This is a genomic window from Streptomyces sp. MJM8645 (assembly GCF_001625365.1).
Classification (GTDB): domain Bacteria; phylum Actinomycetota; class Actinomycetes; order Streptomycetales; family Streptomycetaceae; genus Kitasatospora.
This window is the reverse complement of the sequence record NZ_LJJF01000002.1, coordinates 972,501-1,022,500: the sequence shown is the minus strand read 5'-3', so window position 1 is coordinate 1,022,500 and position 50,000 is coordinate 972,501. Positions and strand designations below refer to the sequence as shown.

Here is a 50,000-nt window from a genome sequence, read left to right as displayed (position 1 = left end):
ATGCCGAGCCGATTGTGGTGAAGTGGATGATCCTATGCTGTCGAGAAAAGCCTCTAGCGAGTTTCATGGCGGCCCGTACCCCAAACCGACTCAGGTGGTCAGGTAGAGAATACCGAGGCGTTCGGGTGAACTATGGTTAAGGAACTCGGCAAAATGCCCCCGTAACTTCGGGAGAAGGGGGGCCATTCCTGGTGACGGCACTTGCTGTCAGAGCTGGGGGTGGCCGCAGAGACCAGCGAGAAGCGACTGTTTACTAAAAACACAGGTCCGTGCGAAGCCGTAAGGCGATGTATACGGACTGACGCCTGCCCGGTGCTGGAACGTTAAGGGGACCGGTTAGCTCCATTTCGGTGGGGCGAAGCTGAGAACTTAAGCGCCAGTAAACGGCGGTGGTAACTATAACCATCCTAAGGTAGCGAAATTCCTTGTCGGGTAAGTTCCGACCTGCACGAATGGCGTAACGACTTCTCGACTGTCTCAACCATAGGCCCGGTGAAATTGCATTACGAGTAAAGATGCTCGTTTCGCGCAGCAGGACGGAAAGACCCCGGGACCTTTACTATAGCTTGATATTGGTGTTCGGTTCGGCTTGTGTAGGATAGGTGGGAGACTTTGAAGCAGCAACGCCAGTTGTTGTGGAGTCGTCGTTGAAATACCACTCTGGTCGTGCTGGATGTCTAACCTGGGTCCGTGATCCGGATCAGGGACAGTGTCTGGTGGGTAGTTTAACTGGGGCGGTTGCCTCCTAAAGAGTAACGGAGGCGCCCAAAGGTTCCCTCAGCCTGGTTGGCAATCAGGTGTTGAGTGTAAGTGCACAAGGGAGCTTGACTGTGAGACTGACGGGTCGAGCAGGTACGAAAGTAGGGACTAGTGATCCGGCGGTGGCTTGTGGAAGCGCCGTCGCTCAACGGATAAAAGGTACCCCGGGGATAACAGGCTGATCTTCCCCAAGAGTCCATATCGACGGGATGGTTTGGCACCTCGATGTCGGCTCGTCGCATCCTGGGGCTGGAGTAGGTCCCAAGGGTTGGGCTGTTCGCCCATTAAAGCGGTACGCGAGCTGGGTTTAGAACGTCGTGAGACAGTTCGGTCCCTATCCGCTGTGCGCGTAGGAGTGTTGAGAAGGGCTGTCCCTAGTACGAGAGGACCGGGACGGACGAACCTCTGGTGTGCCAGTTGTCCTGCCAAGGGCATGGCTGGTTGGCTACGTTCGGGAGGGATAACCGCTGAAAGCATCTAAGCGGGAAGCCTGCTTCGAGATGAGCACTCCCACCTCCTTGAGAGGGTAAGGCTCCCAGTAGACGACTGGGTTGATAGGCCGGATATGGAAGCCCTGTGAGGGGTGGAGTTGACCGGTACTAATAGGCCGAGGGCTTGTCCTCAGTTGCTCGCGTCCACTGTGTTGTTCTGAAACAACGACCCCAACCCGTTTGGCTACGGGGTTGGTGCGGTTGACAGTTTCATAGTGTTTCGGTGGTCATAGCGTGAGGGAAACGCCCGGTTACATTCCGAACCCGGAAGCTAAGCCTTACAGCGCCGATGGTACTGCAGGGGGGACCCTGTGGGAGAGTAGGACGCCGCCGAACAATCATTCACAGAGAACCCCCATCCGGGAAACCGGATGGGGGTTCTCTGCATTTCCGGGGCCGTGGCCTGGTGGCCGGCTCTTTTCCGATGGGCAGCGCACGGCGGCGGGGCGCAGGACGGACAGGCCCCGGGGTGTCGCATGCGTGTTCGTGGGGGGCGCGTCGGCGCGGGTGGATGCGGGAAGAACAGGGGGAGAGGTCGCCTCTCGGATGCCCTGGAGGACCGATGCGCCGGAACGGACGGGTGGCGGATGCCCTGCTCGCGTTGCTGAGCCGGGACTGGCTGGGAGTGCCGGTCGCGGTGCTGGTGGTGGGCGTGGGGGCCGGGCTGGTCGGGGGCGGTGCGGGCTGGCTGGTGGCGCTCGGGTGCTTAGTGGTGGCTGTGGGTGTGGTGCTGGCGGTCGGCGCGGTGCGGCACCTGGTGCTGGTGGGCCGGGGAGTGGGGGCGGGCGGGGAGCCGGGGCGGCTGGTCGGGGTGGGCGGGTGCCGGATGCACGTCCTCGCGGAGGGGGTTGCCGGGGACGGGCCGACGGTGGTCTGGATGCCGGGCGGGCACGCGCCGGGCGAGGAGTTCGGGCAGTTGCACACGATGATGGCGGCCCGGACCCGCTCGGTGCTGGTCGACCGGTTCGGCTCGGGCTGGAGTGACGTCGGGCCCTTCCCGAGGACGACGGCGGCCGAGGCGGAGGAGCTGGTGGCCGCGCTGGAGGCGGCGGGGGAGCGGGCCCCGTACGTGTTCGTCGGCCATTCCTTCGGCGGGCTGCTGGTCGCGAATGCCGCCAGGCGGCGGCCGGATCTGGTGGCCGGACTCGTGTTGCTGGATCCGACGCCCCTGGAGGTGATCGCCTTCGCGCCGCCCAACCGGTTGGTCGCGGGCATGCGCCGGGAGTTCCTGCTGACGGCGGTGCGGCACTTGTTCGGTGCTCACCGGGGCCGTGGCCGTGGCGGCCGGACCGGCCAGTACTGCGCCGCCGCGTCGATCTTCGCGGAGCTCTCGCCCGTCGGCCTGGCGGAGGTGGGCTGGGAGACCGTGGTCTACGACGGGGACCTCGGCGACCTGCCGCTGGTGCTGGTCATACCTCGCGACCTCACGGGCGGGGAGACGGTGCTGGCGGCCGCCGGGGACGCCGCCGAGGCCGAGCGGATCGGCCGGTTCTACCTCGGGGCCCGGACCCGTTACCTGGCGGCGTCGACCGCGTCCCGGGTGGTGCACACGCCGGCGGGAACCGGCCATGACTTCCCGACCGAGGAGCCCGGGTTCGTGGTCGGGGTGGTCGCGGATCTGGTGAGCGAACTGCGCACCCTCAGCCCATGACCGTGCGGGCGGAGCCGGTCCGGACCGGGCGGCGGCGGGAGAACGCGCCCAGGTCGACGACGTTGCCGGTGTGCTCGCAGCGGTAGCGGACCGGGTCGCCGTCGTGGTCGTGGCCGGCTTCGACCAGGTTGATCAGGGTCGCGAGGTAGCGGCCCACCAGTGGCGCGTTCTTGAACTGGTTGCCGCTCGTGCCCATGGCGACGTAGTAGCCGTCGAGGGCGGTGCGGTCGTAGATCGGGGTCCAGTCGTCGGCGACGTCGTACACGCCCGCGACGCCGACGGGCCGGCTGGGGACGGTGATCCCGGGGAAGCGGCGGGCCGCGCGGGTCACCTGGGTGCGGAAGCGGTGGGCGGTGGGGCGCGGGTCGGCCTCGTCCGGGTCGTCGATCCACTCCGGCGGGTCGCAGGCCGGCTGGGTGCCGCCGATGAGCAGGCGGCCCCCGGCGGCCGGGCGCAGGTAGGTGCCGAGGTCGACGTCGGCGACGACGGGAAGCGGCCCGGAGGTGGGGCCGGAGCCGGAGCCGATGGCAGGGCCGGCGGCGGGGTCGGTAGCGGGGTCGGTGGCGGAGCTGTCGGGCGCGGCGATCTGGTGGACCTCCTCGCGCAGGGGACGTACCCCGATGGTGAAGTCGCTGCCGACACCCGCCAGCCGGTTGAGGCCCCCCGACCACGGGCCGGCGGCGTTGACCACGACCGGCGCGGCGATCCGGGCCCCGTCGGCCAGGCGGAGGCCCGCCACGCGGTCCGAGCGCCGGTCGACGGCCACCACGGTGCGGTGGAACAGGAAGCGCGCACCCAGCTCGCCCGCCGCATCGGCGAGGTTCTGGGCCGCGAGCTGCGGGTCGTCGACGAACCCGGCGTCCGGGGTGAACAGGGCACCGAGCTCGCCGGCCGGGCCGTCGAAGAAGGCGTCGTCGTCCACGGGCTTCGGCGGCCAGTACCGTCCGGCGTCGATCCCGGGCAGGCGCTCGCGCAGGGCGGCGGTGTCCCACCGTTCGTACGGGACGCCGGCCAGGTCGAACAGGGCCGTGGTGTCGGCGGGTTCGGGGAAGGGCGGGTCGAGCAGCACGGCGCCGGTGCGGCGGAAGGCCGCGAGCGGGCGGCGGTCGGTGGTGAGCCCGAGGTGCTCGGGCCAGGACGCCCACAGGTGGAGGGACTCCCAGGCCGTGGCGACGCCGTCGAAGGTGGAGTAGTTGAACCGGACGATCGCGCTGGACGCGCCGGTCGATCCGTGGCCGGGCGCGCCGGCCTTGTCCACCACGACCACCTGCCGTCCGGTGCGGGCGAGTTCGAGGGCGACGGCGGTGCCGATCACCCCGGCCCCGACCACCACCGCGTCGGGTCGGTCGACGGTCATCGGGACCTCCGGGAGGGCGGTGGGCCGGACAGGCGGGGGACGGCGGCGAGGAGCTCCCGCGTGTAGGGGTGCTGTGGGTCGCGCAGGAGGGCGTCGGTGGGGCCCGTTTCGACGATCCGACCGAGCCGCATCACCGCCACCGTATCGGAGACGTAGCAGACCGCGGGCAGGTTGTGGCCGATGAACAGCATGGACAGGCCGAGCCGTCGCTGGAGTTCGCGGATCGTGTTGAGGACGGACGCCTGCACCGAGACGTCGAGGGCCGAGGTGATCTCGTCGGCGATCAGGAGGCCGGGTCCGACGGCCAGGGCGCGGGCGACGGCGACCCGTTGGCGCTGGCCGCCGGACAGCTGTCGGGGCAGGCGGCCGGCGAGCCGGGGATCCAGTCCGACGAGGTCGAGCAGCTCGGCGACGCGCTCGGTACGGGCGTGCCGGTCGAGCCGGTGGAAGACGGTGGCGGCCTCGACGAGGCTCTGGCGGACGGTCATCCGGGGGTCGAGCGCGGTGTCCGGGTCCTGGAGGACGATCTGGACCAGGCGGCCGAGCCGGCGCCGGGCGCGGACGGTACGGACCCGGACGTCCTGGCCGTCGACGAGGACCCGGCCGCCGTGCACGGGGGCGAGCCCGACGATCGCGCGGGCCAGGGTCGACTTTCCCGAGCCGGACTCGCCGACGAGCCCGAGCGTGGTGCCGGCCGGGACCTCCAGTGAGACGCGGTCCACGGCGGTGACCGGGCCGCGCGGGCCGTGGTGGCGGACGGTGAGGTCGCAGAGCCGCAGGCTGGTCATGACGGGTCCGCCTCCACCTGATGTTCCGTCGCCTGTTCTGAAGCCTGCTCTGACGTCGCCTGGACCGTTTCTGCCTCCACCGGCTGGGGGTTCCAGCAGGCGACCTGCTGGAGCGCGTCGACGTCGTCCAGTTGCGGAGCCTCCAGGGTGCAGCGGTCCAGCCGGTACGGGCAGCGGGGCTCGAACGGGCAGCCCGGGGTGGGGGCGATCGGGTCGGGCGGCGCGCCCGCCACGGTGGGCAGCGGCCGGTCGCGGTTCGCGGTGAGGTCCGGCACCGAGGCGACCAGGGCCCGGGTGTAGGGGTGCCGGGCGGCGGTGGCGAGCCGGTCGGCGGGGAGGGCCTCGACGATGGAGCCCGCGTACATCACCAGGACGCGTTCGCAGAATCCGCTCACGAGCGCGATGTCGTGGCTGATGAACAGGACGGCGGCGGAGGTGTCCCGCCGCAGGTCGGAGAGCAGGTCGGTGATCTGCCGCTGCACGGTGGTGTCGAGGGCGGTCGTCGGTTCGTCGGCGATGATCAGGCCGGGCCGCATCATCAGGCCGGCGGCGATCATGACGCGCTGGCGCTGGCCGCCGGAGAGCTGGTGGGGGCGGGCCCGCAGCAGGGTGGGGGGCAGGGCCACCCGGTGCAGGGCGTCCTCGGCGTCCCGCAGGGCCTGGGTGCGGCTCGTGCCGAGGTGGGTGCGGGGCGCCTCGGTGAGCTGGGTGGCGATCCGGAGTGACGGGTTGAGTGCCGTGGCCGGGTTCTGGAAGACCATGGCCAGGCCGGTCGCGAGGTGCCGGTCGCGCTGCTTCGGCGTCATGGCGTCCAGGTCGGCGCCGAGCAGCCGGAGGGTGCGGTGGGAGACCCGGGCGCGCTCGGGGAGCAGGTCGGCGATCGCGAGCGCGGTGAGCGACTTGCCGGAGCCGGACTCGCCGACGAGTCCGACGATCTCGCCCGGCCGCAGGGAGAGGCTCACGCCGCGGACGGGCCGGATCACGCCGTCGGGGGTGGGGAGTTCGACGCTCAGGTCCTCGACCTGGAGGACGAGGCCGTCCTCGGCGGGCCCGCTCGGAGCAATCGGCCCACCCGGCGCACTCGGTCGCGGGGGCGTACGGCCCGCCGGGTTGCGCCGGGCGGCGCCTCCTGCCAGGACCTCGCCTAGCAGTTGGAACGTCACCGCCGCGTAGAGGATGGCCAGGCCGGGGGCGAGGGCGGGCAGCGGCTGGGCGTAGATCCGGTCGAGCCCCTGGTTGAGCAGTTGCCCCCAGTCGTAGCCGGGCGGTTGGACGCCCAGGCCGAGGAAGCTCAGCCCGGAGAGCGCGACCAGGGAGGTGCCCGCCGCCGTGGTCGCGCTCAGCAGCAGCGGTTCGGCGATGTTGGGCAGGACGTGCCGCCACAGCAGCCGGTGCCGGCGCAGGCCGAGGACCCGGGCCGAGGCCAGGTGGTCGGTGCCCGCGACGGTGGCGGCGAGGGTCTGGGCGAGCCGGGCGAAGCCGGGTACACCGGCGACGGCGAGGGCGAGCATCGCCCCGGCCGCGCCCGCGCCGAACACGACCGCGAGGAAGAGCGCGACCAGGAGTGCGGGGAAGGCGAGCAGGAGGTTGATCACTGCCGCGAGCAGGCGGCGGGCGCGGGGGCCGACGACGGCGGTGGACGCGCCGAGGAGGATGCCGGTGCTCGCGCCGATCGCGGTCGCGGCCAGCGCGAGCAGCAGGGAGGGCCGGGTGGCGGTGAGGACTCGGGCGAGGAGGTCCCGTCCGAGGTTGTCGGTGCCGAAGGGGTGGGCGGTGGAGGGGCCTTGCAGTACCGCCGAGGGGTCGGGGAGGTCTGCCGCCGCGCCCCAGAGGAGCGGGCCGGCCAGCGCGAGCACGATCAGAGAGGCCAGCATGGCGGTGGTGGCCCAGGCCATGGGCGAGCGGAGGTACCTGGTGGGAAGGGGCATCGGCACCTCAGCTCTCCCGGATCGTCGAGCGCGGGTCGAGCAGCGCCAGCAGCACGTCGACCAGGAGCGCGGCGAGCAGGACGGTCGTGCCCAGGATCAGCACCATCGCCTGGATCACCGGGTAGTCCTGCGAGCTCACGGACTGCGCCAGGGCCGAACCGATGCCGGGCCAGGCGAAGACCTTCTCCACCAGCACGGTGCCGGCGATCAGGGCGGGCAGCAGGCCTCCGGCGACGGTGAGTGCGGCGGTGGCCATGTTCGGCGCCGCGTGCCGCAGGTAGCGGCGTAGCGGTGACAGCCGTTTTCCACGGGCGGTGCGCAGGTAGTCCTCGGACAGCACTTTCAGCGCCTCCACCCGGACGATGCGCACCAGGACGGCGGTGGGCGCGACGGAGAGCGCGAGGACCGGCAGGACGAAGGATCCGGCGCCCGCCGTGCCGGCCACCGGCAGCAGTTGGAGGCCGACGGCCAGCAGCGCGGTGAGCCCGGCGGCCAGGACGAAGTCGGGGATCCCGGCCAGGCCGGCGGTGAGCGTCGTGAACGCCAGCTCGCTGCGCGGGTGCCGGCCGTCCCGGGTGCGGACGGCGGCGAGCAGGCCGCAGGGCAGGGCGACGGCGAGGGTGACGAGGAAGGCCAGGCCGGCGATTTCGAGGGTGGCCGGCAGCCGGGTGCGGACGAGCTCCGCGACCGGTGTCGAGGTGACCAGCGAGGTGCCGAGGTCGCCGTGCACGAGGCCGTCGACATAGTGCCGGTACTGGGACAGGAAGGGTTCGTCGAGCCCGAGTTGGTGCCGGCGTGCGGCCACCAGGGCGGGGGAGGCGTCGACGCCGAGCGCCGCGCGGACCGGGTCTCCGGGCACCAGGCGGATCATCGCGAACGAGGCGGTGAGCACGACCCCGAGGGAGAGGAGCAGCCGGGCGGTGCGCCGGCAGAGGAACACCGTCCACGGGTGCCGCAGGAGGTGGGGCATGAGGTGCCGCGGCAGACGCGGCAGAGGCGGCGAACGACGGGGTGTGGTCACGCGGGATCCCCCGGTCATCGGTGCAGGCGGATGCTGGTGGGGATGACCTGGCCGCCGAAGGTCGTGGCGAAGGTGGTGCTGCGCCCGTACACGGTGCTGCGGCCGTCGGCGATCGGCAGGGCGTCGGCGGAGCGGAAGAGCGCGGCGGCGGCCCGGTTCCAGGTGGCGCAGCCCGCGGTGTCCGGCTCCCGAAGGGCCTGGGCGACCAGGGCGTCGTATGCGGGATTGGCCACGCCCGCGAAGTTGAGGCCCTGGGCGGGGATTGGGCCGGAGAAGAACGGGATGAAGCCGACGGGCAGGGCGAAGCCGGGGGAGGTGCCGACGACGACGTCGAAGTCGCCGGTCTGGTACATGGCGTTGACGAGGGCGGGCAGGCTCTCGGTGACCAGCTTGACGTCCGCGCCCAGGGCCGTCCAGGAGCGGGCCATCAGCTCGGCGACGGGTGCCAGCGTCGGGCCGAGGTCGGGGCTGGTGATCAGGCGCAGCCGGAGCGGTCGGCCGTTCTTCGTCAGTCGGGCGTTGGCGGCGCGGGTCCAGCCGGCGGCGCGCAGCGCCTCGGTGGCGTCCTGTGCGGGCAGGTTGGCGGCGGCGAGGTCGGCGTGGCAGACGGCGCCTTGCGCGCCGAAGTCGGTGGCGGGGGTGCCGGTGCCGCCGACGGCGACGTTGGCGAGCCCCTGGCGGTCGAGTGCGGACACCAGGGCCCGGCGCAGGGCCGGGTCGGCGAGGGGGCGGCCGGGGCGCTGGTTGAAGAAGGTCAGCCCGATGACGGTCGCCACATCGGCGGTGGCCAGGCCGTGGTCGGCGAGCCGGGCGCGGTCGGGTCCGTTGACGCTCGCGATGTCGATGCCGCCGGTGAGCAGCAGGTTGGCGGCGGTGGAGGCCTGGGGCAGCACGGAGATGACGATGCGGGCGGGGAGGCCGGGTTCCGCCGTGGTCGCCCCGGCGGGCCCCCAGGTGTAGTCGTCGCGCACGGTGAACTCGTACGGGCCGCCCGGGGTGTAGTGGGTCAGCACGTACGGTCCGGTGCCCCGGGTGGAGCGGTCCAGCGACTGGGGCCGGTCGAGGCCGGCGGGGCAGACGATCGGCAGCAGTCCGAGGGTGCGGGTGAGGAAGGGGAAGGGGGCGGTGGTGGTCGCCGTCACGGTGCCGGTCGAGTCGTCGGCGCTCGCGGTGTACGGGACGGTGGGCAGGACGGTCTGGGCGCCGGCGAGCTGGTGGGCCGGGTCGCCGGCGTAGGTGAGTGCGCGGGCGACGGCCGTGGCGGTGAGGGGGGTGCCGTCGGAGCAGGTGATTCCCGGGCGGAGGGTGAAGGTGGCCGTGGTGGTGGTGGCCTCCCAGGAGGAGGCCAGGCCGGAGACCAGGGTGGCGTCGGCGGAGACGTTGACCAGCGAGTCGTAGGCGTAGCGGGCCGGAGCGGCGCCGAAGGCCGTGTACGGGTTGAAGCTGGGCGTCTCGCTGGCGGCCGCGATCCGTACGGTCCCGCGGTCCACGAGGGGACCGGTCGTGGAGGAGGGGGCGACGCTGCCGCAGCCGGTGAGTGTGCCGGCCGCGACGGCCGCGGTGGTCAGGGCAGCCGCCAGCGGGACCGGCAGGGGGCGACGGGGCATGGCGTCATGGTGCCACCGAGTGCTGACGATGGCGAGTCAACTCACCTGTACGGCAAGCCTGTTCGAAAGGTCTTGGCCGTGTGCCGCCTTGGCGGGCGGAAGGGGGCGCGGGTGGCGGGGGCCGATCCGGTTCACCCGTTAGGGGGATGCTGTGGCCGATTGTCCGCGGACCGGGGTGGCCGGGCGGCGCGTCCTCGACAGGATGGCCGGATGAGGACGAATGAACCGGGCCGGGAGATCGGTCGGCTGGCGGACCGCTACTGGGAGTTCCTGCTGGAGCGCGACCCGCTGCTGCGGGCCCGGCAGGGGCTCCCGGTCGAGTCGCTGCCGAGGGAGTCGCCGGCCGAGGCCGAGGAGCGGGCGCGGTTCGCCACGGGCGTCGTGGAGCGGGTCCGGGTGGTCGTGGAGGGGGTCCGGGCGCTCGACGGCGCGGGGCTCTGCGGCGCCGATGCCGATACGGCCGCCTTCCTCGTCGGGTCGGCCGAGCAGGAGCTGCGGGCCCACCGCTGCTACTGGCTGACGCCCGCCGTCACGCCGTACCGGCTGTTCCCGTTGTCGCAGTACGTCGATGCCGCCCTGCGGCCCCACCGCTTCGACCAACCATCCGACGCCGAAAGGTACTTGGTGCTCGTGCGTGAGCTGGCCCGGGTGGTCGGCTCGATCGGCGACAAGGCGGCGGGGCAGGCCGTGCGCGGCTTCCGGGTGCCCGCCCCGGCCCTGCCCGGGGTGCGCGCCACCCTCGCGGGCCTGCGGGCGTCGGTGGCGGAGCGCGTGGAGGTGGACGAGGGCCGGCTGGGCGGGCTGGGGCCGGCCGAGTGCGGACGGGTCCGAGACGGCGTGCGGCGGCTGGTGGAAGCCGAGTTGCTGCCGGCCTTCGACGGCCTGCTCGCCGCCGTCGACGGTCCGGACCAGCTGCGCGAGGCGCCGCAGGCCGTGGGCTGGGCGCGGTACGAAGGCGGTGAGGAGGCGTACCGGGAGTTCGTCCGGACGCACACGGGCGGTGGGACGCCGCCCGAGCGGCTGCACGAGCTCGGCCGCGAGCAGTGCCGCGAACTGGCCGAGCGGATGCGGGAGGTCCGTACCGCCCTCGGATTCCCGGGCCCCGAGGAGGAGTTCCACGAGCGGCTGCGGAGCGAGCCCCGGCTGTACGCCCGCACGCCGGAGGAGGTCGAGGCCCGCTACCGCCGGTACCTCGACCGGCTGGCGCCGCTGCTGCCGCGGTGGTTCGTTGCGCTGCCGGGCGCCCCGTACGGGCTGGCCCGGCTGGATCCGGCGCTGGAGGCGGGGCTGACGTTCGGGTACTACCAGCAGCCCACGGCGGCGGACCCGGTCGGGCGCTACCGCTACAACGGCGCGGGGCTGGAAGGGCGGTCGCTGCTGGGCGCGGCCTCGCTGATCTACCACGAGCTGGCTCCGGGCCACCACTTCCACCTGGCCCGCCAGGCGGAGAACCGGTCGCTGCCCCGGCTGCGCCGTGAAGTGGCCGGGTTCGGCGCGTTCAACGAGGGCTGGGCCGAGTACGCGGCCGGTCTGGGCTGGGAGATGGGCCTCTACGACGACCCGTGGGACGCGTACGGGCGCCTCGCGCAGGAGCGGTTCACCGCGCAGCGCCTGGTCGTCGACACCGGGCTCAACCTCGGCACCATGGGGCTGGAGCAGGCGCGGGACTTCATGCGCGCCAACTCCACCGAGGCGGACGCCCAGATCGCCTCGGACCTGCTGCGGTACTCGACGGACCTGCCCGGGCAGGCGCTGTCCTACCGTGCGGGGTATCTGGAGTTCGCCCGGCTGCGGGAGTGGGCCGAGGCCGGTCCCGGGGTCCGGGCCGAGGCCGGTCCGGGCGCCGGGTTCGAGGTGCGGGCCTTCCACGAGGCGGTCCTGGGCGGCGGCGGGCTGCCGTTTCCCGCCCTCCGGCGGCGGGTGGCACGTGAACTCGGCAGGCCCCAATGAGTAAAAAAGAATATAAGTGGATTGTCGGGTGGGTATTTGTTCGTTAATCCGAGCTACAAAAACGGGCCGAGAGCACTCGCACGAGTGAAACCGGATGGGAAGGTTTGGCTTCGACGGGCCCGGCTCGACTACGGTGAAGCGAGAGCGGGCGGTTGATCCATCGAGTGCGGAATTCATTCCGGCGGGAAATCCGGCGGGGAACGTCGAATTCCGCAGTCGGGTGCTTCCGTCCGCCTAGTCGTGCGGTGCTCCGGTGCGTCCGCAGTTGCCCGGGGTCCCTGTCATACGTCCGCGTAGAGAGGATGGAGCATCATGCCGCCCCTAGTACCGCCCTTCCTGGTCGGCCTCATCGTCGCGCCACTGGCCAAGCGTCTCCTCAAGCCGCTGGTGCGAGGCGTCGTCAAGACGTCCGTCGGCCTCGTCCTTGAGGTGAAGAAGGCGGCCCACGAGGCCGGAGAGAACATCCACGACCTCGCGGCCGAGGTGGCCGCCGAGGTGGTGGCGGCGCAGGTCTCCGCCGGCGACGGCGCAGCCCCCTCGGGTGACGGCCAGCGCGCCGCCGAGGGCGCCGCCCCGAGCAGCGGGAAGGACGAGGCCGCCGCCCGGGCCGAAGCCGAGGCGAGGAGCCCGAAGATCCGCGTGGGCGCCGGCGCCGGCAAGGTGCACTGACGGTCTGCCCGGCGACCCCGGCCGCCGCGTGAGCGCACATTCCGGTCGATTCGGAATGCGGCTCCCGCGCGGCGGCCGGCTGCGGGCCTTTCGGCAGCAGCAGTTTCCCCTCAAGAATTCCCACTTCGTCGCAGCGATCCCGTCGTGCCCGTGACGGTCTTCCTCGCGACCTCCGCAAACAGGTGATCGTACACATGCCCTCTCTGCTGGGTGCCGCAGCCGGATACCGCTCCGTGGACGTGGAAGCGGACGTGCGCCCGCGCTCGGTCATTCCGGGCCGGCAGCGCTGGGACGTCAAGCTGGTCGTCGGGCGGCCCCGGACGGCCGAAGTCCTCGCCGCGGCCCTGCGGCGCGTCCCCGGGATCAGCGAGGCGCAGGCCAGCCCGGTCACCGGTGGGGTCCTCGTCCGGCACGACGCGCGGGTGAGTGCCACGGACGTCGGCCGGATCGTCCGCAGAGCCGTCACCCTGGTCGCGCAGGGCCCGGCCGGCGCGGGACACCAGGCGCCCGACCGGCCCGGCGCCCAACCGGCTCCGCGGGTGGACCGCGGCGTCGTCGTGCGCCCCGTGCTCGCCGTCGGGGGCGGCGTGGCGGCCGCCGTCGCGCTGATCCGCGGGTCGGCGCTGAGCAGGCAGCTGGTCGCGCTGGGCGGCGTGGCGGCGGCGACCGCGGCCGTCGCCCGGAAGGCCTGGCGCCGGACGGTCGACACGACCCGGGAGCTGTCCGGGGCCGGAGCCGAACGCCACCCCCTGCTGGAGATCGTCGGACCGCACCGCCGACGGCTGCGCCGCGCCTGCGCGCTGTCGGTCGCCTGCCAGGTCTCGGAGATGGCGCTGGGCACCTTCCTCGGCTGGACGGGACTGGTGCTCATCAAGGGCGAGGCCGCGCCGCTGGTCAGCCTCGGCCTGGCCACCGCGTCCGCCCAACTCTGGGGTCTGGCCGGGCTGGTGGCGGCCGCCTGCGCCGCCGTGGCGGGCCTGTCGTACGCGTCGAACCTCCAGTGGCGCGCGCTCGGCCAGGACATCGAGCACGACTGGCGCAGCCGGACGTACGCCCACGTGCAGCACCTCGAACTGCGGCACCTGGAGGGCGAGCGGACCAGCCGGGTGGCCGGTGTGCTCACCGAGGACGTCGGTCAGCTGGGCGCGTTCTTCGCGACCTCGGCCAACGACGTGCTGCACCTGGGCACCAGTCTGGCCATCCTGGTGCCGGTGTTCCTGCTGATGGCGCCGCAGATCGCCTGGATCGCGTTCCTGCCCATCCCGGTCATCGCCTGGCTCTCCTTCCGCTACCAGGAGAAGGTCGCGGGCGACTACGCCGTCTCCGGTGAGCACCGGGCCCGGCTGCACAGCCAGCTGGTCAACACGCTGGAGGCCGGTGCCACCGTCAAGAGCTTCTGCACCGAGGACTACGAGGCCGAACGCATCGACGGGTTGAGCGCGGTCGCCCAGGACAGCCGGCACCAGACCGACCGGAGCACGATCCGCCACGCCGAGACCGTCCGGGCCTGCACGACCGCCTCGATGGCCGGCACCCTGCTGGTCGGCGGCCGCGCGGTGCTCAACGGCACGCTGCGCTTCGAGGTGTTCAGCCCGTTGATCGGGCTGCCCCAGATGGTGCTGTTCCGGATGAGCCGGCTCGGCGGCATCGTCGACCAGTACCAGCGCACCCTGGCCGCCTACGACCGGGTCCAGCGGCTGCGGGCCCTGCCCGTCGAGGCCGAAGGCACCGGCGGACCGCTCGACGTCGAGAAGGTCCAGGGCGAGATCGTCCTCGACGACGTGACCTTCGCCTACCCCGGCCGGCCGCCGGCGCTGGAGAACCTCTCGCTGACCATCCCCGCCGGGCAGGTCACCGCCCTCGTCGGCGCCACCGGCTCCGGCAAGACGACCGTCGCCAAGCTGCTGATGCGCTTCCAGGACGCTGAGTCCGGCGCCGTGTTGCTCGACGGGCGGGACGTGTCCGACGTGCCGCGCCGGGACCTGCGCGACGCGATCGGGTTCGTCGCCCAGGACCCGTTCCTCTTCGACGGCAGCATCGCCGACAACATCCGCTACGGCAGCTTCGCCGCCTCGGACGAGGCCGTCGTCGAAGCGGCCGCGACGGCCGAGGCGCACACCTTCATCGCGACGCTGCCGGACGGCTACGACACGGTGATCGGCGAACGCGGCGCCGCGCTCTCGGGCGGCCAGCGGCAGCGGATCGCCCTGGCCCGCGCGATCCTCAAGGACGCGCCGGTCGTCATCCTCGACGAGGCCACCTCCGCCGTGGACAACGAGACCGAGGCCGCCATCCAGCGCACGCTCCGCGGCTTCGCGGTCGACCGGACGATGGTCATCATCGCCCACCGGCTCTCCACCGTCCGCCACGCCGACCGGATCTACGTCATGGACAAGGGCGGCGTCGTGGCCGAACAGGGCACCCACGACGAACTCCTCGCCCGGCACGGACTCTACGCATCCCTCTGGCAGCTCCAGGCCGGCGAACTCGCCGCCTGACCGCAGCAGCCGCGCCACCCGCCACCCGCCCGCCGACCGCGTGACGCCACCGCGGTCGGCGCGCCCCGGCGCGTCCTCACGCCTGCCCACATTCCTGGAGGTACCCCCATGTCCCGTCGCGACGGCGACACCCTTCCCCTGACAGCGGCCCAGCGCGAGATCTGGCTGGCCGAACAACGGGCCCGCACGGCGATTCCGGCCTACCGCATCGGCGATTACCTGGAGATCCACGGCCCGGTCGACCCGGACCTGTTCGCGACCGCGCTGCGCCGCGTCGTCGACGAGGTCGACGCCCTGCACGTGGGTTTCGTCGACGGTGCCGAGGGCCCACACCAGGTCGTCCGCGCGCACACGCGGTGGGAGCCCGCGCAGGTCGACGTCAGCGGGGAGGCCGAGCCGCTCGCGGCGGCCCGGGAGTGGATGGACCGGGACCGGCTCCGGCCGCTGGACCTCGCCCGCGACCCGCTCTTCCGCTACGCGCTGATCACGCTGGCGCCGGACCGGTCCGTCTTCTACCAGAGCTACCACCACCTGGTGATGGACGGGTTCGGGTACTCCGTCGTGGGCCGGCGGGTGGCCCAGGCGTACACGGCGCTCGCCGAGGGGCGGCCGGTGCCGCCGTCCCCGTTCGGCTCGCTGGGCGACCTGGTCGCCAGCGACGAGGCCTACCGCGACTCGGAGCAGTACCTCGCCGACCGTGCCTACTGGACTGGACGGTTCGCCGACCGGCCGGCGCCGACCCGGCTGTCGGAGCGCCGGCCGGGCGGCCCCTCCGCGCGGTTGCGGCGCACCTCGCCGGCCGGACCGCTGCGCCCCGGGGCACTGCGCGATGCGGCCGAGCGCCTGGGGGTCCGCTGGTCCCGCGTCGTGCTGGCGGCGACGGCGCTGTACGCGCACCGGCTCACCGGGGCCCGGGACGTGCTGCTCGGCCTTCCCGTCACCGGCCGGGTGGGCGACCCGGTGCTGGCGGTGACGCCCGGCGCGGTGTCGAACCTCGTGCCGCTGCGCCTGTCGGTGCGGCCGGACCTGCCGTGGTCGGAACTGGTCGAGCAGGTGGACCGGGAAGTCGCCGCCGCGCTGGCGCACCAGCGGTACCGCAGCGAGGACCTGCTCCGGGACCTCGGGCAGGCCGGCACGATCGAGACGGCGTTCCCACTGGTCGTCAACATCATGTCCTTCGACTCCGAACCGAGCTTCGCCGGGCAGCCCGCCACGGTGTACGCGCCCCTGGGTACCTCCGCCGACGACTTGGCGGTCTGGGCCGTGGGCGGGCGCGACGAGTACGCCCCGAGGATCGAGCTCGGAGCCTGCGCGGAGGTGTGCACGGAGAGTGAACTCCTCGGCCACCAGCGGCGTTTGCTCGACCTGCTGGACACCCTCGCGGACTGCGACCCGCAGCAGCCGCTCGGCCGCATCGGCCTGATCGGGGCCGACGAGCAGCGCGAACTGCTGGCCCTCGGCACCGGGCCGACGGTCGAGCTCCCGGCCGAGACCCTGCCGGAGCTGTTCCGCAAGCATGTGCGGGCGACGCCGGACCTGGTGGCGCTGGTGTGCGGGGACGTTTCTCTGACCTATGCGGAGCTGGACGAGCGGGCGAACCGGCTGGCGAACGCCCTGGTCGCCCGGGGCGCGGGGCCGGAGCGGCTGGTGGCGGTCGCCCTGCCGAGGTCGGCCGAACTGGTCGTGGCGATCCTCGCGGTGCTCAAGACCGGGGCGGCCTACGTCCCGCTCGATCCCGAATACCCGGCCGCCCGGATCGCACTCCTGCTCGATGACGCGTGCCCGGCCCTGGTGGTGACCGACACCCTCAGCGAGGGCCGGCTGCCGGGGGAGGGTTCCGTCGACCGGCTGGTCGTCGACGACCCGGCGACGGCCGACCTGGTGAGTGGTCTGTCAGCGGCTGACCCGATGGCGGCCGTCGACCCGGGCCACCCGGCGTACGTCATCTTCACCTCCGGCTCCACCGGCCGGCCCAAGGGCGTGGTGCCGACCCACGGCGGCCTGCTCAACCTGCTCACCGACCTCCGGCAGGTCCACTTTCCGCCGGCGATGGGCGGACGGCAGCGGCTGCGGGTGGCCCTGACGACGTCGGTGTCGTTCGATGCCTCGTGGAACCAGCTGCTCGCCCTGTTCGCGGGCCACGAGCTGCACGTCCTGGACTACGAGACCTGGATCGACCCCGACGCCTTCGTCGGCTACGCGGCGCGCCGCGAGCTGGACTACATCGAAGCCACCCCTTCCTACCTGCACGTCCTGGTCGCCCACGGGCTCCTGGGCGACCAGAGGTGGCGTCCGGCGCTGGTCGCGGCCGGTGGCGAGGCCGTCCCGGAGCGGCTGTGGGAAGAACTACGGTCGGCGGACGGGGTCTCCTGCCTCAACCTCTACGGACCGTCCGAGTGCACTGTCAACCCGGTGATCGCCTCCGTGGGATCGAGTCCGCGCCCGGTCATCGGCCGGCCCGCCGGCAACGTCCGGTTGTACGTGCTCGATGGTGCCCTGCGGCCGCTGCCGGCCGGTACGCCGGGAGAGCTGTACGTCGCCGGGTCCTGCCTGGCGCGCGGCTACCTCAACCGGCCGGGCCTGACCGCCGGGCGGTTCGTGGCGGACCCGTTCGGTCCGATTGGCACGCGGATGTACCGCACCGGCGACCTGGTGCGGTGGGGCACGGACGGGAACCTGGAGTTCCTCGGGCGCACGGACGAGCAGGTCAAGATCCGGGGCTTCCGGGTGGAGCTCGGCGAAGTCGAGGCCGTCCTCGCCGAGCACCCGCAGGTCGCCCGGGCCGCCGCCGTGGTGCGCACCGAGGACGAGCCCCGACTGGTCGCCTACGTCGTCCCGACCGCCGGGGATCGGGTCGAGCCGGACGGGCTCCGCGCCCACCTGCGCGAACGGCTGCCGGAGCACCTGGTGCCCGGCGCGTTCGTCCTGCTGGACGGGCTCCCGCTGACGCCCACCGGAAAGCTCGACCGCCAGGCGCTCCCGGCCCCAGGCCCGGCGCCGGTCACCGCCGGACGGGCCCCGCGCAGCGCGGCCGAGCAGGTGCTCGCCGGCCTCTTCGCCGACGTCCTCGGCGTGTCCGGGGTCGGCGCGGACGACAGTTTCTTCGACCTCGGCGGGCACTCACTGCTGGCCACCCGGCTGATCGCCCGGGCCCGCTCGGTGCTCGGCGTGGAGCTGGCCCTGGCCGACCTGTTCGACGCGCCGACCGTCGCGGGCCTGGCGGCGACCGTGGACCGGGCAGGCCGGGCGCGGCCCGCGCTGTCGCGACGCGAGCGGCCCGACACGGTGCCGCTGTCCTTCGCGCAGCGCCGGCTGTGGTTCCTGCACAGCATGGAGGGGCCCGGCGCCACCTACAACGTGCCGCTGGCCCTGCGCCTGTCCGGGGACCTCGACCGGCGGGCCCTGGAAGCCGCACTGGCCGACGTCGTCGAGCGGCACGAGAGCCTGCGCACCGTCTTCCCGGTGGTCGACGGCGAGCCGTGCCAGCGGGTGCTGGACCCCGACGCCGCCCGGCCCCGGCTGCGCGTCACCGCGGTCGCCGCGGGCGACCTGCCGCAGCGGCTGGCGGAGGCGGCCCGGCACGGCTTCGACTTGGCGGCCCAGCCCCCGCTGCGTACCGAGCTGTTCGAGCTGGGCGCGGACGAGCACGCCCTGCTGCTGGTGGTGCACCACATCGCGGGCGACGGCTGGTCGATGGGCCCGCTGGCGCGGGACCTGACCGCCGCGTACGCCGCACGGGCGGCGGGCGGGAAGCCCGAGTGGGCCCGACTGCCCGTCCAGTACGCCGACTACACCCTGTGGCAGCGGGAGCTGCTCGGCGCGGAGAGCGACCCGGACAGCCTCCAGAGCCGGCAGCTCGCCTCCTGGTCGCAGCGGCTCGCGCGGCTGCCGGAACAGACCGAGCTACCCTTCGACCGGCCCCGGCCGGCCGCGATGTCCTTCCGGGGAGCGCAACTGCCGGTCCGGCTCGACGCCGACCTGCACCAGGGCCTGCGCGAGCTCGCCCGGGGCGGCGGCGCCAGCCTGTTCATGGTGCTCCAGGCCGGGCTGGCCGCCCTGCTCGGCAAGCTCGGCGCCGGCACCGACGTACCGATCGGCACCCCGATCGCCGGGCGCACCGACGAGGCCGTGGACGAGCTGGTCGGCTTCTTCGTCAACACGCTGGTGCTGCGCACCGACCTGACCGGCGACCCGACCTTCGCCGAACTGCTGGGCCGGGTCCGGGCCGGTGCGCTGGCCGCGTACGCCCACCAGGACCTGCCGTTCGAGCAGCTGGTGGAGGCGGTGAACCCGACCAGGTCGCTCGCCCACCACCCGCTCTTCCAGACCATGCTCGCCCTGCAGAACGCGCCCACGGGCACCTTCGACCTGCCTGAGCTCCAGGTGACGAGCGAACTGGTCGCCACCGGTACCGCCAAGTGCGACCTGACCTTCATCCTGACCGAACGGCCCGGCGAGGACGGCCTGTCGGGCGTGCTGGAGTACAGCACCGACCTCTTCGACGAGGCCACCGCGGCCGACCTCGTCGAGCGCTGGCTGCGTCTGCTGCGGGCCGTGGCCGCCGACCCGGGCCGCCGGATCGGCCGGATCGACGTGCTGTCGCCGGAGGAGCTGCGCGAACTGCTGCCGTCCGCGGCGGGTGCCGAGGACGACACTCCGCAGAGCACCATCACCGCGCTCGTCGAGGAGCGGGTGCGGGCCGACCCGGCGGCGGTCGCGGTGGTGTGCGGCGAGTCCGCGCTGACGTACGGCGAGCTGAACGCCCGGGCGAACCGGCTGGCCCACGCGCTGATCGGCCGGGGTGTGGGGCCGGAGCAGCTCGTCGCCCTGGCGCTGCCGCGCTCGGCCGAGCTGGTGGTGGCCGTCCTGGCCGTCCTCAAGGCCGGCGCCGCGTACCTGCCGGTCGACCCGCAGTACCCGGCGGCCCGGATCTCCTACCTGCTCCAGGACGCCCGCCCCGCGCTGTTGCTGACGACTCGTCAGATCGGTGACCTGCCCGGCGCGGAGTCCGTGGACCGGCTCCTGCTGGACACCGCCGACCTGGACGGCCTGCCGGACACGGACCCCGCCGTCGCCGTCGATCCCGGTCACCCGGCGTACGTCATCTACACCTCGGGCTCCACCGGGAAGCCCAAGGGCGTGGTGGTCCCGCACCGCAACGTGGTGCGGCTGTTCGGCACCACGCGGGCGCTGTTCGACTTCTCCGCCGAGGACGTCTGGACGCTCTTCCACTCCTACGCCTTCGACTTCTCGGTCTGGGAACTGTGGGGCCCGTTGCTGTACGGCGGCCGGCTGGTGGTCGTGGACTACGAGACCAGCCGCTCGCCCGGCCGGTTCCTGGAGCTCCTCGCCCGCGAGCGGGTGACGGTGCTCAACCAGACGCCGTCCGCCTTCTACCAGCTGATGCAGGCCGACGCCGAGCACCCGTGCGAACTCGCCCTGCGGACCGTCGTGTTCGGCGGCGAGGCCCTGGAGCCCGCCCGCCTGGCGCCCTGGTACGAGCGGCACCCGGACGACGCGCCGCGGCTGGTCAACATGTACGGCATCACCGAGACCACCGTGCACGTCACTTACGCCGCGCTCGACCGCTCTGCCGCGACCGCGGGGGCGGCCAGCGTGGTCGGCGCCGCCATCCCCGACCTGCGCGCCTACGTGCTGGACCCCCACCTGCGGCCGGTGGCCCCGGGCGTGGCCGGCGAGCTGTACGTGGCCGGTGCCGGGCTGGCGCGCGGCTACCTGAACCGGCCGGGCCTGACCGCCGGGCGCTTCGTCGCCGACCCGTACGGGCCGGCGGGCAGCCGGATGTACCGCAGCGGCGACGTGGTGCGCCGGGCCGTGGACGGCAGCCTGAGCTTCGTCGGCCGGGCCGACCAGCAGGTGAAGGTCCGCGGCTTCCGGATCGAGCTCGGCGAGATCGAGGCGGCCCTGGCCGCGCACCCCGGCGTCGCCCAGGCCGCCGTCCTCGCCCGGCAGGACCGCGCCGACGACACCCGGCTGGTCGGGTACCTGGTGCCGGCCGCCGACGTGGCCCCGCGCTCGGCCGAGCTGCGCGCGTACCTGCGCGAGCGGCTGCCGGAGTACATGGTGCCCTCGGCGTTCGTCGAGCTGGACGCGCTGCCGCTGACCACCAACGGGAAACTGGACCGCCGGGCGCTGCCCGCACCGGAACTCGTCTCGGCGGGGGCGGGAGCCGGTCGCGCACCGCGCACCCCGCAGGAGCAGATCCTCTGCGAGCTGTTCGCCGAGGTCCTCGGGGTGGCCGAGGCCGGCGTCGAGGACAGCTTCTTCGACCTCGGCGGGCACTCCCTGCTCGCCACCCGGCTGGCCGCCCGGGTCCGCGCGACCCTCGGGGTCGAGCTGGAGCTGCGCACCCTGTTCGAATCCCCGACCCCGGCCGCGCTGGCCGCCGCCCTCGTCGGCGCCCGCCGCGCCCAGCTGGCCCTGGCGCCCTACCCGCGCCCGGAGCGGACCCCGCTGTCGTTCGCCCAGCGCCGGCTGTGGTTCCTGCACCAGCTGGAGGGCGCCAGCGCCAACTACAACGTCCCGCTGGCCTGGCGGCTGACCGGACCGCTCGACCGCGAGGCGCTCACAGCGGCGCTGGCGGACGTGGTGGCCCGGCACGAGAGCCTGCGCACGCTCTTCCCGGCCGTGGACGGCGTGCCGTACCAGCAGGTGCTGGACGTCGTGGCGGCCCGCCCCCGGCTGCACCTGCGCCGCACCACCGAAGCGGAGCTGGACGCCGTCCTGGCCACGGCGCTGGCCTGCCGGTTCGACCTGGGGACGGACCTGCCGCTGCACACCGAGCTGTTCGAACTGGCACCGGACGAGCACGTCCTGCTGCTGGTGGTCCACCACATCGCGGGCGACGGCTGGTCGCTCGGCCCGCTGGCGCAGAACCTGACCGCCGCCTACGCGGCGCGCCGCCGGGGCGAGGAGCCGTCCTGGGAGGCGCTGGCCGTCCAGTACGCCGACTACACGCTGTGGCAGCACGAGCTGCTGGGCGACGCCGCCGACCGGGGCAGCCTGTTCGCCCGGCAGGCGGACTACTGGACCGGGCAGCTCGCCGGCCTGCCGGAGCAGCTCCAGCTGCCCACCGACCGGCCCCGCCCCGCGATGGCCTCGCACCGGGGCGACTTCGTGCGCAGCGGACTGGACGCGCAGCTGCACCAGGGCCTGCGCGAGCTCGCCCGCGCGCACGGCACCAGCCTCTTCATGGTGCTCCAGGCGGGGCTTTCGGCCCTGCTCAGCAAGCTGGGTGCGGGTGAGGACATCCCGGTCGGCAGTCTGATCGCGGGCCGGACCGACCAGGCGTTGGACGAGCTGGTCGGGTTCTTCGTCAACACGCTGGTGCTGCGTACCGACACGAGCGGGGACCCGACCTTCGCCGAACTGCTCGGCCGCGTCCGGGACACCGCGCTGGCCGCGTACGCCCACCAGGAGCTGCCGTTCGAGTACCTGGTCGAGGCCCTCAACCCGGCCCGGTCGCTGTCCCACCACCCGCTGTTCCAGGTCATGCTGGTGCTCCAGAACGCCCCGAGGGCCGACTTCGCCCCGCCCGGGCTGGAGATCGGCGAGGTCAAACTGACCACGACCACCTCCAAGCTCGACCTGATCTTCTCGATGTCCGAGCGGCACTCCGAGGACGGCGCCCCCGAGGGGATCGACGGATTCGTCGAGTACGCCTGCGACCTGTACGACCGGGCGACCGTCGAGACGGTGATCGCGCGGTGGGTGCGCCTGCTCACGGCGGCGGTCGCCGACCCCCGGCGACGGCTCAGCCGGCTCGACCTGCTCTCCGCCGAGGAGCGGCACGCACTGCTGCCGGCGGGACCGGTCCCCGCGACGACGGCCGAGACCACCGGGCTGCCCGCGCTGTTCGAGGCCCAGGCGCGGGAGCGGCCGGACGCGGTCGCGGTGGTGTGCGGCGAGGCCGCGCTGACGTACGGCGAGCTGAACGCCCGGGCCAACCGGCTGGCCCACGCGCTCATCGGGCGCGGGGTGGGGCCGGAGCAACTGGTGGCACTGGCCCTGCCGCGCTCGGCCGAGCTGGTGGTGGCCGTCCTCGCCGTGCTCAAGACCGGCGCCGCGTACCTGCCGGTCGACCCGGACTACCCGGCAGCCCGGATCGCCCACCTGCTCGATGACGCCCGGCCCGCGCTGCTCCTGACGGACCGCCGCAGCGGCGACCTGCCGGGCGCGGACGGCGTCGACCGGCTCCTGCTGGACACCGCCGACCTGGCCGGGCTGCCGGACACGGATCCGGTGGTCACCGTCGCACCCGACAGTGCCGCCTACGTCATCTACACCTCCGGATCCACCGGGAAGCCCAAGGGCGTGGTGGTCCCGCACCGCAACGTGGTGCGGTTGTTCGACGCGACCCGGCACTGGTTCGACTTCTCCGCCGAGGACGTCTGGACCCTCTTCCACTCCTACGCCTTCGACTTCTCGGTCTGGGAGATCTGGGGGCCGCTGCTGCACGGCGGCCGACTGGTCGTGGTGCCGTTCGACGTCACCCGCGCACCGGAGCGGTTCCTGGAGCTCCTCGCCCGCGAGCGGGTGACGGTGCTCAACCAGACGCCGTCCGCGTTCTACCAGCTGATGCAGGCCGACGCCGAGCACCCGCGCGAACTCGCCCTGCGCACGGTGGTGTTCGGCGGCGAGGCCCTGGAACCCGCCCGCCTGGCGCCCTGGTTCGAGCGCCACCCGGCGGGTGCGCCGCGGCTGGTCAACATGTACGGCATCACCGAGACCACCGTGCACGTCACCTACGCGGAACTGGACGGCGCGCACACCGCCGGCCCGGCGAGCGTCATCGGCACCGCGATCCCCGACCTGCGCGCCCACGTGCTCGACGCGTACCTCCAGCCGGTGCCCCCCGGCGTCGTCGGCGAGCTGTACGTGGCCGGTGCCGGGCTGGCCCGCGGCTACCTGAACCGGTCCGGCCTGACCGCCGGGCGGTTCGTCGCCGACCCGTACGGGCCGGCGGGCAGCCGGATGTACCGCAGCGGGGACCTCGTGCGCCGACGCCCGGACAGCGCACTGGAGTACGCGGGCCGGGCGGACGACCAGGTGAAGGTGCGCGGCTTCCGGATCGAGCTCGGCGAGATCGAGGCGGCCCTGGCCCAGCACCCGCAGATCCGCCAGGTCGCGGTGACCGCCCGGCAGGACCGCGCCGACGACACCCGGCTGGTCGCCTACCTGGTGCCCGTGGCCGGGGCGGCCGTCGAGCCGGACGAGCTCCGCGCCCACCTGCGCGAGCGGCTGCCGGACCACATGGTGCCGGCCGCGTACGTCGCCCTCAACGCCCTGCCGCTGACCGGCAACGGCAAGCTCGACCGGCGCGCCCTGCCCGAGCCCGACACCACCGGCGCCCCGGCCGGCCGGGCTCCGTACACCCCGCAGGAACACGTCCTCGCCGGACTGTTCGCGGAGGTGCTGGGGGTGTCGCAGGTCGGCGCCGACGACGACTTCTTCGCCCTCGGCGGGCACTCCCTGCTAGCCACCCGGCTGGTGGCCCGCGTGCGCGCGACCCTGGGCGTGGAACTGGAGCTGCGCAGCCTGTTCGAGACCCCGACGGTGGCAGGCCTGGCCGCCGGCCTCGGCGGGGCCGACCGGGCACGGCTCGCCCTGGGCCGCGCGGAGCGGCCCGACCGCGTGCCGCTGTCGTACGCGCAGCGGCGGCTGTGGTTCGTCGACCAACTGGAGGGCGCCAGCGCGATGTACCACATCCCGCTGGCCTGGCGCCTGACCGGCGACCTGGACCAGGACGCGCTGAGGGCGGCGCTCGGGGACGTCGTCGCCCGCCACGAGAGCCTGCGCACGGCCTTCCCCCAGATCGACGGCGTGCCGTACCAGCAGGTCCTGGACGCCGAGACGGCCCGGCCGCACCTGTCCGTCACCCGGACCGACGAGGCGGGCCTGCCCCAGGCGCTGACCGAGGCCGTGGGCCGCGGATTCGACCTGGCGGCCGAGGCGCCCGTGCGCGCCGAGCTGTTCCGGCTGGCGGCGGACGCGTACGTGCTGCTGGTGGTGATCCACCACATCGCGGGCGACGCCTGGTCGCTGGGCCTGGTGTCCGCCGACCTGTCCACCGCGTACGCGGCGCGGCTGCGCGGCGAGGAACCGGCCTGGGCGGACCTGCCGGTGCAGTACGCCGACTACACCCTGTGGCACGACCGGCTGCTCGGGGACCGCACCGACCCGGAGAGCCTGTTCGCCCGCCAGGCGGACTACTGGACCGGGCAGCTGGCCGGCCTGCCGGAGCAGATCCGGCTGCCCGCCGACCGGCCCCGCCCCACGGCCGTCTCCAGCAGGGGCGGACACCTCGCCGTCGAGCTGGACGCCGAACTGCACGAGGCGCTGGTCCGCTTGGGCCGTGAGCGCGGCGCGAGCGTCTTCATGGTGCTCCAGGCGGGGTTCTCGGCCCTGCTCAGCAAGCTGGGTGCGGGTGAGGACATCCCGGTCGGGAGCCTGATCGCGGGCCGGACGGACCAGGCGCTGGACGAGCTGGTCGGGTTCTTCGTGAACACGCTGGTGCTGCGCACCGACACGAGCGGGGACCCGACCTTCGCCGAATTGCTCGGCCGCGTCCGGGACACCTCGCTGGCCGCCTACGCCCACCAGGAGCTGCCGTTCGACCACCTGGTCGAGGCCCTCAACCCGGTCCGGTCGTCGGCCCGTCAGCCGCTGTTCCAGGTGCTGCTCGCGCTGCAGAACGCGCCGCGCTCCGCCTTCGAGCTGCCCGGCCTGGCCACCGAGCTCGTGCTGTTGCAGTCGCCCACCGCGATGTTCGACCTCTCCTTCCACCTGCTGGAGCGCGGCGGCACCGGCGGGGCGCCGGAGGGCATCATCGGCCACGTCGAGTACGCCACCGACCTGTTCGACCGGGCCACGGTGGAGACCCTGCTCGCCCGCTGGCTGCGGCTGCTCGCGGCGGCGGCGGCCGAGCCGGACCGGCCGCTGAGCCGGATCGACGTCCTCACCGCCGAGGAACGGCACGAACTGCTGGACGCGCGCAACGACACCGGGTGCCCGTACCCCGGCACCGGCCCGGCCGCGCTGTTCGAGGCGCAGGCCCAGGCCACCCCGGCGGCCGAAGCGGTGGTGTTCGAGGACACCGTGCTCACCTACCGGGAGCTGAACGCCCGCGCCAACCGGCTGGCCCACGCGCTCATCGGGCGCGGGGTGGGGCCGGAACGGATCGTCGCCCTGTGCCTGCCGCGCTCGGTACAGCTGGTGGTGGCCGTCCTCGCGGTGCTCAAGACCGGCGCCGCGTACCTGCCGGTCGACCCGGACTACCCGGCCGCCCGGATCGCGTACATGCTGGAGGACGCCCGGCCGGTCGTGGTGCTCGATGACCTCGCGGCCGTCGACGCGCCCGGGACGTACCCGGACACCGACCCGCTGGTCGCACCGGACGCCCGGCACCCGGCGTACGTCATCTACACGTCCGGCTCGACCGGCCGGCCCAAGGGCGTGGTGATGCCCTCCGGCGCCCTGACGAACCTGCTGCACTGGCACCACCGCGCCGTCGGCGGCGGGACGGGCACGCGCACCGCGCAGTTCACCGCGCTCAGCTTCGACGTCTCGGTGCAGGAGATGCTCTCCGCGCTGCTGTTCGGCAAGACCCTGGTGGTGCCGACCGACGAGCAGCGCCGCAGTGCCGAACTCCTCGCCCGGTGGCTGGAGCACCACCGGGTGGCGGAGCTCTTCGCCCCCAACCTGGTGATCGAGGCACTGGCGGAGGCGGCCGAGGAACACGGGCGGGACCTGCCGGACCTGCGGCTGATCGCGCAGGCCGGCGAGGCGATGCGCCTCGGCGGCGGACTGCGGCGCCTCCAGGCCCGCGGGCCCGGCCGGGTGCTGCACAACCACTACGGCCCGGCCGAGACCCACGTGATCACCGCCTTCCCGCTGCCGGCCGACCCCGCCGACTGCCCGCTGCCGGTGCCGATCGGCCGCCCGATCGCCAACAGCCGGGCGTACGTGCTGGATGCGGCCCTGCGGCCGGTCGCCCCCGGCGTCACGGGCGAGCTGTACCTGGCCGGGGCCGGGCTGGCCCGCGGCTACCTGAACCGGCCGTCCCTGACGGCCGGGCGCTTCGTCGCCGACCCGTTCGGGCCGGCGGGCAGCCGGATGTACCGCACCGGGGACCTGGTGTGCTGGCGCGCCGACAGGGAGCTGGAGTTCGCCGGCCGGGCGGACCACCAGGTGAAGGTGCGCGGCTTCCGGGTCGAGCCCGGCGAGATCGAGGCGGAGCTCGCCGCCCACCCCGGCGTGGCCCAGGTCGCGGTGCTCGCCCGCGAGGACCGGCCGGGCGACACCAGGATCGTCGCCTACGTCGTACCCGCGGCCGAGAGCGGGACCACGGCGCCGGTGCTGGCGTCGTACCTGCGCGAGCGACTGCCGGACTACCTGGTGCCGTCGGTGTTCGTGGTGTTGGCGGCGCTGCCGTTGACCCCGAACGGGAAGTTGGACCGGGCGGCGCTGCCGGCGCCGGAGGCGGGGTCGGTCGGGTTCGGTCGGGCGGCGCGGACGCCGCAGGAGCAGATCCTGTGCGAGCTGTTCGCGGAGGTGCTGGGCCGGGGCCAGGTCGGTGTCGACGACGACTTCTTCGATCTCGGCGGGCACTCGCTGCTGGCCACCCGACTGGTCTCCCGGGTCCGGGCGACCCTCGGGGTCGAGCTGGAGCTGCGCCGCCTGTTCCGGACGCCGACACCGGCCGGGCTCGCGGCCGGGCTGCACGACGCCGCCACCGCGCGGCAGGCGCTGGTGCCCCGGCCGCGCCGGGAACCGCTGCCGCTGTCCTTCGCACAGCGCCGCCTGTGGTTCCTGCACCAGTTCGGGGCGCCCAGCGCGACCTACCACATGCCGCTGGCACTGCGGCTGACCGGCGACCTCGACCAGGAGGCGCTGGGAGCAGCGCTGACGGACGTGGTGGCGCGGCACGAGAGCCTGCGCACGGTGTTCCCGCACACCGAGGGCGTCCCGCGCCAGCGCGTGCTGAGCGCTGCGGAGGCCACCATCCGGATCCCGGTGCGCCGGGCCGGCGAGTCGGAGCTGCCGGGGCTGCTGAGCGAGGCGGCGGTGCGCGCCTTCGACCTGACGGCGGACCTGCCCGTCCGGGCGCAGCTGTTCACGCTCGCCCCCGACGAGCACGTCCTGCTCGTCGTCCTGCACCACATCGCCGGCGACGGCTGGTCGATGAGCCCGCTCTCCCGCGACCTCGCGACCGCGTACACCGCCCGCCGGCGCGGCGACGCCCCGGGCTGGGCGCCGCTGCCGGTGAGCTACGCGGACTACACCGTGTGGCAGCACGAGATCCTCGGCGAGGAGTCCGACGCGGACAGCGCGTTCGCCCGCCAGGTCGGCTACTGGAGCCAAGCGCTCGCCGGGCTTCCCGAGCAGCTCGCGCTGCCCGTCGACCGGCCCAGGCCGGCGGTCATGACCTACGGCGGCGACCTGCTGGACATCCGGCTGCCCGCCGAACTGCACGCGGGGCTGGCCGAGTTGGCCCGGCGGTCCGGGAGCAGTCTGTTCATGGTGCTCCAGGCGGGCCTGGCGGCGCTGTTCACCCGGCTGGGCGCGGGGACGGACATCCCGATCGGCAGCCCGATCGCGGGGCGCACCGACGAGGCACTGGACGACCTGGTCGGCTTCTTCGTCAACGCGCTGGTGCTGCGCACCGACACGAGCGGCGACCCGAGCTTCCTCGAACTGCTGGGCCGGGTACGGGAGACGACGCTGTCGGCCTTCGCGCACCAGGACGTGCCGTTCGAGCACCTGGTGGAGGCGCTGAACCCGGCGCGGTCGATGTCGCTCCACCCGCTCTTCCAGACCGTGCTGGCGCTGCAGAACGCGCCGATGGGCGACTTCGAGCTGCCCGGGCTGACGGTCTCCGGGGTGCCGGTGCCGACCGGGACCTCGCGGGTCGACCTGACCTTCGGCCTCGCGGAGAACCGCGGGCCCGACGGCACGCCGGCCGGGCTGATCGGTGCGGTCGAGTACAGCACCGACCTCTTCGACCGGGGGACGGTCGAGGCCCTGGTCGCCCGCTGGGCCCGGCTGCTGGCCGCGGTCGCCGCCGATCCGGACCGGCCGATCGGTGCGATCGACCTGCTGGACGAGCGGGAGCGCGGGGAACTCCTGCCCGCCGCCGAGCCCGGGGTGGCCGGCGTGAGCCTGCCGGAGGCGTTCGCGGCGCAGGTGGCGGCGACGCCGGATGCGCCCGCGCTGACCGACGGGACAGTAGAGCTGACGTATCGTCAACTTGATGTCTGGGCCGTCCGGTTCGCGCATGCGTTGATCGCCCGTGGGGTCGGGCCGGAGCAGGTCGTGGCGGTGGCGCTGCCGCGTTCGGTGGAGTCGGTGGTGGCCGTGCTGGGTGTCCTGAAGGCCGGTGCCGCGTATCTGCCGGTGGACCCGTCGTACCCGGCGGCGCGGATCGCGTACATGCTGGAGGACGCCCGCCCGGTACTGGTGGTCGACGATCCGGCGCTGGTCGCCGAGGCGTGCGCGGTGTGCGAGGCGTCCGCCTGGCCGGACACCGATCCTGAGGTCGCGCTCGACGTCCGGCACCCGGCCTACGTGATCTATACCTCGGGTTCGACCGGTCGCCCCAAGGGCGTGGTGGTGAGCCACGGCGGGGTGTCGGGTCTGGTGGCGGCGCAGGTCGAGCGGCTCGGCCTGGCGCCGGGCAGCCGCGTCCTCCAGTTCGCCTCGCCCAGCTTCGACGCGTCGTTCTGGGACCTGTGCAGTGCCCTGCTGACCGGTGCCGCCCTCGTGCTGGCCCCGTCCGGGGCCCCGCTGGAGGCCTTGACGGACCGCCGGCTCGACGTCACCCATGTGACCCTGCCGCCCTCGGCCCTGGCCGCGCTGGACAGCACCGATGTCGCGGCCGGCACCCTGGTGGTGGCGGGTGAGGCGTGCCCGCCGGAGCTGGTGGCGCGGTGGGCGCCGGGGCGTCGGATGGTCAACGCGTACGGCCCGACGGAGACGACGGTGTGCGCGACGATGAGCGCCCCGCTGGCGGCGGGCTCCGGCGTGCCGCCGATCGGCCGTGCGGTCGCGGGCTTCCGGGTGTACGTGCTGGACGAGCGGCTGCGCCTGGTGCCGCCGGGCGTCGCGGGGGAGTTGTACGTCGCGGGGCCGGGGCTGGCGCGCGGCTACCTGAACCGGCCGTCCCTGACGGCGGGTCGGTTCGTCGCCTGCCCGTTCGGCGCGGTCGGCGAGAGGATGTACCGCACCGGTGACGTGGTGCGGCGCCGGGCCGACGGCGAGTTGGAGTACGTCGGCCGGGCGGACCAGCAGGTGAAGGTGCGCGGCTTCCGGGTCGAGCCCGGCGAGATCGAGACGGCCCTGACCGCGCACCCCGCCGTCGCCCAGGCCGCCGTCCTCGCCGACGGCGATCGGCTCGTCGGCTACGTGGCCCCGCGCCCCGGCGCCGACGCTCGCCCGGCGGAACTGGCGTCGTACCTGCGGGAGCGGCTGCCGGACTACCTGGTGCCGTCGGTGTTCGTGGTGTTGGCGGCGCTGCCGTTGACGCCGAACGGGAAGTTGGACCGGGCGGCGCTGCCGGCGCCGGATGCGGGCGTCGTCGGGGTCGGTCGGGCGGCGCGGACGCCGCAGGAGCAGATCCTGTGCGAGCTGTTCGCCGAGGTGCTGGGCCGGGGCCAGGTCGGTGTCGACGACGACTTCTTCGACCTGGGCGGGCACTCGTTGCTGGCCACCCGACTGGTCTCCCGGATCCGTTCGGCCCTGGGGGCCGAGGTCGGCCTGCGCGCGCTCTTCGAGGCGCCGACGGTGGCCGGCCTGGCGGCACGGCTCACCGAGGCCGACCGGGCCCGGCCCGCACTGGCACCGTACGAGCGGCCGCAGACGGTACCGCTGTCGTTCGCGCAGCGCCGCCTGTGGTTCCTGCACCGGATGGACGGAGCCGCCGCGGCCTACCACATCCCGCTGGCGCTGCGGCTGACCGGAACGCTGGACCGCAAGGCGCTGGAGGACGCGCTGGCCGAGGTCGTCGCCCGGCACGAGAGCCTGCGGACGGTCTTCCCGGAGCTCGACGCCGTGCCGTGCCAGCGGGTCCTCGACCCCGGGGCGGCCCGGCCCCGGGTGCGGGTGGCCGAGGCCGTGGAGGACGAGCTGCCGCAACGGCTCGCCCACGCGGCACGGCTCCCGTTCGACCTCGCGGCGGAACCGCCGCTGCGCGCCGAGCTGTTCGCGCTCGCGCCGGACGAGCACGTGCTGCTGCTGGTCATGCACCACATCGCCGGTGACGGCTGGTCCACCGGCCCGCTCGCCCGCGACCTCGCCGAGGCCTACGCTGCCCGCTGCCAGGGCCGCGAGCCGGACCGGGACGCCCTGCCGGTGCAGTACGCCGACTACACGCTCTGGCAGCGCGAGCTGCTCGGCGACCCGGAGGACCCGGACAGCCGGTTCGCCGGACAACTCCGCTACTGGACCGAGCAGTTGGACCGCCTTCCGGAGCGGATCCCGCTGCCCGCCGACCGGCCCCGGCCGGCCGTCGCCGGCTACCGGGGCGCCGTCTTCGGCCTTGAGCTGACCCCCGAACTGCACGCGGGGCTGGCCGAGTTGGCCCGGCGGTCCGGGAGCAGTCTGTTCATGGTGCTCCAGGCGGGCCTGGCGGCGCTCTACACCCGGCTCGGCGCGGGGACGGACATCCCGATCGGCAGCCCGATCGCGGGCCGCACCGACGAGGCGCTGGACGACCTGGTCGGGTTCTTCGTCAACACGCTGGTGCTGCGCACCGACACGAGCGGCGACCCGACCTTCGGCGAACTGCTGGAGCGGGTGCGGGAGACCGCGCTCGCCGCCTACGCCCACCAGGACGTGCCGTTCGAGCACCTGGTGGAGGCGCTGAACCCGTCCCGCTCGCTCGCGCACCACCCGCTGTTCCAGACGATCCTCGCCGTGCAGAACGCGCCGATGGGCGAGTTCACGCTGCCCGGCCTCCAGGTGTCCGCCTTCGCCGTGCCGACCGGGACGGCCAAGTTCGACCTCGGCTTCAACCTGAGCGAGCGGTTCGGCCCCGACGGCAGCCCGGACGGGATCGTCGGCGTGGTCGAGTACGCCACCGACCTGTTCGACCGTTCGACGGTCGCCGCCCTCGTGCGGCGCTGGACGCTCCTGCTGGAGGCGGTCACCGCCGATCCGGACCTGGCGATCGGGGGGATCGACCTCCTCGACTCCGACGAGCGGATTCGGCTGCTGGAGCGGGGCAACGCGACTGACCGTGAGGTGGGCGCCGTGCCGGTGCCGCAGGCGTTCGCGGCGCAGGTGGCGGCGACGCCGGACGCGCTCGCCCTGGTGTCCGGTGGTGCCGAGCTGACGTACCGCGAGCTGAACTCCCGGGCGAACCGGTTCGCGCATGCGCTGATCGCCCGTGGGGTCGGGCCGGAGCAGGTCGTGGCGGTGGCGCTGCCGCGTTCGGTGGAGTCGGTGGTGGCGGTCCTGGGTGTCCTGAAGGCGGGTGCCGCATACCTGCCGGTGGATCCGGCGTACCCGGCGGCGCGGATCGCGTACATGCTGGAGGACGCCCGCCCGGCGCTGGTGGTCGATGATCCGGCGCTGGTGGCCAAGGCCTCCGAGGCCGCCGAGGCCTCCGAGTCGCCGGACACGGATCCCGTGGTCGCTCTCGACGTCCGGCATCCGGCCTACGTGATCTATACCTCGGGTTCGACCGGGCGCCCCAAGGGCGTCGTGGTCGCCCACGGCGGCGTGGCCAGTCTGGTCGCCGCCCAGATCGAGCGGTTCGCGATCGACTCCGACAGCCGGGTGCTGCAGTTCGCCTCGCCGAGCTTCGACGCCTCGGTGTCGGAGGTCTTCACCGCCCTGCTGTGCGGTGCGGCCCTGGTGCTGCCTCCGGCGGCGGAGCCGGTCGCCGCGCTGACGGACCCGGGGCTCGCGGTGACCCACGCGACCGTGCCCCCGTCCGTCCTGGCGGCCCTGCCGGAGGGCGCGGTGACGGTGTCGACCCTGGTGGTGGCGGGCGAGGCCTGCCCGCCGGAGCTGGTGGCGCGCTGGGCGCCCAGGCGGCGGATGGTCAACGCGTACGGCCCGACGGAGACGACGGTGTGCGCGACGATGAGCGACCCGCTGTCCCCGGGGGCGGGCGTGCCGCCGATCGGGCGGCCGATCGCCAACGCGCGGGTGTACGTGCTGGACGAGCGGCTGCGGCCGGTGCCGCCCGGCGTGCCCGGGGAGCTGTACGTCGCCGGCGTGGGGCTGGCGCGCGGCTACCTGAACCGGCCGTCCCTGACGGCGGGTCGCTTCGTCGCCTGCCCGTTCGAGGCGGGCGGGAGCCGCATGTACCGCACCGGGGACGTGGTGCGCTGGCTGGGCGACGGGCAGTTGGAGTACGTCGGCCGCGCCGACGAGCAGGTGAAGGTGCGCGGCTTCCGGGTCGAGCCCGGCGAGATCGAGACGGCCTTGGCCGAGCACCCTGCCGTCGCCCGGGCCGCGGTCCTCGCCCAGGACGACCGGCTCATCGGCTACGTCGTCCCGCGCCGGGACACCGGCCGCGACGACAGCCGCGAAGCCGACCACGTGGGCGAGTGGCGGGACATCTACGACGCCCTGCCCATCACCCCCGAGGAGACCGCCTTCGGCCAGAACTTCGTCGGCTGGAACAGCAGTTACGACGCGAGCCCGATCCCCGTCGAGCAGATGCGGGAATGGCGGGACGCCACCGTGGCCCGCATCCTGGCCCTGCGCCCCCGCCGGGTGCTGGAGGTCGGCGTCGGCACCGGACTGCTCCTCTCGCAGATCGCACCGCACTGCGAGACCTACTGGGCGACCGACTTCTCCGCCACCGCGATCGACGCGCTGGCCGCCCAGGTCGCCCGGCAGGAGCAGCTGGCCGACCGCGTCGTCCTGCACACCCGCCCGGCACACGACACCGACGGCCTCCCGGTCGGGCAGTTCGACACCATCGTCATCAACTCGGTGGTGCAGTACTTCCCCTCCGCCGACTACCTCGCCGACGTCATCGGGAAACTGATGCAACTGCTCACCCCCGGCGGCGCGCTCTTCGTCGGCGACGTCCGCAACCTGCGACTGCTGCGCCCGCTGGCCACCGCCGTCCAACTGCACCGGGCCGCCGACGGCGCCGACTTCACCGCGGTGCGCCGCGCGGTGGAGCAGTCCCTGCTGGTGGAGAAGGAGCTCCTGGTCGACCCGGACTTCTTCACCGTCCTGCGGGAGAACGGCGCGGACGCTGGCGCGGTGACGGTGGAGGTCAAGCGGGGCCGCCACCACAACGAGCTGACCCGCTACCGCTACGACGTCACCCTGCGCAAGCAGCCCGCCACCCCGGCGCAGGGCGACGAGCCGGTCGAACTCCGCTGGGGCCGGGACGTGACCGCTCTGCCGGAGCTGTGCGAGCTCCTCGGGCGGCACGACGGCCGGCCGGTCCGGATCACCGGGGCACCCAACCGCCGCGTGGTCCGCGAGGCGGCCCTGGCCCGGGCCGTGCAGGAGGAGGACCTCCCGCTCGGGCCGCTGCTGGAGCGGCTGCGCGCCCCGCAGGAGGACGCGGCGCCCGATCCTGAGGACTTCCACGCCCTCGGGGACGCGCTCGGCCGCCGGGTGTCCGTCACCTGGTCGGCCACCGGCCCGGACGCCCTGGACGTGCTCTTCGGCGGCGCACCAGGCGGCGCACCCGACGGCGCACCCGGCGACGCCCCGGCCGAGGCGTACCGGCCCACCCGGGGCACGGGCGCGGCGCTGTCCGCGCTCACCAACCGCCCGGCCGGAAAGCGCGGTGCCCCGGCCCTGGCCGCCGAACTCCGGAGCTGGCTGGGCGCCCGGCTGCCCGACTACCTGGTGCCGTCGGCGTTCGTCGTGCTGGACGCGCTGCCGCTGACCGCCAACGGCAAGCTCGACCGCCGCGCGCTGCCCGCCCCCGACCTCGGGGCGGCCGCCGGCGGCCGGGCACCGCGCACCCCGCAGGAGCAGCTCCTCGCCGAACTCTTCGCCGACGTGCTCGGCCTGCCCCACGTCGGCGTCGAGGACAGCTTCTTCGACCTCGGCGGCCACTCGCTGCTGGCGACCCGCCTGGCCTCCCGGGTCCGGGCCGTCCTCGGCGCCGAACTGGAGATCCGGACGCTGTTCGAGCACCCGACCGTGGCCGCCCTGGCGGGCCGCCTCGACGGGTCCGTCACCGAGCGGCCCGCGCTGACCGCCCGCCCGCGCCCCGAGCGGCTCCCGCTGTCCTTCGCCCAGCGCCGCCTGTGGTTCCTGCACCGCATGGACGGGCCGAGCGCCACCTACAACATGCCGCTCGCCCTGCGGCTGACCGGCGACCTCGACCGGGAGGCGCTGGCGGCAGCGCTGGCGGACGTGGTCGCCCGGCACGAGAGCCTGCGCACCGTCCTGCGGGAGACGGACGGGGCGCCCCACCAGCAGGTGCTGGGCGCGGACGAGGCGCACCCGCCGCTCCCGGTGGTCGAGCTCGACGAGAGCCGGCTGGCCGAGCGGCTCGCCGAGGCGGCCCGGCGCGGCTTCGACCTGGCCGCCGAGCCGCCGATCCGGGCGGAGCTGTACGCGCTCGCCCCCGGGCGGCACGTCCTGCTGGTCGTGGTGCACCACATCGCCGCCGACGGCTGGTCGATGGGCCCGCTCTCCCGGGACCTGGCCACCGCCTACGCGGCCCGCTGCCAGGGCGGGGCACCGCAGTGGTCCCCGCTGTCGGTCCAGTACGCCGACTACACCCTGTGGCAGCGCGACCTGCTCGGCGAGGCCGCCGACCGGGGCAGCCTGTTCACCCGGCAGCTCGGCTACTGGAAGGAGGAGCTGGCGGGCCTGCCGGACCAGGTGCGACTGCCCGCGGACCGGCCCCGGCCGGCCGAGGCCTCCCAGCGCGGCGGCCGGATCGAGGTCCGGCTCGACGAGGACCTGCACCAGGACCTGCGAGGCCTCGCCACCGCGCACGGCGCCAGCATGTTCATGGTGCTCCAGGCCGGCCTCGCCGCCCTGCTCACCAGGCTCGGCGCCGGCACCGACATCCCGATCGGCAGCCCCATCGCCGGGCGCACCGACCAGGCGCTGGACGACCTCGTCGGGTTCTTCGTCAACACGCTGGTGCTGCGCACCGACACCGGCGGCGACCCGGGCTTCGCCGAACTCGTCGGCCGGGTGCGGCAGAAGGCGCTGGCCGCCTACGCCCACCAGGACGTGCCGTTCGAGTACCTGGTCGAGGCCGTCAACCCCACCCGGTCGCTGGCCCACCACCCGCTGTTCCAGGTCATGCTCGGCCTGCAGAACGCACCGGCGGGGGAGTTCACCCTGTCGGGCCTGGAGACCGCCCACCTGGAGGCCCCCACCGGCACCGCCCGCGTCGACCTGACCGTCAGCCTGGCCGAGCAGTACGGTCCGGACGGCAGCCCGGCGGGCGTGCTCGGCGCGGTCGAGTACGCGACCGACCTGTTCGACCCGGCCACCGTGGAGCTGCTGTTCGCCCGCTGGGTGCGGCTGCTGCGCGCGGCCGCCGCCGAGCCGGACCAGCCGATCGGCCGGCTCGACCTGCTGTCCGGCGAGGAACGCCGCGAACTGCTGGTCGAGTTCAACCGGACCGACGCCGAACTGCCCGAGGCCGCCCTGCCGGAGCTGTTCGCCCGCCGGGTGCGGGCCACGCCGGACGCGGTCGCGGTCGTCGCGGACGACGCCGAACTGACCTACCGCGAGCTCGACAGGCGGGCCAACCGCCTGGCCCGGGCCCTGATCGGCCAAGGCGTGCGGTCGGAGACCCCGGTCGCGGTGCTGCTGGAGCGCTCGGCGGACGTCGTCGTCGCGGTCCTGGCGATCGTCAAGGCCGGCGGCGCGTACGTCCCGCTCGATCCGCGGTTCCCGTCCTCCCGGATCGACCTGATCCTCCGGGAGACCGGCGCGGCCCTGGTGCTCACCGAGGACGTGCTGACCGCGCTGAGCCAGGCCGAGACCGATGACTCCGACCCGCAGATCCCGTGTGATCCCCGGCAGTTGGCGTACGTGATGTACACCTCCGGTTCGACGGGACGGCCGAAGGGCATCGGGGTGACCCACCGGGACGTCGCGAGCCTGGCGTTGGACCCCTGCTGGGCGAACGGCAGTCACCGGCGCGTCCTGATGCACTCCCCGACCGCCTTCGACGCCTCGACCTACGAGATGTGGACGCCGCTGCTCGGTGGCGGTCGGGTCGTCGTCGCGCCGGCCGGCCAGCTGGAGGTCGGCACGCTGGCGCGGACCATCAGCCGGCACGACGTCACGGGGCTGTTCCTGACGGTCGGGCTGTTCCACCTGGTGGCCGAGCAGCAGCCGGACTGCTTCACGGGGGTGCGCGAGGTGTGGACGGGCGGCGACGTGGTGTCGCCGGCTGCGGTCGCCAGGGTGATGGGGGCGTGCCCGGGGACCGCGGTGGTCCACGTCTACGGGCCGACCGAGACCACCACCTTCGCGATGTCCCAAGCCCTGGGCACACCGCCCGACCTCGCCCGCGCCCTTCCGCTCGGCCGGCCGATGGCGAACATGCGGGTCTACGTGCTCGACGCGGGGCTGCGACCGGTGCCGCCGGGCGTGGCCGGCGAGCTGTACCTCGCCGGGGCGGGCGTGGCCCGGGGCTACCCGGCCCGGCCCGGCCTGACCGCGGAGCGGTTCGTCGCGAACCCGTACGGGCCCGAAGGGCAGCGGATGTACCGCACGGGTGACCTGGTCAGGTGGCAGGCCGACGGCACCTTGGAGTTCGTCGGCCGCGCCGACGAGCAGGTCAAGCTGCGCGGGTTCCGGATCGAGCCCGGCGAGGTCGAGGCACTCCTCGCCGCCTGCCCGGGCGTGGCCCAGGCGGCCGTCGTCGCCCGCGAGGACCGGCCGGGCGACAAGCGCCTGGTCGCCTACCTGGTGCCCGCCGCCGAGGGCGCGCCCGCGCCGGACGGCCTCGCCCGCCGGCTCGGCCGCGAACTGCCCGACTACATGGTGCCGTCGGCCTTCGTCACCCTCGACGCGCTGCCGCTGACCGCCAACGGCAAGCTGGACCGGGCCGCGCTGCCCGCACCCGAGTCCGGGGCGACGGGCGTCGGCCGCGGCCCGCGCACCCCGCAGGAGCAGCTGCTGTGCTCCCTGTTCGCCGAGATCCTCGGCCGGGAGCAGGTCCACCTCGACGACAGCTTCTTCGACCTCGGGGGGCACTCGCTGCTGGCCGCCCGCCTGGTCTCGCGCATCCGCGAGACGCTGGGCGTCCCGGTGGGCCTGCGCACCCTGTTCGAGGCCCCCACCGTGGCCGGTCTGACCAGCCGGCTGGCCATGGACGACGCCGAGGACGCCTTCGACGTGGTGCTGCCCCTGCGGTCCACCGGCACCCGCCCGCCGCTGTTCTGCATCCACCCCGGCGGCGGCATCAGCTGGTCCTACTCCGGTCTGCTGAACCACATCGGCCCGGAGTACCCGGTGTACGCGATCCAGGCACGCGGCCTCGCGCACGCCGAGACCCTGCCGACGTCGTACGAGGAGATGGCGGCCGACTACGCCGACCAGATCCGCAAGGTCCAGGCCGACGGCCCCTACCGGCTGCTCGGCTGGTCCGCCGGCGGGCTGATCGCCCACGCGATCGCCTGCGAGCTCCAGGCCCGCGGCGAGCGCACCGAACTGCTGGCGACCCTCGACGCCTACCCGGTCAAGGACGTGGTGCTCGACGACTCCGCCGTGCCCACCGAGCGGGACGTGCTCGTCGGCATCCTCGACTGCGACCCCGCCGAACTGGGCGAGGGGCCGCTGTCCTACGCCGAGGTCGCCGAGATCCTCCGCCGCCGGGGCAGCGCCCTGGCGCACCTGGACGAGCGGCGCATCGAGGCCGTCGTCCGGATCATGATCAACAACGCCGAGCTGGCGGTCGCCCACGCCCCCGGCCGGTTCGAGGGGGACCTGCTGCTGTTCAACTCCACGATCGACCGCACCGAGGACTCGGCCGGCGCCGGCACCTGGCGCCCGTACGTCACCGGCCGGATCGACTCCCACGACATCACCACCCGCCACGACCGGATGACCCAGCCGGGCTCGCTGGCCCAGATCGGACCGATCGTGGCCGCCCGCCTCGCCGAGGTCACCGGCGACACCGCCCTTTCCCACCAGGAGGACTGACCCATGACCAACCCGTTCGACGACCAGGACGCCACCTTCCTCGTGCTCGTCAACCAGGAGAACCAGCACTCGCTGTGGCCGCAGTTCGCCGACGTCCCCGAGGGCTGGACCGTCGCCCACGGCCCCGACAGCCACGCCGCCTGCCTGGAGTACGTCGAGCAGTCCTGGACCGACATGCGGCCCAGGAGCCTCGCCGACGCCATGGACGCCAGGAAGTAGCGCGGCCGACGTGACCTCCACCGACACCCTCGGCACCGACGCCCCGGCCGAGGCCCGTGCCACTGCGGGCCCGGCCGGGCCGTCCGGCGACCTCGCCGCGGCCCTGTACACGCCCGAGGCCCGCCGCGACCCGTACCCGTTCTACGCCCGCATGCGGCGCGAGAGCCCGGTCCACCGCAGCGACCAGGGCATCTGGTACCTCACCCGGTACGCCGACATCGACGCCGCCCTGGGCGACCTGCGCCTGTCGAACGACCGGGACCGGATGACCCGGGCCCTCAGCGGCCTGGGCGGCAACCTGAAGGCCCTGAGCCGGCTCACCGACCGGCTCGGCCGGGTGATGACCAACACCGACCCGCCGGACCACGCCCGGCTGCGCAAGCTCGTCAACCGGGCGTTCACCGCCCGGCGGGTCGAGGCCCTGCGGGACGGCATCCAGACGGTCGTCGACGACCTGATCGACCGAGCCGTGGCCCAGGGGCCCGCCATGGACTTCATCGAGGCGGTCGCCTCCCCGCTGCCCCTGGCCGTCGCCTGCGAGCTGTTCGGCATCCCGCCCGAGGACCGCCCCGAAGTCAAGACCTGGTTCCGCCGGATCGGCAACCTGACCGCCGACATCGAGCAGGCCGAGGCCGCCGTCGACCAGTACGAGGAGTACCTGTCCCGGCTCATCCGGCAGCGCCGCGAGGATCCGGGCGACGACCTGATCAGCGCCCTGGTCACCACCCAGGCCACGGACGACCGGCTCACCGACTCCGAACTGCTGTCCACCTGCTTCGTCCTCATCACCGCCGGGGACGAGACCACCGCCAACCTGATCGGCAACGGCACCCTCGCCCTGCTGCGCCACCCCGACCAGCTGGCCCGGCTGCGCGAGGACCCGGCGCTGATCCGCACCGCCGTCGAGGAGCTGGCCCGCTACGACACGCCGACCCAGGCGATCGTCCGGGTCGTCGCGCAGGACGTCGAGATCGGCGGGCGGACGCTGCGCGAGGGCGAGCTGGTGTACCTGTTCCTCAGCGCGGCCAACCGCGACGAGGACCGCTTCGAGGACCCCGACCGACTCGACCTGGCGCGCACCCGCAACCGGCACCTGACCTTCGGCACGGGCCCGCACTTCTGCCTCGGCGGACCGCTCGCCAAGCTCCAGACCGAACTGGCGGTCGGCACCCTGGTCCGCAGGCTCCCGGGCCTCGCACTCGCCGACGGGACGGCCCTCGACTGGCGGCCCAACCCGCTGCAACGGCACCTGTGCGCACTGCCGCTCACCTACTGAACGACAACCTCGTCGGACGACAAGCCCGTCGAACGACAAGACCACCGAACGACAAGACCATCGACTGCGAAGGAGAACCGATCATGGCCCGAGAGTTCCAGGTGCGCCGGGAACAGGACCTGCCCGCCGCACCGCACCAGGTCTGGCAGGCGATCGCCACCGGGGCCGGCAACCTCAGCTGGCTGTACCCCATGGAGGTCGAGCCGCACGTCGGCGGGACGGTCTCCCGCGGCGGCGGCACCGTCGTGGCCTGGGAACCGCCGCACCACTTCGCCGTCCGGGCGACCAGGGACGGCGGCTTCTCGAACACCCTCAGCTACCACATCGAGGCGGCCGACGGCACGTCGAGCCACCTGCGGATGGGGATCCACTGGGTGCACGAGGGCGTCGTCGACGACGGCTGGGACACCAGGGCGGACGCGGCCGAGAAGCACGTCGACCTCTACCAGCACAGCCTCGCCCAGTACCTGACGCACTTCGCCGACCGCACCGCCGTCTACGTCAAGGCCGCCCGGCCCGGACCGACCGCCGACCCCGCCGACTTCGCCACGCTGCGCCGGCGCCTCGGCCTCGCCGACGACACGGCCGTCGGCGACCGGCTGTCACTCGACCTCCCGGGTGCGGACGGCGGCCCGGAAGAGGTGGTCGTGGACTACCTGAGCCCCGACTTCATCGGTCTGCGCGGCCCGGACACCCTGTACCGGTTCTACAACGGCAGCTCCTGGAACTGGCCGATCTGGCTGGGCCACCACCTGTTCGCCGGGGGAGCGGACGAGGAGCAGGCGACCAAGGCGTGGAACGCCTGGCTCAACGGCTCCTGACCCGCCGTACGACAGACAACCGGAGGGACCCCTGGTGGAAGAAACACTGCTCTACGCCGCCGAACTCGTCGAGGAGGGCGGCACCTACAAGCTCGTCGTGCAGGACGTGGTCCGGGACACCGTCCAGGTCACCCCCGTCCCCAAGACCGCGGTGGACAGGCTCCCGACCTTCCTGTCGGTGCTCAGCGCCAAGCTCAACCCCGCACCGGCCCGCGGCCGCCGGTAGCGACCCCCGCACCCGGCGAGGCCGGTGCCGCCCGCCCGGAACACCCCCCGGGCGGGCGGCACCGGCCTCGTCGGCGCTCAGCCGCTGATGCTCGGGTGGCCGTTCTCGACGTGGCCCATGAGGCGGCGGCGGAAGGACGTGTCCTCGGCGATCGCGAGGTCCAGGTCGTACCAGCCGTCGGCGTCCTCGGTGTCCCAGGCGAGGACGAGGGGTTTGCCCGTGACGACGGTCCCGGTCAGCGCCTTCGCGGTGCTGTAGTGCCGGGGTGCCAGGGTGACGGCCTTCGGCGTGGCGCTCGGCGACGTAATCGTCAGGGTGAGGGTGCGCTTCGCGGCGGCGGCGATGGCGGTGGCCACGGAGGTTTCGGCGGCGGCCCCGGCGGCCGTCCCGGCGAACTCGCGGCGGAATCCGTTGGGGCCGGTGAGGTAGAAGTCGTAACTTCCCTCGCGCACCGGCACTTTGGTGGCGGGCGTGGTGGTGCCGAGCACGTCGAAGTGCCGGGGCGCGTCGTAGCTGCCGGACGTGCCGACGTTGTCGTACAGGGTCAGGTGCACGGAGGCGGCGCCGGTGTTGGTCGGCTGGAGGACGAACACGTCCTGTTTCCGGTCCAGGGCGCCGTGGGCGTCCGGCTGGTACGGCAGCGGGCGGGCCAGACGCCGGGTGGGGTCGGTGGGTTGCGACGGCGGGTCGCCGGTGCGGTCGAAGTCGAAGACCGAGGTGAGGTTGCCGGCCACGGTGCGCCGCCAGCGGCTGATGGCGGGCTGCCGTACGCCCAACCACTCCTCCAGGAACCGGACTTGTGAGGTGTGGTCGAAGACCTGGGAGTTGACGTAGCCGCCCACGGTCCACGGCGAGACCACGATCATCGGCACGCGCATGCCCAGGCCGATGGGCTGGTCGCCGACGTACTCGTCGTCGACGCCCTGCGGGGGCACCGGCGGTGGCACGTGGTCGAAGAAGCCGTCGTTCTCGTCGTAGCTGACGAACAGCACGGTGGAGTCCCACATGTCCTCGTCGGAGGCGATGACGTCCAGGACCTGGCAGACGACCTCCTCGCCGGTCATGGGGGCCGAACCGCCGTCGCCCGGGTGCTCCGAGTCCGCGTCCGAGGGCACCAGGTACGAGACCCGGGGGACCCTCTTCGCCGCCACGTCCTGGGCGAACGCGTAGACGAAGTCGCGGTAGTTCTTCGGGTTCTGCTTCGAGTCCGGCGGGGGCGGGCAGCGGAAGAGCCCGCGGTCGTAGAGGCTCCGGTCGGCCGGCGGCAGGTCGGCGACCGCTTTGGCGAGCGCCTCCACGTCCTCCGGGCGCACGCGCTTCGGATCCTTGTAGAAGTCGTACAGGCTCAGGTAGTCGAGCTCGGCGCTCTTCAGCACGGTCTGGAAGACCCGCTTGAACTCGGCGTGGAAGTCCAGGTTGTTGTCGTAGTAGTTGTCCCAGCCCTGGTAGACGCGCCAGCTGATCCTGTCGGACCCGAAGGGGTCGTTGTTGACCTCCAGGATCTCGGGGTAGCTGGACCAGTTGTACCCGGGCGTCCGGTCACCCGCGTAGGTCGCATCGGGATTCTCGCGGTCGTGCGCGGCCGACCCGGTGACCCGCGACCCGTCGGGCTCCCAGCCGCCGAATCCGCTGAAGAGGTAGTTGCGGTTCGAGGTGGTCTCGCTCATCACCGAGCAGTGGTAGGCGTCGCAGACGGTGAACCGCTCGGCCAGTTCCCGGTAGGTGCCGACGACCTCCGGCTGGTCGAAGTAGTCCATCGCGACGGCATTCTTGGCCGCGATCCACTGGTCGTAGCGGCCGTTGTTCCACGCCTGGTGGCCGGTGGGCCAGTCGTGGGCCTTCGGCTCGGCCGTACCCTGGTCCAGGCCGAGTTGGCGGGGCCGGCGGGGCTTGGACGGGTGGTCCGGGTCGGGCTGGTCGAGGACGGTGCGGCCGCCGGACCCGGGGAACGTGACGAGGTTGCGGTCCTCGTACCCGCGCACTCCTCGGAAGTTGCTGCCGAAGTAGTGGTCGAAGGAACGGTTCTCCTGCATCAGGAAGACCACGTGTCGGACAGCCTTCAGACCGCCGGGGCGGGGCTTGCGCTTGAGGGCCTTCAGCAGCGACTTCGGCAGCGACGGAGCGCTCTGCGGGGAGTGGGGAGTGTTCACGCGTGCTCCTGGTCCGGCGTGGCGGGCGAACCGGAGGGTGCGTTCTCGGTGGCCCGGAGGTAGTCGAGGTAGATGAAGTCGCCCTTGGCGCCCTCGTTGAGATCCGTGTCGACGCGGGTGTAGCCCGTCTTGGGAGGGACCACCTTCGACCCGTCCTTCCAGTGCGTGACGGTGAGGTCGACGATGGGCCGGCCCGCTCCTTCCTGGCGGGTGGCGGCCAGGAACAGGGCCTTGTCGTGCACGGGGGTTCCCCTGTTGAGGTCGACCGGCAGTTTCTGGTAGCCGGCGGGCGGCTTCTCGTCGTCCTGGAGGACGCGGATGCCGGTGACGGGCCGGCCCTCGGCGGACCGTTCGAAGACGAGGTACAGGTAGGCGCCGTGTGTGCCCTTGTTCAGGTCGACGTCGATCCACTCCCACCCGGTGGGCGTGTGGAACGGGCTTCGCACTGGGTCGTCGTAGGCGACCAGGACGTTGAGGTCTGTGACGAACTGACCCATGGGCAGGTCTCCGATCGGAGCAGGTGTGCATGAGCGGGGAGATGGGGCCGACGAAGGGATCGACGGCTCGGGGCACGTACGGGTACGTGAGACGCCCGGCCGGGGTCGGCCGGGTCGGGCGTCCAGTGCTGGGTGCGGCGGGCCAGGTGCGGTCCGGGCACCCGAGACGGCCGTCAGCCCTTGGTGAGGCCTTCCCACTCGCTCAGCGGCACCGGACCACAGGCCCTGGTGTCCACGGTGATTTCCACGCGCCGGTGGTCGGTGTTGGAGAACACCCAGAACTGGTTCGGCTCGTCGGGTACGGCCATCACCGCGTCGACGTGGTCGAAGCCCATGGTTGAGTCCTTCTGAATCCATATGTGCGTGTGCTGCCGAAGCCTTGCCCGGGCGGATCCGTGGCTCGATCCCATGGCTCGCGCGCAGCGAGGAACGTCGGTGAGGAGCGCCACGACCCACGCTAGGTCGGCCGGTCCGGCGGCGCGATGCGAAAAGGTCCGGTGACCTGCATTCCAGTGACGGGTAATTTCGTTACGAACCTTCGACGCGAGAAGTCGGCCCGGCGCCTGGGGAGGCCTTGACGGCCTGCTCCGCGGCTGTCCGGGACCGAGGACGAGCCGCCTCCCCGTCGACGGCTTCCGCGAGGCTCGACGGCGGCGTTCGTTCGAGTGGGCTGGCGGCTGGTGACCGGTCGTGGCCGGGGGAGGGCGCCTGACACCCCACCCGGCCGGCTGTGGCGCCGCACCCGGCCGTCAACGCGGGCGTCGAGGCGTGGGGCGGGGCATGGGGCGGGAATGGCTTGAGTCGACCGTGATTCATATGATGGAAAGCCAGTAGTTGTTTTGCCGGTGTCATGATCCTCGGAGGGCGCCCCGGACCAAGGTGCGCCCATGGAACCGGGCCGGTCTCCGGATTCGCTCCGGTCCTCGGGCTTGATTCAGGGAGTATCATGCGCGGCACCGTGCTCGCCGACCGCTACCGGCTGGTAGACCTGCTGGGCGGCGGGTCGATGGGCGACGTGTGGCTCGCCGAGGACGAGGTCCTGGGCCGCCGGGTCGCGGTCAAGGTGGTGAAGCCGGCCCTGCTGGACGAATCCGGCTTCGCCGAACGCTTCCACGCCGAGGCCCGCGTCATGGCGCAGCTGCGCCACCCGGGCATCGTCGGCGTGTACGACTACGGGCACAGCGCCGTGGACGGGCGGCCCTCGGTCGGCTACCTGGTCATGGAGCTGATCGACGGGGAACCGCTGAGCGCCGTGCTGGAACGCCGCGGCGCGCTGCCGGTGGAGGAGACCCTCCGGATGGCGCTCCAGGTGCTGGAGGGGTTGGAGGCCGCGCACGAGTCCGGGGTGGTCCACCGGGACATCAAACCGGCCAACCTGATGGTCCGCGGCGACCGGACGGTGATCGCGGACTTCGGCATCGCCCGGCCCGGCTGCGACGCCCGGCTGACCGTACCGGGCATGGTGCTCGGCACCGCCGCCTACCAGGCGCCGGAACAGGCCTCCACCGGGACGGTCACCGCCTCGGCGGACCTCTACGCACTCGGCGTCGTCCTCTACGAATGCCTCGCCGGCAAGCTCCCCTTCGACGGGGAGACCGCCCTCGAACTGATCCTCAAGCACCTGACGGAGCCCGTGCCGCCGCTTCCCGAGGACGTGCCCGCGCCGGTGTGGGCGCTGGTCGAGCGGGCGATGGCCAAGGAGCCCGGCGAGCGCTGGCCCGACGCGGCGGCGATGGCCGCGGCGGTACGGGACGCCCTCGCACCGGCCGAGGAGACGGCGCCGGCGTTGGTCCCGGTCGGGCCCCTGCCGGTCGTCGGACGCGCACGGTGGGCCAGGTTCCGCCTACGCGGGCTGATCGGCGTGACGGCGCTGTCACTGCTCTGCGTGGTCGGGGCCTCCGGAGCGACGGTGATCCGGTCCGATGAGGACGACGCTCCGGGCACCGCAGCCGTCGCGGGCCCGGTGGCCGGCCTCTCGGGCCCGGCCGTTCCCGCGGCGGTGGCAGCCGACCGCCAACCCGCCGGACAGCAGCCCGCCGAGCCGACGGCCCCGGTGCCGTCGACCGGACCGGAAGCGGGCGGGAGCCCCACGCCCGGCGCCGGACCCGCGCCGGTCGCCGGCCAGGACCTCGCTGTGCCCGTTCGGCCCGGTACGCCCACCCGGGGCTCCGCCGCGTCCCCTCCCGCCTCCGCCACGGCCACCGGCGGCCAGGGCGCCACCACGCCCGTCCGGCCCGGTACGCCCAACCCGGCCCCCGCCGCGTCCCCGCCCGCCTCCACCGCGCCCACCGCGAGCCAGAACCCCGCCTCGCCCGCGCCGACCTCCGCCGTCCCGTCTCCGCCCGCTTCCCACGAACCGCCCACGCCCACGTCGTCCGCGACGTCGACGCCGCCCACGCCGCCCACGCCGCCCACGCCGGAGCCGAAACCGCAGCCGCAGCTGCCCTCCCAGACACAGATCACCGGCGTCAACGGCGCGCTGGACAACTCCTACTCCGTGGACGAGAACGGCAACCGGATCGGCACCTTCAACGTCAACGGCACGCCGGCCCAGGTGTGGCGGCTGGAAAAGGTCTTCGAGGGGAAGTACTTCCTGCGCAACGCCTCCAGCAACTACACCAAGGTGCTGGACCTGGACACGGGCGACGGGCGCGTGCAGATCTGGACGAGCCCGCCGTACAACAACAACCAGCTCTGGTCCTTCGTGCCGGTCCGGGGCGGCTACCAGATCGTCAACGGCGCCACCAAGGGCTGTCTGACGTCCGACGGAGTCGCCTACTACGTCAGGGTGGCGGCCTGCTCGAACGCGGAGAACCAGGTGTGGGCGCTGTCCTGAGCCGTCCGACCGGCAGCCGAACACCCCCGGGGCAAGGGGAGGATCACGCCGGCAGCCAGGACGGCCACTGCCGGCGGGGACGGTCGGCGGCCCCGCCGAGGCCGATCAGGGCGCGCAGCCGGTCGGCTTCGGGGGAGCCGATGGAGGCCAGGATGTCGTAGGCCTCCGACCGGCACGCCCGGGCCGCGTCCTCGGCGCCGCCGCAGTCGGCGAGCGCGTCGCCGAGCGCCGCCAGGGCCAGCCCCCGCCCCCGGCGGTCGCCGTCGAGCGTCAGCACCTCGACCGCCCGGTCTGCCGCCTCCACCGCCTCGTCGCCGCGGCCGACGGCTCGCAGCGACTCGGTGAGCCGCAGGAGCGTACGGCCCGTCCGGCGCCGGTCGTCCGGCCGCAGCAGGGCGAGAGCACCGCGGTGGTGGCGCAGGGCCTGCTCGAACTCGCCGCGATCGTGGGCGATCGTCCCCAACGAGTCGAGGGCGAGCGCCTGGAGCTCGTGGTCGGCGAGCTGGTGGCAGATCAGCAGGGACTGGTCGACGACGCGGACCGCCGCCTCGGGCCGGCCGAGCTCGGTGAACGCACCGGCCAGGTTGAGCAGTTCGCCCGCCACCGAGCGCCGGTCGCCGAGCCGCTCCCAGACCGCGATCGCCGCCGCGAAGCCGTCGACCGCGTCGCCCGCCCGGCCGACCTGGACGAACAGAGCGGCCAGCGAGGCGTGGGCCAGGGCGAGCAGCGGCCCCGGCAGGTTGTGGGCGATGCACAGGTCGCGGGACCTGAGCAGCTCGCCGAGGGCCGCGGGCTCGGAGCCGACCTCGGTCAGCAGCCGGCCGAGCACCAGTCGGGCCCTGACCTCGGCCGTCCGGTCGCCCTGTCGGACGGCTGCCTGGAGCAGGACCTTGGCCGCGTGCCCCAGCGGCCGGGCGGCCTGGCCGGTCTCGCACAACAGGCTTCCCCCGAGCAGCAGTTCGGCCGCCAGATCGAGCCGGGGAGGCTGGGGGAGCCCGGCGTACTGGCCGACCAGAGCGCCGATGCCCTGGTACTCGCCGCGACCGCGGGCCACCACGCGGCAGTCGGCGGCGTACGGTGAGCCGGAGCCGGTCAGGGCCGCGCGGGTGGCGGCCGGGCCGAGGGCCGCGACGGTCTCGGCGTGCTGGCGGATCACCAGGCGGGTGAGGACGGCGGCCGGGCGGTCCGCCTCCGGGGCCGAGCCCGTGCCGGCAGCCTCGACGTCGGCTGCCGTCTCCGGGACGAGCCGCTGGGCGAAGGCGCGCAGCAGGTCGTGGTACCGGTAGCGGTCCGGTGGCGCGGTCTCCAGCATCGAGCAGTCGACCAGCGACTCGGCCAGTTCCTCGGCCTCGTGCTCGGGCAGGTCGAGCACCGCCGCGACCGCGCCCGGCGACAGGTCGGGCACGTCCGGCACCGCCAACAGACAGAAGGCGCGGGCCTGGTCGGGCGTCAGCTGGTCGTAGCCGAAGCGGAACGCCGACTCGACGGCGAGGTCCTCGGTGCGCAGCACGTCCAGCCGGCGACGATTCTCGGACAGCTTGTCGAGCAGCCGGGCCATGGTCCAGCCCGGCCGGCAGGAGAGGCGCGCGGCGAGGATGCGCACGGCCAACGGGAGGTGGCCGCAGAGCCGCACGAGCTCCCTGGCCGTGTCCGCCTCGGCCTGCAGCCGCTGCCCGCCGACCACCTGGCCGAGCAGGTCGAGGGCCTCCTCCGGGGCGAAGGCCGGCAGCTCGACGACGTGCGCGTTGGGAAGTGAACCGAGCCTGGCCCGGCTGGTGACGAGCACGGCGCAACCGGGCCGGCCGGGCAGCAGCGGCCTGATCTGCTCGGCGTCCCGGGCGTTGTCGAGGACCATCAGCACGCGTCGGCCGGAGAGCAGCGAGCGGAACTGGGCGGAGCGTTCGGCGAGCCCGGCGGGCAGCGCCTCCGCCGGCACGCCGAGGGCGCGGAGGAAGGCGCCCAACACCTCCTCGGGCGGGGTCGGGCGGCCGTCGGCCCCGTGCAGGTCGACGTAGAGCTGGCCGTCGGGGAAGTCGGCGGCCAGCCCGTGCGCGACATGGACGGCCAGGGCCGTCTTGCCCATGCCGCCCAGGCCCGACACGGTCGCCACGGGCACGGTGCGGGGCGCGAGCAGGACGGCCCGCACCGCCTCGGTCTGCGCCTCGCGGCCGGTGAAGTCGGCGAGGTCGGCCGGTACCTGGGTCGGCCGGATCGGCGCGTGGTACGGCGGGCGGGCCGTGGTGGTGGTGTCGGACCGGGGAGGCGCGGGCGCCACGAGGGCGGTGTCGGCCACCAGGATCCGGCGCTGCAACTCGCGCAGGCCGGGCCCGGCGGCGACGCCGAGCTGCGCCCGCAGCCGCCGGTCCGTCTCGCGGTACACGCTCAGGGCCTCGGCCTGCCGCCCGGACCGGTAGAGGGCGAGCATCAGCAGCTCGGAGAACCGTTCCCTGAGCGGGTGCTCGGCCGCGACCGCGGTCAGTTCGGCGACGGCCTCGCCGGACGGTCCGGCCTCGACCTCGGCCTCCAGACACGACTCCAGGACCGTCACCCGGCGTTCGGTCCACTCGCCGCGCTGCCGCTCGGCATAGGGGCCGGAGAGCCCGGACATCGGCTCGCCCTGCCAGAGGGCCAGTGCCAGGCGCAGCGCGGCGGCGGCGCGGGCGTGTTCCCCGGCGCCGCTGAGCTCCTTCGCCGTGGCGACGAGCTCCTCGCAGCGGTGGATGTCCAGCTCCCCCGGATCCACGGTGAGCAGGTAGCCCCCGCTGAGCGAGGTCAGCGGGGCGGGCCCGAGGACGCGGCGCAGCCGGTGGACGTACGTCCGGATCACGGCCATGGGCTTGGCGGGCGGCTCCTCGCCCCACAGGTCGTCCACGAGCTGACCGGTCGACACGGGGTGGTTGGCCCTCAGCAGCAGCGAGAGCAGCAGGTTCCGCTGCTGCGGCGACCCGAGTGCGAGCTCGCCGCCGTCCCGCCACCCCCGTATCGGTCCCAGCACCGTGAACCGCAACCCACCCACCGACCGTTCCCCTCTGCCTGCAATCGAACCCCCGGGCGCATGATACCGACCGCATCACCCCTGGCCGGGGCCGTTCGGGGGCAGTCCAGGGGCCGGCCACGGGTCGGCCAC

19 protein-coding genes and 2 rRNA genes (1 of these 21 only partly in view) are annotated in these 50,000 nt (G+C 73.6%); 12 read left to right on the top strand and 9 right to left on the bottom strand.

All coding sequences use genetic code 11. The features are described from left to right. The 3 genes from A6F73_RS34960 to A6F73_RS34950 form a co-directional block, all read left to right on the top strand. Positions 1-1,382 (top strand): 23S ribosomal RNA (locus A6F73_RS34960) (it extends 1,739 nt beyond the left edge of the window). Between the two features lie 87 nt (positions 1,383-1,469). Continuing rightward, positions 1,470-1,586 (top strand): 5S ribosomal RNA (gene rrf / locus A6F73_RS34955). Between the two features lie 226 nt (positions 1,587-1,812). Further along, positions 1,813-2,901, top strand: a complete 1,089-nt coding sequence (locus tag A6F73_RS34950) for an alpha/beta hydrolase (RefSeq protein WP_159398700.1) — start codon at positions 1,813-1,815, stop codon at positions 2,899-2,901. Here the strand turns inward: A6F73_RS34950 and A6F73_RS34945 are convergent. From A6F73_RS34945 to A6F73_RS34925, 5 genes are all read right to left on the bottom strand, one after another. Beyond that, positions 2,891-4,258, bottom strand: coding sequence for an FAD-dependent oxidoreductase (locus tag A6F73_RS34945; RefSeq protein ID WP_063352356.1), 1,368 nt, complete (start codon positions 4,256-4,258; stop codon positions 2,891-2,893). The two genes, A6F73_RS34950 and A6F73_RS34945, sit on opposite strands and share 11 nt — an antisense overlap. Then, positions 4,255-5,046, bottom strand: a complete 792-nt coding sequence (locus A6F73_RS34940; RefSeq protein ID WP_063352355.1) for an ATP-binding cassette domain-containing protein — start codon at positions 5,044-5,046, stop codon at positions 4,255-4,257. Before A6F73_RS34940 ends, A6F73_RS34945 begins: the two co-directional genes overlap by 4 nt. Continuing rightward, positions 5,043-6,974, bottom strand: a complete 1,932-nt coding sequence (locus A6F73_RS34935; RefSeq protein ID WP_244293855.1) for a dipeptide/oligopeptide/nickel ABC transporter permease/ATP-binding protein — start codon at positions 6,972-6,974, stop codon at positions 5,043-5,045. The genes A6F73_RS34940 and A6F73_RS34935 overlap by 4 nt, the downstream gene beginning before the upstream one ends. Before the next feature lie 7 nt (positions 6,975-6,981). Continuing rightward, positions 6,982-7,944: an ABC transporter permease gene (locus A6F73_RS34930; protein ID WP_063352353.1), complete on the bottom strand. Its 963-nt coding sequence runs from the start codon at positions 7,942-7,944 to the stop codon at positions 6,982-6,984. A 65-nt stretch (positions 7,945-8,009) separates the two neighbouring features. Further along, complete coding sequence (locus tag A6F73_RS34925) at positions 8,010-9,602, bottom strand: ABC transporter substrate-binding protein (RefSeq protein ID WP_063352352.1); 1,593 nt, start codon at positions 9,600-9,602, stop codon at positions 8,010-8,012. 210 nt (positions 9,603-9,812) lie between these two features. On the opposite strand from A6F73_RS34925, the gene A6F73_RS34920 reads away from it, so the two are divergent. The 8 genes from A6F73_RS34920 to A6F73_RS34885 all read left to right on the top strand — a co-directional run bounded on the left by A6F73_RS34920 (position 9,813) and on the right by A6F73_RS34885 (position 41,390). Next, positions 9,813-11,552: a DUF885 domain-containing protein gene (locus A6F73_RS34920; protein ID WP_063352351.1), complete on the top strand. Its 1,740-nt coding sequence runs from the start codon at positions 9,813-9,815 to the stop codon at positions 11,550-11,552. 312 nt (positions 11,553-11,864) lie between these two features. Beyond that, the gene (locus A6F73_RS34915) at positions 11,865-12,221 is read left to right on the top strand and encodes a DUF5132 domain-containing protein (RefSeq protein ID WP_063352350.1); all 357 of its coding nucleotides are present in this window, start codon (positions 11,865-11,867) and stop codon (positions 12,219-12,221) included. A 194-nt stretch (positions 12,222-12,415) separates the two neighbouring features. Next, entirely contained in the window at positions 12,416-14,719 is a 2,304-nt protein-coding gene (locus A6F73_RS34910) for an ABC transporter ATP-binding protein/permease (RefSeq protein WP_079136521.1), read from the top strand. A 108-nt stretch (positions 14,720-14,827) separates the two neighbouring features. Beyond that, positions 14,828-38,848 carry a non-ribosomal peptide synthase/polyketide synthase gene (locus A6F73_RS34905; protein WP_063352349.1) on the top strand — a complete coding sequence of 8,007 codons (24,021 nt, stop codon included), beginning with the start codon at positions 14,828-14,830 and terminating at the stop codon, positions 38,846-38,848. 3 nt (positions 38,849-38,851) lie between these two features. Next, positions 38,852-39,067, top strand: a complete 216-nt coding sequence (locus A6F73_RS34900; protein WP_063352348.1) for an MbtH family protein — start codon at positions 38,852-38,854, stop codon at positions 39,065-39,067. A 10-nt stretch (positions 39,068-39,077) separates the two neighbouring features. After that, the gene (locus tag A6F73_RS44255) at positions 39,078-40,343 is read left to right on the top strand and encodes a cytochrome P450 (protein ID WP_063352347.1); all 1,266 of its coding nucleotides are present in this window, start codon (positions 39,078-39,080) and stop codon (positions 40,341-40,343) included. 83 nt (positions 40,344-40,426) lie between these two features. Beyond that, entirely contained in the window at positions 40,427-41,164 is a 738-nt protein-coding gene (locus tag A6F73_RS34890) for a hypothetical protein (RefSeq protein ID WP_063352346.1), read from the top strand. A 34-nt stretch (positions 41,165-41,198) separates the two neighbouring features. After that, the gene (locus A6F73_RS34885; RefSeq protein ID WP_244293816.1) at positions 41,199-41,390 is read left to right on the top strand and encodes a hypothetical protein; all 192 of its coding nucleotides are present in this window, start codon (positions 41,199-41,201) and stop codon (positions 41,388-41,390) included. Between the two features lie 77 nt (positions 41,391-41,467). Here A6F73_RS34885 and A6F73_RS34880 read toward each other — a convergent pair whose 3' ends face one another. The 3 genes from A6F73_RS34880 to A6F73_RS41955 all read right to left on the bottom strand — a co-directional run bounded on the left by A6F73_RS34880 (position 41,468) and on the right by A6F73_RS41955 (position 44,372). After that, a complete protein-coding gene (locus A6F73_RS34880; RefSeq protein ID WP_063352344.1) occupies positions 41,468-43,540 on the bottom strand; it encodes an alkaline phosphatase family protein in 2,073 nt (690 codons plus the stop codon). Next, entirely contained in the window at positions 43,537-44,037 is a 501-nt protein-coding gene (locus tag A6F73_RS43685) for a hypothetical protein (RefSeq protein ID WP_063352343.1), read from the bottom strand. The genes A6F73_RS34880 and A6F73_RS43685 overlap by 4 nt, the downstream gene beginning before the upstream one ends. 173 nt (positions 44,038-44,210) lie before the next feature. Next, on the bottom strand, positions 44,211-44,372 hold the full coding sequence (locus A6F73_RS41955) for a hypothetical protein (protein ID WP_159398699.1): 162 nt from the start codon (positions 44,370-44,372) through the stop codon (positions 44,211-44,213). 611 nt (positions 44,373-44,983) lie between these two features. Here A6F73_RS41955 and A6F73_RS34870 point away from each other — a divergent pair. After that, positions 44,984-46,873 (top strand): serine/threonine protein kinase, encoded by a 1,890-nt coding sequence (locus A6F73_RS34870; RefSeq protein WP_063352342.1) that lies wholly within the window; start codon positions 44,984-44,986, stop codon positions 46,871-46,873. A gap of 43 nt (positions 46,874-46,916) precedes the next feature. On the opposite strand, the gene A6F73_RS34865 is transcribed toward A6F73_RS34870, so the two are convergent. Next, positions 46,917-49,868 (bottom strand): BTAD domain-containing putative transcriptional regulator, encoded by a 2,952-nt coding sequence (locus A6F73_RS34865; RefSeq protein ID WP_159398698.1) that lies wholly within the window; start codon positions 49,866-49,868, stop codon positions 46,917-46,919. Positions 49,869-50,000: the final 132 nt, after the last annotated feature.

Bases quoted from the DNA above. Each gene is read 5' to 3' on its own strand.
- A6F73_RS34950 (WP_159398700.1), top strand. From the start codon at position 1,813: ATGCGCCGGAACGGACGGGTGGCGGATGCCCTGCTCGCGTTGCTGAGC.
- A6F73_RS34945 (WP_063352356.1), bottom strand. From the start codon at position 4,258: ATGACCGTCGACCGACCCGACGCGGTGGTGGTCGGGGCCGGGGTGATC.
- A6F73_RS34940 (WP_063352355.1), bottom strand. From the start codon at position 5,046: ATGACCAGCCTGCGGCTCTGCGACCTCACCGTCCGCCACCACGGCCCG.
- A6F73_RS34935 (WP_244293855.1), bottom strand. From the start codon at position 6,974: ATGCCCCTTCCCACCAGGTACCTCCGCTCGCCCATGGCCTGGGCCACC.
- A6F73_RS34930 (WP_063352353.1), bottom strand. From the start codon at position 7,944: ATGCCCCACCTCCTGCGGCACCCGTGGACGGTGTTCCTCTGCCGGCGC.
- A6F73_RS34925 (WP_063352352.1), bottom strand. From the start codon at position 9,602: ATGCCCCGTCGCCCCCTGCCGGTCCCGCTGGCGGCTGCCCTGACCACC.
- A6F73_RS34920 (WP_063352351.1), top strand. From the start codon at position 9,813: ATGAGGACGAATGAACCGGGCCGGGAGATCGGTCGGCTGGCGGACCGC.
- A6F73_RS34915 (WP_063352350.1), top strand. From the start codon at position 11,865: ATGCCGCCCCTAGTACCGCCCTTCCTGGTCGGCCTCATCGTCGCGCCA.
- A6F73_RS34910 (WP_079136521.1), top strand. From the start codon at position 12,416: ATGCCCTCTCTGCTGGGTGCCGCAGCCGGATACCGCTCCGTGGACGTG.
- A6F73_RS34905 (WP_063352349.1), top strand. From the start codon at position 14,828: ATGTCCCGTCGCGACGGCGACACCCTTCCCCTGACAGCGGCCCAGCGC.
- A6F73_RS34900 (WP_063352348.1), top strand. From the start codon at position 38,852: ATGACCAACCCGTTCGACGACCAGGACGCCACCTTCCTCGTGCTCGTC.
- A6F73_RS34890 (WP_063352346.1), top strand. From the start codon at position 40,427: ATGGCCCGAGAGTTCCAGGTGCGCCGGGAACAGGACCTGCCCGCCGCA.
- A6F73_RS43685 (WP_063352343.1), bottom strand. From the start codon at position 44,037: ATGGGTCAGTTCGTCACAGACCTCAACGTCCTGGTCGCCTACGACGAC.
- A6F73_RS41955 (WP_159398699.1), bottom strand. From the start codon at position 44,372: ATGGGCTTCGACCACGTCGACGCGGTGATGGCCGTACCCGACGAGCCG.
- A6F73_RS34870 (WP_063352342.1), top strand. From the start codon at position 44,984: ATGCGCGGCACCGTGCTCGCCGACCGCTACCGGCTGGTAGACCTGCTG.